Source organism: Kluyvera cryocrescens NBRC 102467 (genome assembly GCF_001571285.1).
In the GTDB taxonomy this organism is placed as follows: Bacteria; Pseudomonadota; Gammaproteobacteria; order Enterobacterales; family Enterobacteriaceae; genus Kluyvera; species Kluyvera cryocrescens.
Window position 1 is genome coordinate 1 of the sequence record NZ_BCTM01000018.1, and the last position, 57,671, is coordinate 57,671.

Genomic DNA, 57,671 nt, shown 5'->3' on the forward strand with positions numbered 1-57,671 from the left:
ACCTATACGCAAGGTGATAACACGCAGCACGCGATGAATGCGGTCAACGGTAATCGTGAACCGAGCAGCAGTGATGCGCACGACTATATCTTTGTCGCCGGCTCCTCATCTTCGTCTGCGAGTGCAGGTTCTGCTAACGTCAACAACAGCATCAACTATTTCGAGAGTATTAACGTCACCATCGGCGGAAAAACCTATCAGGGTAACAACCGGTTAACCGATGTTATTTCTGGAAATGGCGAAGAAAAATTGGATCCTGGCCATTCGGATACCAAGACGTCATGGCAGTACGAACTGAATATCGATGCCGACCTGAACGGTGGTGCAGAAGGCGATCACATTAAGTCGATAACGCTGAACGGGTTGCCTGTCGGTTCCGTTGTGAGCTACACGGATGCCGACGGCCATACTGTCAGCATCGAGGTGAAAGACACCAATGGCATCACGATTGACGTGGGTGATAACGCCAATCTCGATATGAACCTGACCGTCACCTCACCGACTGAAATAACGGGCGATCACCCACTTAACGTCGATGTTACGGTCGACGTGGGTAACGAGGAGTACCCATCCGGACCGATCGTCGATGACGACACCACGCACCGTATCCCAATTGTCGGTGGGGAAGAGACACATAGCGACGATACGGTACATACCCTGGATGCCGCGGACGATGTGAGTCATAGCTCGGCCGAGCATACCGATACGGCAAACTCGGCGGATCAGACGGAAGAAACCTCTTCCACCGATCATGCTGAGGATAGCAGTTCGACGGATCAGACTGACGGTAGCACCAGCGATAGCAATACGACAGACGCTGATGGCGCCGACCAGACTGGCGATCATACATCTGAAACGGATGCCCCTGATCAGAGTGGTGATGCCGATTCTACCGATCAGACCGATCAGACCGATCAGACTGAGGATACCGGATCGACGGATCTCACCGACGACGATGCCTCTGCCGATGACAGCACCGCCAACCTGCTGGTAGATGACGATCACCTCGATCTGAGCGGCGTGGATAGCGACAACAGTCAGCTCTCCACGGCCGAAGAAAGTCCGGAGAGTTCGCTGAACCTGCTGCTGGATGACATTGATACCCAGCTCGCGGAAGCCGACAGTACCCAGAGCACGGAACCGCAGGCGGATACTTCAGCGGCGGCGGTAACTTCTGAGTCTGACCAGGAAAGCACGCTCGATCTAAGCGATATTATCCATGACGATGACAGCAAAGATCTCAGTTCGCTGATTCAGGTTGCGGATACCGGGGAGCATGCTGAAACGGCAGGAGAAGTTCAGGATGTGCCGGCAGAAAGCGGCGGCGATCAAGGCGGTGACGCCTGGACCGCGCCAAATGCCGCAGAGTTGGATCATTTGATTGCTCAGCCAGATACAGACTCTTAAAACCGAGGGGTCGGCATACGCCGACCCTTTTTCGCCATTGGGAGCCGCAGAAATACGATCACCTGATGAGCGTTCAGCCGTAGCGATACGCTGAGAAAGTCTGTACGGCATCACCATCATGACGGTGAACATAAAACCACCATTATTAGTCATGATGAAGCAATAGATCTAAGTGATATTATGAGCCATGTCCCGGGGACGCTATTGTCCTCATCAACGACAGCGCTTTTTTATTTTTTGTCTGAAGACATTGCCTCTGGTGGACAACATCAAAAACCAAGGAAATGAACGTAAGGAAAGGACGACATGATGAATAAACACATTCGGATATTAACGGGCATCTCTCTGCCACTGTTGTTCGCGAGCAACGTTAACGCCGCTTCACTAGAGCAGGCGGTCAAAGACAGTTTACTGTGGCATCCACAGGTCAGCGCATCGGTTAACAGCCGCTATTCTGCCGATCAGGATCTGCGCGCGGCAAAAGGCGGGTATCTGCCATCGTTAGATGTGTCCGCCGGGACCGGCTGGGAGCAAACGGATAACGCCAGCACGCGTGCTGCCGACGATCACCGTCGTAACCTGCACCGCAGTGAATCCAGCATCAATCTGCGCCAGAACGTCTTTAACGGTTTTGCCACCACCAGCGAAGTGGCCCGTCAGACGGCGACCGTTAACTCTCGCGCCTACTCGGTAATGAATACCAGTGAAGTCACGGCGCTGACGGCAATCCAGAGCTATCTCGACGTGCTGATGCGCCAGCGTATGGTCAAGCTGGCGGAAGATAACCTGAAGAGCCACGAACGCATTTTTGATCAGATCCGTCTGCGCACCGAGCAGGGCGTCGGACGTACCGCTGACTATGAACAAGCGCAAGCGCGTCTGGCACAGGCGAAAAACAACCTGCTGACCGAGCAAACCAATCTCGAAGACGCACAGGCCAATTATTACAGCGTGGTGGGTAAAGAGGCCGATGGGCTCTCCATGCCGCTGACCACCAAAATCCCGGCGACCCAGGCAGAAGCACGTAAGCAAATGCTGGAAAATAGCCCGCTGCTGAAACAGGCAGACTCGGATGTCGATGCCACGCGTCAGCAGTACGAAGCGGCAAAATCGCGCTTCTATCCAAGCGTTGACGTTGATGTTGGTCGCCGGATGGATAACAACGTTGACGGTACCCGCGGCCACGATCAGGAGTGGCAGGCAATGGTTCGAATGAACTATAACCTGTTCAACGGCGGCAGCGATAAGGCACAGCTGTCATCTTACGCGTATAAAATGCAGGAAGCCCAGGACGTTAAACGTAACGCGCTGCGTCAGCTGGATGAAGAGCTGCGTCTGTCCTGGAACGCCTGGCAGAACGCGAAGCAACAGGTACCGATTGCCAAAGACTACGCCGATCGCAGCGCCGTGGTGCGTACCGCGTATCAGGAGCAGTTCAGCATCGGCGAGCGTAGCCTTCTTGATATGCTCGACAGCGAAAACGAAGTATTCAACGCCCAGCGCCGCTACGTTGAGATGCAGTTTACGGAGATGTTTACCACCTACCGCATCAACGCGCGAATTGGCGATCTGTTAAAACAGCTTAATATTCAGGCACCATCTGCAGCACAACCGGTAGAGGTGCAGCAAACGGCACATACCAACTTACCTGAACTGAAGTAACAGATTTTGGGCCTGCGGGTTATCTCATCCTCCGGTGAGATAACCCCTTATATTGTTTAGCCCATGCGAGTTTTTCGCTGGTTTATAAGGTCTGACTATGGCGTCTTATACTGATCCACTTGAGCAAGCCACCCCCGCAGCGGATGACACCATCCGGCACGATCCGCGTCAAAACCATGACGACCCCCTGCTCGACTCGCTGATGATCGTCTGCAAACTGCATAACATTATTTCCAGCCGTAACGTCTTAACCGCCGGTTTGCCTTTAAAGGACAATCAGTTAACTCTCGACACGTTCCCGCGAGCCGCCCAGCGTGCGGGGCTGAAGGCGCGAATCCTTCAGCGTCCGCTGGAAAAAATCTCTCCGCTGTCGCTACCCGCAGTGGTGTTACTGAAAAACGATCAGGCGGCAGTGCTAATTGGCTGGGACGACCAGCAGCGCGCGCGTCTGCTGGCGACGGAAACGGAAGGTGGAGAGATCCTGCTGGAGCGCGAAGAGCTAGCAGAGAACTACAGCGGTAAAACCATTTTCATTCAGCCGGGGCATGCCTTTGACAGCCAACCCACGGCCACCATTCCACAAACCAAATCCTGGTTTAAAGACACCTTAAAGCTGTCGAAATACCTCTATCTCGATTCCGTCGTCGCCAGCTTTATCATTAACATCATCGCTATCGCCACGCCGCTGTTCGTGATGAACGTCTATGACCGCGTGGTGCCAAACCAGGCAACCGCTACCCTGTGGGTGCTGGCAATCGGGATTTCCATTGCGTTTGTCTTTGACTTGATCCTGAAAGTTTTACGCGGCATTTGTCTTGATCTTGCCGGTAAAAAGACCGATTTGATTGTTTCCGCAGCCTTGTTTGAACGGCTGCTCGGCATGAAAATGAAGCTACGCCCTCATCGGGTCGGCGCCTTTGCGCAGAACTTCCAGGAGTACCAGGCGGTGAGGGAGTTCCTCTCGTCGCTGACGCTGACCACGCTGATTGATTTCCCATTCACGTTATTGATTCTGCTGGTGATTGCGATTATCGGTGGCCCGCTCGCCTTTATCCCGCTGCTCTGCTACCCAATTGCGCTGCTTGTGAACTGGCTGATTCAAAAACCACTTTTGGAACAGGTACATAAAACCTTCCTGCTGTCTACCGAACGACAGGCCATGCTGGTTGAAACGGTGACCGGGCTTGATGCTATTAAGGTTAATAACGCGCAAAGCGAGCGCCAGTATCAGTGGGAGCAAATTATTGGCCAGCTCAGCAAGCTTGAGCTGCGGGTGAAATCCCTCTCTTACGTCGCGGTTAACTTTACCGCCTGGATCCAGCAGATTAGTGGCGTAGCGCTGATTGTTATCGGGGTTTACAGCATTATTGCCGGCAACCTGAGTATGGGTGGACTTATTGCCTGCTACCTGTTGAACCGACGCGCGGTGATGCCAATTGGCCAGTTCTGTAGCCTGATCACCCGCTATCAGCGCGCCAAAATGACCAAAGCCACCATCGACCGCATGATGGATCTGGAGCAGGAAGTACAGGACGACGAAGTCCCACTGAAGCGTGAGACGCTATCCGGTGCCATTGAGTTCCGCGACGTCACCTTCCGCTATCCCCAGAACCAGTTCGTGTCGCTGAACGGCATCTCACTCAAAATTGAGCCGGGCGAAAAAGTGGGAATTATCGGCCGCAGTGGCTCCGGGAAAAGCTCACTGGCGAAACTGCTGGTTGGTTTTTACCAGCCGGATGGCGGAACCATTCTGGTTGACGGTATTGACGCCCGCCAGCTCGATGTCCACGACGTGCGCCACAATATTGGCTACGCGCCGCAGGACATCCACCTGTTCAGCGGTACGCTGCGCGATAACCTGTTAAGCGGAGCCGGCTACGTCGATGATGAGACGATGATCCGCGCGGCCACCGTCGCAGGCGTGCATGAGTTCGCCCGTCGTCACCCTTCCGGCTACAACATGCAGGTCGGTGAGCGTGGGATGAATCTCTCCGGCGGGCAGCGACAGGCCGTCGCCCTCGCCCGTTCGCTGCTGCTCGACCCGCCGATATTGCTGATGGACGAGCCGACCAGCTCAATGGATAACACCAGTGAAGACTTAATCAAGAAAGCGCTGACGCCAATGGTAAGCAATAAAACGCTGCTGCTGGTGACGCACCGCGCTTCGCTGCTGTCGCTGGTTGACCGTCTGATTATTCTCGATAACGGGAAAATCATCGCTGACGGTCCGAAAGAAAGCGTGATGACGGCACTGAAAAAAGGACAAATTCATGCGCAACGCTAAACTCAACGGCCTGTTGAAGTGGCTCTTTGGCGACAAAAACGGCGCAGCAACGACCGCCAATGAGGTCAACAAAGCCCTGCTTGACGATTCGCCGCGCGTCGTGCGCATCACGCTGTGGGCGATTCTCGGCTTCTTCATCATCATGATTGCCTGGGCTTCTCTGGCTGAAATCGATGAGGTTACGCGCGGTGATGGCAAAGCCATTCCATCGTCGCGGCTGCAAAAAATCCAGAACCTTGAAGGCGGGATCGTCGCCGAGGTGTTCGTCCACGAAGGCGAAGTCGTTAAGGCGGGCGCGCCGCTGCTGCGCCTCGATGACACGCGCTTTCGTTCCAACGCCGGGGAATCCGAAGCGGACCGCTATGCGCTGGAAGCACGCGTTCAGCGTCTGACCGCACAGCTGGCCGATAAAGAGACCCTGACGCTGTCGCCGGATATCGTCGAGAAAGCCCCAGATATTGCCAACGGCGAAATGGAGCTGTTCACCAGCGTCAATAAACGGATCCAAAGCGAACTGTCCGGACTAAACGAACAGCTGGTGCAGAAGAAACAGGAGCTGCTGGACTTCCAGGCGAAAGCCGAGCAGTACCGCCGCAGCCTGGGGCTGTTGCAGCAGGAGATCGGCATGTCCGAACCGCTGGTCGCCAAGGGGGCCATCTCACGCGTTGAGGTGCTGCGTCTGCGCCGCTCTGAGGTGGAAACCCGTGGGCAGCTGGAATCGGTCACCCTGGCGGTGCCAAGAGCGCAGGCGGCGATTAAGGAGATTGAGAGCAAGGTGGGTGAGACGCGCGGGCGCTACCGCAGCGAGGCGTTATCCCAGCTTAACGAGGCGCGTACCGATCTGAGTAAAATCGAAGCCACCGGGAAAGCCATCGATGACCGGGTTAACCGTACGCTGGTCACCTCACCGGTGCGCGGCATCGTCCAGCAGCTGATGGTCAACACCATCGGCGGCGTCATTCAGCCGGGTAACGATCTGGTTGAAATCGTGCCGCTGGACGACACGCTGCTGATTGAAGCTAAAATTCGGCCGCAGGATATTGCCTTCTTACGCCCGGGCCAGGAAGCCATCGTCAAGTTCACCGCTTACGATTACACCATTTACGGTGGGATGAAAGGCAAGCTGGAGCAGATAAGCCCGGATACGGTGACCGACAAAGACGGCAAAAGCTTCTACGTGATCCGTCTGCGTACCGATAAGAACCATCTCGGCAGCGATGATAAACCGCTGATTATCATTCCGGGGATGGTGGCGTCGGTAGACATTATTACCGGTAAGAAAACCATTCTGGCCTATTTGCTGAAGCCAATTTTGCGGGCAAGGGCGGAAGCCTTCCGCGAACGCTAACCATAAAAAACCCGGCGGTAAGCCGGGTTTTTCTTTATTACTCGTTAATCTTCGGATGCTGCATCACCAGTTGCGAACGCTTCGCCTGAAGCTCGGCAATCTCCGCATCGATATCTTCAATCTTGTGTTCGATGTGGTCGTGATGCTCCTGCAGGATCTCTTTCGCTTCAGCGATATCCGATGCCGCAGGTGTTGCGCCTTTCAGCGGACGGTTGGCGGTCTCTTTCATCGTGACGCCGGTAATCAAACCAATCACCGCCACCACCATCAGATAGTAAGCTGGCATCATCAGGTCCTGAGTCGACTCCACCAGCCAGGCGGCCAGCGTCGGCGTTAGACCCGCAATCAGCACCGAGATGTTAAAGGCACTCGCCAGCGCGCTGTAGCGGATGTGCGTCGGGAACATCGCCGGTAACGACGAGGCCATTACCCCGGTGAAGCAGTTGAGGATCACCGCCAGCAGCAGCAGACCGGAGAAAATCAGGCCAATGGAGTTACTGTTAATCAGCACGAAGGCTGGAATAGAGAACACCAGCAGCGCGATACTCCCCACCATCACAAACGGACGACGACCAAAGCGGTCGCTCAGCAGCCCCATCACCGGCTGCACAAACAGCATACCAATCATAATGGCGATGATAATCAGCACACCGTGATCTTCCGAGTAGTGCAGGTTATGCGACAGGTAGCTCGGCATGTAGGTCAGCAGCATGTAATAGGTGACGTTGGTCGAAATAACCAGACCAATACACGCCAGCAGGCTGCGCCAGTGTTTAGTCGCAATCTCTTTGAACGACACTTTCGGCCCGTCCTGCAGACCCTGGCGATCGCCCTGTTCGAGCTTATCCACGTGCTGCTGGAACGCCGGTGTCTCCTCCAGCGCGTGGCGCAGGTAAAGACCGATAATCCCTAGCGGCAGCGCGATGAAGAACGGAATACGCCAGCCCCACTCAAGGAAGTTTGCCTCACCCACCGCGGTAGACAGCAGAACAACCAGCCCGGCGCCCATCACGAATCCAGCGATCGAGCCAAAGTCCAGCCAGCTGCCCATAAAGCCACGCTTACGGTCTGGCGAGTATTCGGCGACAAAGATAGATGCCCCGGTATATTCCCCACCGACCGAGAAGCCCTGCGCCATTTTACACAGCAGCAGCAGGATAGGTGCCCAGATACCAATCGACTCGTACGATGGAATCAGACCAATACAGAAGGTACTGAGCGACATAATGATAATGGTGATGGAAAGAATCTTCTGTCGACCGTATTTATCCCCGAGCATCCCGAAGAACAAACCGCCAAGTGGGCGAATCAGGAAGGGTACGGAGAATGTCCCTAGAGCGGCAATCATCTGTACGCTGGGATCGGCATCCGGGAAGAACACTTTACCTAACGCATAAGCAACGAAGCCATAGACACCAAAATCAAACCACTCCATTGCATTACCCAAAGATGCTGCGGTAATCGCCTTGCGCAATTTACCATCGTCGATGATGGTGACGTCACGTAACGTGATCGGTTTTACTTTTTTCCTTCTAAGCATGGTTTTCCTCGTTCAATTTCGCCTTGAACGCACACCCAGTGGCGGCAAATAGCACAGTATTTGCGAGGGCGCGTAAAGGGAACCGTGGAGATTCTGGTTCCGCTTATCCAAGCGTAGCAGGTTTGCATGTCTTCGCTGGAGGATGTTTCTCCAGACAATCAAACCTGTTGAGCCTGATGGCGAGTCAGTTAAAAAAGTCACCCTCGAAAAATGACCGCTTGAGGGAGAATCCTATTTACCCTAACAGCGATTAATATTGTGATCAACTTAACAAAACATTGACGCCTGCTACCAGGCTGAAATATTTCCCTGACATTTGCAGGCCGATTTCGCGTTATCCCGCTCACTTTCCCATGCTCACTTGCCTCCATTTTCCACCCATTAATCGCGATAGTTATTTCAAAATATTTCACATTGTTTTTACAGCTTTTATATTTCTCATTAGATTGCGGATTTCACTTATGAAATATGTGATCCATATAACTAAAACGCTGTTTTATTTTCATTGAATCAATATTCCAGTAAATGCATTATAGCGTCCGAAAACGCGTTAAAGATGCCAGAAAACGCCGCCCAGCACGGGTGATAACTGGGATACGAATATCAGATGATATCAGACTAACCATCTGAAATTATTATGTTTAAATTCTTCTATCACCGAGCGGTGACGCGAAGCGAGGACGGCTCATGAAAATTAAAGCAACAATGGAACGAATCCCTGGTGGGATGATGCTTATCCCGTTACTGTTAGGGGCAGTGCTAAATACATTCGCACCAACTACCGGTGAATATTTCGGTTCATTCACGAAAGGGATGATTGGCGGAACGGTACCTATTCTGGCAGTCTGGTTCTTCTGTATTGGGGCATCCATTGATTTACGCGCCACCGGCACGGTATTACGCAAATCCGGTACGCTGGTACTGACTAAAATTGCCGTCGCCTGGGTCGTGGCAATGATTGCCGCCACCTTTATTCCTGACACCGGAATTCAGACCGGATTCTTCGCTGGCCTGTCGGTTCTGGCGATTGTGTCAGCGATGGACATGACCAACGGTGGTCTGTACGCCAGCCTGATGAATCAGTACGGCACCAAAGAAGAATCTGGCGCATTCGTGCTGATGTCTCTGGAATCCGGCCCACTGATGACCATGGTGATCCTCGGTTCCGCAGGCCTTGCCTCCTTTGAACCGCACCACTTTATCGGCGCCGTGCTGCCATTCCTGATTGGTTTTGCGCTGGGTAACCTTGACCACGATCTGCGTGCTTTCTTCAGCAAAGCAACGCCGGTACTGATTCCGTTCTTCGGCTTCGCGCTGGGTAACACCATCAACCTGAACGTCATCCTCGACACCGGTCTGCTGGGTATCGTGCTGGGTATTGCGGTTATCGTCATCACCGGTATTCCGCTGATTATTGCCGACCGCGTGATTGGCGGTGGTAACGGTACTGCTGGCGTGGCGGCTTCCTCCGCTGCCGGTGCCGCGGTTGCCAACCCGGTCATCATCGCGCAGATTAACCCGTCGTTTGCGCCGGTTGCCGCCTCCGCTACCGCGCTGGTTGCCGCAAGCGTCATCGTGACGGCGATTCTGGTACCGATTATTACCGCGCTGTATGCCAAACGTTACGGGGCACCAAAGCCCGCTGAAACCGAAGCGCAGGCCGTATCGCAAGGCGCTCACCACTAATCTTCCGCCCCCCTCGTCCGAGGGGGGTTTACGTTTTCCCCTTCGCTTTCTTCCGCCCATCTCCGGGATAACACCGACAAATGCAGGGTTTTGTTGTATCATTAAGGCCATTTTCGGCGATTTGCCGTTTTACAGGCCCTTGCCTTTCGCACTGCACTTTTGAGGATATCTCCCATGTCATTACCCCATTGCCCACAATGCAATTCCGAATACACCTATGAAGACAACGGCATGTTCATCTGCCCGGAATGCGCGCACGAGTGGAACGATGCTGAACCGGCGCACGACAGCGATGAGCTAATCGTCAAAGATGCTAACGGTAACCTGCTGGCCGACGGCGACAGCGTCACCGTGGTAAAAGATCTGAAGGTGAAAGGTAGCTCTTCCATGCTGAAGATCGGCACCAAAGTGAAGAACATCCGCCTGGTCGAAGGCGATCACAACATCGATTGCAAAATCGACGGTTTCGGCCAGATGAAGCTGAAATCTGAGTTCGTGAAAAAGAACTGATTTAAGCCTCATTATTGCCGGATAGCGCGACGTTTATCCGGCAATCTACCTCCCGCCACGCTTCGCTCCCTGAACCAACACGCACTACACTTACTGGGCTATCCTTACCTGAGGTAACGATCATGCCTTTAAGTCCCTATCTCGCTTTTTCCGGCAACTGCGCCGACGCTATCGCCTATTACCAACAGGCGCTAGGCGCGGAACTGCGCTACAAAATCAGCTTTGGCGAAATGCCGCCCTCCGCCATGGATGATGAAGGAGGCTGCCCGTCCGGCCTCAAGTTCCCCGACAGCGCTATCGCCCACGCCAACGTGCACATCGCAGGCAGCGATATCATGATGAGCGATTCCGTCGCCTCGGATGGCCTGCACTACGCCGGTTTTACCCTGGTGCTCGACACCCAGGATGTGAAGGAGGGGAAACGCTGGTTCGACAATCTCGCCGCCAACGGCAAGGTTGAGATGCGCTGGCAGGAGACCTTCTGGGCGCACGGATTCGGTCGCGTCATCGACCGATATGGCGTGCCGTGGATGATTAACGTTGTCAAACAGCAGGAGCCAACGCTCTAACCCGACGGGAGGCAACGCCTCCCGTCCTGTCATCAAATACCCACCAAGAATTCATCCTCAAGCAACTTTTTCTTAACCAAAACGTCACATTAATTCGCCACGATGGGGCCACTTTTTAGAAGGGGTTCCAGCATGCAAACGATTATTCGCGTTGAAAAGCTCAACAAGACGTTCAATCAGCATCAGGTGCTTCACGCCATTGACCTGAACGTGCACGCCGGTGAGATGGTCGCTCTGCTTGGGCCATCCGGTTCTGGCAAATCCACCCTCTTACGTCACTTAAGCGGCCTGATTGTCGGCGATAAAACGCCAGACTGTCGCGTCGAACTACTCGGTAAAACCGTCCAGCAGGCGGGCCGCCTGGCGCGCGATATCCGTAACAGTCGTGCCCACACCGGCTACATCTTCCAGCAGTTCAATCTGGTGAATCGCCTGAGCGTGATGGAGAACGTGCTGATTGGCGCGCTCGGCAGCACCCCGTTCTGGCGCACCTGCTTTAGCTGGTTTACCCGCGAACAAAAACAGCGCGCATTACAGGCTCTGACCCGCGTCGGTATGGCGCATATGGCCCACCAGCGCGTCTCTACCCTTTCCGGCGGCCAGCAGCAGCGCGTGGCGATTGCTCGGGCGCTGATGCAGCAGGCCAAAGTCATCCTCGCCGATGAACCTATCGCCTCGCTGGATCCTGAATCCGCGCGCATCGTGATGGATACCCTGCGCGACATCAACCAGACCGATGGCATCACCGTGGTGGTGACGCTGCACCAGGTCGACTATGCGCTGCGCTACTGCGAACGCATCGTCGCGCTGCGTCAGGGACACGTGTTCTACGACGGCAGCAGCCAACAGTTTGATAACGAACGTTTTGACCATCTCTACCGCAGCATTAATCGCGTCGAAGAGAACGCGCAGGCTGCCTGACATCCCCACAATGAGGAATGGAAATGAGCTATAAGACGGTTGCCGCGCTGGCCTTTACCAGCATGTTCAGTCTCAGCACCCTGCTCACCCCGGCGCACGCCGAAGAGCAGGAAAAAGCGCTGAACTTCGGCATTATTTCGACGGAATCACAGCAGAACTTAAAGCCACAATGGGAGCCGTTCCTGAAGGACATGGAAAAGTCGCTGGGCGTTAAGGTTAACGCCTTCTTCGCGCCGGACTACGCCGGCATCATCCAGGGCATGCGCTTTAATAAAGTGGACATCGCCTGGTACGGTAACCTCTCCGCCATGGAAGCGGTGGATCGCGCCAATGGCCAGGTGTTTGCCCAAACCGTCGCCGCCGATGGCTCCCCAGGCTACTGGAGCGTGCTGATCGTCAACAAAGACAGCCCAATCAATAACCTCAATGATCTGCTGGCCAAGCGCAAAGAGCTGACCTTCGGCAACGGTGACCCGAACTCCACCTCCGGCTTCCTCGTCCCGGGCTACTACGTCTTCGCCAAAAATAACGCCTCCGCCAGCGACTTCAAACGCACGGTTAACGCCAGCCATGAAACCAACGCGCTGGCCGTCGCCAACAAACAGGTCGATGTCGCCACCAACAACACCGAAAACCTCGACAAGCTGAAAACCTCTGCGCCGGACAAGCTCAAAGAGCTGAAGGTTATCTGGAAATCACCGCTGATCCCTGGCGACCCGATTGTATGGCGTAAAAACCTTTCTGAAACCACCAAGGACAAGGTCTACAGCTTCTTTATGAATTACGGCAAGACGCCGGAAGAAAAAGCCGTACTGGAACGTCTGGGCTGGGCGCCGTTCCGCGCCTCAAGCGACCTACAGCTACTGCCGATTCGCCAGCTGACGCTGTTTAAAGAGATGCAAACCGTGAAGGGCAACGGCACGTTGAATGCCGATGAGAAAGCAACGAAGACTGCCGATATTCAGGCGCGTCTGAACGATCTTGATCGTACCACCGCAGCGATTGGCGCGATGACCTCGGTCACCAAAGCGGTGCAGTAGCCCTTTTCCCCCTCTTCCCGTCGGGGAGAGGGGACTCAGGAAACACGGAGCCACCCATGCAACACACCATCACCGTTCCCCCACCGAAGCGCAGCTGGTTCTCGCTGATGAGCTGGGCCATTTTGCTGGCGGTGCTCGCCATTTCCTGGAAAGGCGCGGAAATGAACCCGGTGGCGCTGTTCACCGACGCGGGCAATATGGCGACCTTTGCCGCCGACTTCTTCCCTCCAGACTTTAGCCTGTGGCAGGACTACCTCAAAGAGATGGCCGTAACCCTGCAAATCGCCGTCTGGGGCACTGCGCTTGCGGTGGTCCTCTCCATCCCCTTTGGCCTGATGAGCGCCGAAAACCTGGTGCCATGGTGGATTTACCAACCGATGCGCCGCCTGATGGACGCCTGCCGCGCCATCAACGAAATGGTTTTCGCCATGCTGTTCGTCGTCGCCGTGGGCTTAGGCCCATTCGCCGGGGTCATGGCGCTGTTTATTCACACCACCGGGGTGCTTTCCAAGCTGCTGTCGGAAGCGGTGGAAGCGATTGAACCCGGCCCGGTAGAAGGCATCCGCGCTACCGGCGCCAACAAAATTGAAGAGATTATCTACGGCGTTCTGCCGCAGGTCATGCCGCTTCTCATCTCTTATTCGCTGTACCGTTTTGAATCCAACGTTCGTTCCGCCACCGTCGTCGGCATGGTTGGTGCAGGCGGCATCGGCGTGACCTTATGGGAAGCGATTCGCGGCTTCCAGTTCCAGCAAACCTGCGCATTGATGGTGCTCATTATCGTCACCGTCAGCCTGCTGGATTTCCTGTCTCAGCGTTTGCGTAAGCACTTTATCTGATTAGCGAGGTCTTGATGGCTATGCACCTGTCTACACATCCGACCAGTTATCCCACGCGTTATCAAGAGATTGCCGCGCGTCTGGAGCAAGAGCTGCGGCAGAACTATCGCTGCGGTGATTACCTGCCCGCCGAGCATCAACTGGCGGCACGCTTTGAAGTCAATCGCCACACCCTGCGTCGCGCCATCGATCAACTGGTCGAAAAAGGCTGGGTACAGCGCCGCCAGGGAATTGGCGTGCTGGTGCTAATGCGCCCGTTCGACTATCCGCTGAACGCCCAGGCGCGCTTTAGCCAGAATCTGCTCGATCAGGGCAGCCATCCCACCAGCGAAAAGCTGCTGTCGGTGCTGCGTCCAGCCTCCGGGCATATTGCCGACGCGCTGGGGATTAACGAAGGCGACAACGTGATTCACCTGCGCACGCTGCGCCGGGTCAACGGCGTGGCGCTGTGTTTGATCGATCACTACTTTGCCGACCTCAGCCTGTGGCCGACGCTACAGCGCTTTAGCAGCGGGTCGCTGCACGATTTCCTGCGCGAACAGTCCGGCATTGCGCTTAAGCGTAGCCAGACTCGCATCAGCGCCCGCCGGGCGCAGGCCAAAGAGAGTCAGCGGCTGGAAATTCCCAATATGGCGCCCCTGCTGTGCGTCCGCACCCTGAACCACCGTGAAGGCGATGACCAGGTGATGGAGTACTCCGTCAGCCTGACCCGCGCCGACATGATTGAATTTATTATGGAGCACTAATGGACGCTAATCACGCGACCCGTCAGCACTGGATGTCGGTGCTGGCCCACTGCGACCCGGCCAGCCTCGAAGCCAAAATGGTCGCCCTGAATATCACTGCGCAATACGAGGTGATCCGCGCGGCGGAAACCGGACTGGTTCAGCTCCAGGGGCGCATGGGCGCGACCGGTGAACGCTTTTTTGCCGGAGACGCCACCTTGACCCGCGCCGCCGTGCGCTTGAGTAACGGCACGCTGGGCTACAGCTGGATACTGGGACGCGATAAACCGCACGCCGAACGCTGCGCGCTGCTGGACGCCCTGCTCCAGCAGCCCTCGCATTATCAAACCCTAATAGAAACCCTCATTACCCCGCTGGAAGCCGACCGTACGGCGCGCATTGCCGCACGTCAGGCCGAGATCAATGCCAGCCGGGTCGACTTCTTTACGCTGGTTCGCGGAGACAACGCATGACCCTGGAAACCGCTTTTTCCCTCCCCGTGCAGGATGCCCAACACAGTTTTCGTCGCCTGTTAAAAGCGATGAGCGAGCCGGGCGTGATTGTTGCGCTGCATCAGCTCAAGCACGGCTGGCAGCCGCTGAATATCGCCACCACCAGCATTCTGCTAACGCTGGCCGACAACGATACGCCGGTCTGGCTGGCGGGCGCGCTGCATAACGATATCGTCAGCCAAAGCCTGCGTTTTCACACTAATGCGCCGCTGGTTGAGCAGCCGCAGCAGGCGACTTTTGCGGTGTCGAACGACACCATCAGCCGCGAACAGCTGGATGCGCTGTGTACCGGCAGCGCCATCGCGCCGGAAACCAGCGCCACGCTGATTGTGCAGGTTGCCAGCCTGAGCGGCGGCCGCATGCAGCGCCTGACCGGCGCGGGCATTCAGGATGAGCGCATGATCGCCCCGCAGCTGCCGGAGTGCATTCTGCATGAACTGACCGAACGCCCGCACCCGTTCCCGCTCGGCGTAGATCTGATCCTCACCTGCGGCGAGCGCCTGCTGGCCATCCCGCGGACTACCCACGTGGAGGTTTGCTGATGTACGTAGCCGTTAAAGGGGGCGAAAAGGCGATTGAAGCCGCCCACCAGCTCCAGGAAAGCCGACGTCGGGGCGACACCTCGCTACCCGAGCTGAGCGTCGCCCAGATAGAACAACAGCTGAATCTGGCCGTTGACCGGGTGATGACCGAAGGCGGCATTGCCGATCGTGAACTGGCGGCGCTGGCGCTAAAGCAGGCCAGCGGCGATAACGTCGAAGCCATTTTTCTGCTGCGTGCCTACCGCACGACGCTGGCGAAGCTGGCGGTCAGCGAGCCGATTGATACCCGCAACATGCGCCTTGAGCGCCGTATTTCCGCCGTCTACAAAGATGTGCCCGGTGGACAGCTTCTCGGCCCCACCTACGACTACACCCACCGCCTGCTGGATTTTACCTTGCTGGCCAACGGCGAAGCCCCGGCGCTGAAAACCGAGGGCGGTGAGCCGTCATCAGCGCCGCATGTATTCAGCCTGCTTGCGAGTCAGGGTCTGGCGAAAGCGGAGCAGGATAACGGCGCAACGCCGGACGACATCACCCGCACGCCACCGGTTTACCCCTGCTCGCGTTCCTCCCGCCTACAGCAGCTAATGCGCGGCGATGAAGGCTATCTGCTGGCGCTGGCCTACTCCACCCAGCGCGGCTACGGGCGTAACCACCCGTTCGCGGGCGAAATCCGCAGCGGCTATGTCGAGCTGGAAATTGTGCCCGAAGAGCTGGGTTTTGCGGTGAACGTCGGCGAAATGCTGATGACAGAGTGTGAAATGGTCAACGGTTTCGTCGACCCGGCGGACGAACCGCCGCACTTTACCCGCGGCTACGGTCTGGTGTTCGGCATGAGCGAACGCAAAGCGATGGCCATGGCGCTGGTCGACCGCGCCCTGCAGGCCCCGGAGTACGGCGAACACGCCGTCGGCCCGGCGCAGGATGAAGAGTTCGTTCTCGCCCACGCCGATAACGTCGAAGCCGCAGGCTTCGTCTCACACCTCAAACTCCCTCATTACGTCGATTTCCAGGCCGAGCTGGAACTGTTGAAACGCCTGCAACGGGAGCAGAAAAATGGCTAATCTCAGCGGCTATAACTTTGCCTATCTCGATGAACAGACTAAACGCATGATCCGCCGTGCGATCATGAAAGCGGTGGCGATCCCCGGCTATCAGGTGCCGTTCGGCGGCCGCGAAATGCCAATGCCCTACGGCTGGGGCACCGGCGGCATTCAGCTCACCGCCAGCGTGATCGGCGAAGCGGATGTGCTAAAGGTTATCGATCAAGGGGCGGACGACACCACCAACGCCGTGTCGATCCGCCACTTCTTCCAGCGGGTGACCGGAGTGCATACCACCGAGCGCACCGAAGATGCCACCCTAATCCAGACCCGCCACCGGATCCCGGAAACGCCGCTGGCCGAGGATCAGATCCTGATCTTCCAGGTGCCGATCCCGGAACCGCTGCGTTTTATCGAACCGCGTGAAACGGAAACCCGCACCATGCACGCGCTGGAAGAGTACGGCGTGATGCAGGTGAAGCTGTACGAAGATATCGCCCGTTTCGGCCACATCGCCACCACCTACGCCTATCCGGTGAAGGTGAACGACCGCTACGTGATGGACCCTTCGCCGATTCCAAAATTCGATAACCCGAAAATGGACATGATGCCCGCGCTGCAGCTTTTTGGTGCCGGCCGCGAAAAACGTATCTACGCCGTGCCGCCGTATACCCGCGTCGAGAGTCTCGATTTCGACGACCATCCGTTCACCGTACAGCGCTGGGACGAACCCTGCGCCATCTGCGGTTCAACGCACAGCTATCTCGACGAAGTGGTGCTGGACGATAGCGGCAAACGGATGTTTGTCTGCTCCGATACCGACTACTGCCGCCAACAGAGCGAGGCAAAAAAACCATGAGCCAGCCGCTACTTTCCGTTGACCGCCTGACCCATCTGTATGCGCCGGGTAAAGGTTTCAGCAACGTTTCATTTGATTTATGGCCGGGCGAAGTGCTGGGCATCGTCGGCGAATCCGGTTCTGGAAAAACCACGCTGCTGAAGTCTATTTCTGCACGTTTGACGCCGCAAGAAGGGGTCATCCGCTATCAGGACAGCTCGCTGTACGCCATGAGTGAGGCCGAGCGCCGTCGCCTGCTGCGCACCGAGTGGGGCGTGGTGCATCAGCATCCGATGGACGGCCTGCGCCGCCAGGTATCGGCGGGCGGCAATATCGGCGAACGATTGATGGCCACCGGTGCGCGGCATTACGGCGAGATCCGCGCTACCGCCCAGCGCTGGCTGGAGGAAGTCGAAATACCGGCATCGCGTATCGATGACCTGCCCACCACCTTTTCCGGCGGCATGCAGCAGCGTTTGCAGATAGCCCGCAATCTGGTGACCCATCCGAAACTGGTGTTTATGGACGAACCCACCGGCGGGCTGGACGTATCGGTGCAGGCCCGTCTGCTCGACCTGCTGCGCGGCCTGGTGGTGGAACTGAACCTGGCGGTGGTGATTGTGACCCATGATTTGGGCGTCGCACGCCTGCTGGCCGACCGCCTGCTGGTGATGAAGCAGGGCCAGGTGGTGGAAAGTGGGTTAACTGACCGGGTGCTCGACGATCCTCACCATCCCTATACCCAACTGCTGGTGTCATCGGTGTTGCAAAACTGACTTGTGTCGGCCTGATAAGCGAAGCGCTGCCAGGTTCCCGGATGCACATACGTTAAAGAGGCGAAAAATGAACGCGATCCGCGTAGAAAACGTGAGTAAAACTTTTGTGCTCCACCAGCAAAACGGCGTCCATCTGCCGGTACTGAAAAACGCCTCGCTCGAGGTCAACAACGGTGAATGCGTGGTGCTGCACGGCCATTCCGGCAGCGGGAAATCCACGCTGCTGCGCTCGCTTTACGCCAACTATCTGCCGGACGAAGGGCATATCCATATTAAACACGGCGACGAGTGGGTAGATCTGGTGAGCGCGCCGGCGCGAAAAGTGGTGGAAATCCGCAAAACCACCGTCGGCTGGGTGAGCCAGTTTCTGCGCGTGATCCCGCGAATCTCGACGCTGGAAGTGGTGATGCAGCCACTGCTCAATACCGGCGCACCGCGGGAAGTCTGTAGCGCCAAGGCCGCCCAACTGTTAACACGTCTGAACGTGCCGGAGCGTTTATGGCACCTCGCGCCGTCGACCTTTTCCGGCGGCGAACAGCAGCGCGTCAACATCGCCCGCGGGTTTATCGTCGATTACCCCATTTTATTGCTCGACGAACCCACCGCCTCGCTGGATGCCAAAAACAGCGCGGCGGTTGTCAGCCTGATTCATGAAGCCAAAGCCCGCGGTGCGGCCATCGTCGGTATTTTCCACGACGAAGCCGTCCGTCACCAGGTCGCAGACCGCCTCCATCCAATGGGTACACCTGCATGATTATCAATAATATAAAGCTGGTTCTTGAAAACGACGTCGTTCACGGTTCGCTGGAAGTGAAGGACGGCGAGATCCGCGCCTTTGCCGATAGCCAGAGCCGTCTGCCAGAAGCCATGGACGGCGAAGGCGGCTGGCTGCTGCCGGGGCTGATTGAACTGCACACCGATAATCTGGATAAATTCTTTACCCCACGGCCCAAAGTTGATTGGCCGGCCCACTCGGCAATGAGCAGCCACGATGCGCTGATGGTTGCCAGCGGTATCACCACCGTTCTTGATGCAGTGGCGATTGGCGACGTGCGCGATGGCGGCGATCGGTTGGAAAATCTGGAGAAGATGATTAACGCCGTTGAGGAGACGCAAAAACGCGGTCTCAACCGCGCTGAACACCGCCTGCATCTGCGCTGCGAACTGCCGCACCACACCACGCTGCCGTTATTTGAAAAGCTGGTCAGCCGCGAGCCAGTTTCGCTGGTGTCATTAATGGACCATTCGCCGGGTCAGCGCCAGTTCGCCAACCGTGAAAAGTATCGGGAATACTATCAGGGCAAATATTCGCTGACCGACGCACAGATGCATGAGTATGAAGAAGAGCAGCTGGCGCTGGCTGCCCGTTGGTCGCAGTCCAACCGTACCGCCATTGCCGGGATGTGTCGCGAACGCCAAATCGCATTAGCCAGCCACGATGATGCCACCCACGATCACGTGGTGGAATCGCACCTGCTGGGCAGCGTGATTGCTGAGTTTCCAACCACCTTTGAAGCCGCTGAATCATCGCGCCGCCACGGCATGAATGTACTGATGGGCGCACCAAACATCGTGCGCGGCGGTTCGCACTCCGGAAACGTCGCGGCGCATCAGCTCGCCTCGCTGGGGCTGCTGGACATTCTCTCCTCCGATTATTATCCCGCAAGCCTGCTGGATGCCGCCTTCCGCGTCGCGGATGACGAGAACAACGGCTTTACGCTCGCACAGGCCATCAATCTGGTGACCCAAAATCCCGCGCGGGCGCTCAACCTCCACGACCGCGGCGTCATTGCCGAAGGCAAACGTGCCGACCTGGTGCTGGCGCACCGTAAAGGCGAGCACATTCATATCGACCACGTCTGGCGTCAGGGAAAAAGGGTGTTCTGATGATGGGTAAACTTCTGTGGTTAATGGGGCCTTCCGGCTCCGGCAAAGATAGTCTGCTGGAAGTACTTCGCCAGCAGGAGCACAGCGACCTGTTGGTCGCGCATCGTTATATCACCCGCCCGGCCAGCGCGGGCTGCGAAAACCATATCGCCCTGAGCGAGCAGGAGTTTTTTACCCGCGCGGGCAGAAATTTGCTCGCGCTGAGCTGGCACGCTAACGGACTCTACTACGGCGTGGGCGTAGAGATTGACCTTTGGCTGCACGCCGGGTTTGACGTGGTGGTGAACGGTTCCCGAGCGCATCTGGCGCAGGCGAAAGCCCGCTACGCTAGCGCGCTGCTGCCGGTCTGCTTACAGGTCTCCCCGGACATTCTGCGCGAACGCTTACAGGCGCGCGGGCGGGAAAACGGCGTCGAGATTGCCGCACGCCTGGAGCGCGCCGCACGCTATACCCCTGCAGATTGTCATACGCTCAATAACGACGGAAGTCTGCTACAGTCGGTGGATCAATTGCTCACCCTGATGGGACGAAAGGAGAGAAGCCATGCCTGAGTGTGAACTGCGCCATGCTACGTTCGAGGATATCGACGATGTCTACGCGTTAATGTGCGAACTGAAACAAGCTGAATACGACCGCGATGCCTTTTACACCGGCTTTGCCGCGAATCTTGAAGATCGTAATTTGCATTACCAGTTGGCCCTACAAGACGGCAATGTGGTGGGCATGATTAGCCTGCATTTGCAGTTTCACCTGCATCACGCCAACTGGATTGGCGAGATTCAGGAGTTGGTGGTGATGCCGAAAGTCCGCAGTTCAGGGATCGGCAGTCAACTGCTGGCGTGGGCGGAAGAGACAGCACGGGACCAAGGCGCGGAGATGACGGAATTATCGACCAGCACCCAACGCGTTAATGCCCATCGCTTTTACCAGCGTGAAGGCTACGTCCCCAGCCACCTCCGCTTCACCAAAGCGCTATGAGCCTGACGCTTACCCTTAGCGGGGCCGGCGGCGCACAGGGCGTGCCCGCCTGGGGCTGCGACTGTCCGGCCTGCACGCGCGCCAGACGGGCACCGCAATATCGGCGAAAAGCCTGTAGCGGCGTGGTGAGATTCAACGAGGCGATCACGCTGATCGATGCTGGCCTGCACGATCTTACCGACCGCTGGCCGGCCGGATCTTTTCAGCAGTTTCTACTGACCCACTATCATATGGATCACGTTCAGGGGCTGTTTCCGCTGCGCTGGGGCGTGGGCGACAGCGTGCCGGTTTACGGGCCGCCTGACGAGCAGGGCTGCGACGATCTGTTTAAACATCCCGGCGTGCTGGATTTCAGTCATACCGTAGAGCCGTTCGTGGTCTTCAGCCTTCAGGGACTTCAGGTGACCCCCCTCCCGCTGACGCATTCGAAACTCACCTTCGGCTACCTGCTGGAAACCCCGCATAGCCGCATCGCCTGGCTCTCCGACAGCGCCGGGTTGCCGGATAAAACGCTGACTTTTTTATGCAACAATCGTCCGCAGGTGATGGTTATCGATTGCAGCCACGCCCCGCGCGAGGAGACCCCGCGTAATCACAGTGATTTAGCCACGATTCGGGCTTTAAACGAACGCATTCGCTGCCCGCGGGTGATTCTGACGCATATCAGCCACCAGTTTGATGAATGGATGATGAGCCATCTTTTGCCTGCGGGAATAGAAGCCGGTTACGACGGCCAGGAGATCGTGCTCGACTAGCGGTCGTAGTCATCATCTAGCCGCCGTTCATCGTCGGACAGTTGGCGCCGTTCCTGATCCAATTGGCGCTGGCGATCGTCGAGTTGACGGCGTCGATCGTCAAGCTGGCGCCGTCGATCGTTATATTGTTGACTGCTTTGGCTACGACTGCCGCGATCGTCCCAGCGACGATCGTCATCATCGCGATTGCTATCGGAACGATCGCTGCTCGGGTTATAGGCGTCGTTGATAGCCTGCTGAATATTGCCGATGGCATCATCAATCATATCGGCATACGCCAACTGGCTGGTTAGCGATACGGCGCAGAAGAAAAGAGCGGTCAAATAACGTTTCATAAAGCCTGTCTCGTCAAGGGAGCTGGCGATAGATTAAGGGTGGCGCGCGATTGGCGGGTAGCGGAGGAATCTCAATTCCACCACAGCGTCTTACGTGATGAACATAAATTCTAAATCCATCTCTTCATTTTTATTAATTATAGAGCCAGGTGCATACAGCTCGTTATTTGATGTTTACACGACAACTCATTAAATGAATTAATTCACAACTGACGTCTAAATAAACCGCAGAATGCATTTAAGATATCAATATCAACCAATACTTCATATTAATACAAAAATATAAATTATCCGGAATAGAATAATGATTCTTCTTACCGCAGGCTTCTGCTTGCGCACCACGTCAGGAGCCGGGAACCATTGACAGGCGAACGATGGCAGGTTTCACGACGCAACAGACACCGCTTGCTGCGGGTTATCAAACGGCTACCGCTCAACGGGTATAAGCATTCCTGAATTCTTTATTCATGTAAAAAATAAATATTAATAATGAATACGAAAACCACATAAGTTATGAATGCGGTATCAAAACAAAACTATATTTCTCTCACCAAAAAATCGCCATACGGATCTTTCTGATTTTATTTTACATTCACCCCGGATATTGTTCGCAATACACAGGATGTTCTTCTCTATGCAAATAGTTAAATCCAGAATAGTGAGGCGGCTGAAAAAATGCGGCTGGCTCACGCTCGCGATGCTACTGTCAGGATGCTCGCTCTCTCCGGCCATTCCCGTTATAGGCGCTTATTATCCCGGCTGGCTTTTTTGCATGATTGCCGGCGTCATTCTTGTGCTCATCACCCGACGGTTCATGCTGCACAAATATAAAGTGATTTCATTCGCAGGCGTTATTTATACCGCCCTCTTTGCCCTGTACTCCATGCTGTTCTGGCTGGTGTTTTTTTAACTCACATTGAGATGCGCCCATGGAAAGCTCGCAGAAAAAAGTTTCTCATAACAAAATCCCGGCTCTGTTTCTGGTCATACTCGCCATGGTGGTGATGGTTTATGTCATCTGGCGTTTGGATAGCTCACCGTCTACCAACGATGCCTACGCCTCTGCCGACACGATAGATGTGGTCCCGGAAGTCAGCGGACGTATCATCGAGCTGGCCGTTAAGGATAATCAGCTGGTTAAGCAGGGTGACCTGCTATTTCGCATCGACCCTCGGACGTATGAAGCCAATCTGGCGAAAGCACAGGCTACGTTGCATGCCCTCGATGAGCAGATCATGTTGACACAGCGCAGCGTAGACGCGCAAAAGCTGGCCGCCAACTCGGTGGAAGCCATGGTTGCCAAAGCGCGAGCGGCGGAAAAACAGGCCAGCAGCACGCTTAATCGCACAGCACCGCTGCTGTCGCAGGGATTTGTCTCGGCAGAAGATGTTGATCGCGCGCGCACGGCACAGCGCGCCAGCGCAGCCGATCTCAATGCCGCACTATTACAGGCTCAGCAGGCAGCTACCGCGGTGAGCGGCGTTGATGCTCTGGTCGCTCAGCGTGTTGCGGTGCAGGCCGATATCGCCCTCACCCAGCTGCATCTGGAAATGGCCACAGTACGTGCCCCGTTTGATGGCCGCGTGGTGTCGCTAAAAACCTCCATTGGTCAGTTCGCTTCCGCCATGCGCCCCATCTTTACCCTGATTGATACCCGCCACTGGTACGTCATCGCCAATTTCCGTGAAACCGAGCTGAGCAATATTCACGCTGGTACCCCGGCAACGATTCGTCTGATGAGTGATAGCGGCAAAACCTTTAGCGGCAAAGTCGATTCTATCGGTTACGGCGTGCTGCCTGACGACGGCGGTCTGGTATTAGGCGGCCTGCCGCGCGTGGCCCGTTCAATCAACTGGGTGCACGTGGCTCAGCGCTTCCCGGTCAAAATCAGGGTCGATAAACCGGACGCAGAGATGTTCCGCATCGGCGCCTCGGCGGTTGCCACCCTTGAGTCACAATAATGAACGCACTCAATTATCTGCCGCTGCCGGTGGTTCGACTCCTGGCATTTTTCCATAGAGAACTGAGCGAAAAGCGTCCCGGACGACAGTCGCAAATGCTTCAGCTGTGGGTGGGTTGCCTGCTGGTGACGCTGATTTCCATGACCTTTGAGGTCCCTTTTTTGGGCATCTCGCTGACGGTATTGTTTTACGGCGTACAGTCGAATGCGTTTTACACCAAATTTGTGGCAATCCTGTTTATCGCCGCGACGATAATGGAAATTGGCTTTCTGTTTATGCTCTACAAGTGGTCATACGGCTATCCCTTGCTCCGCATGATCATCGCCAGCCTGATTGTCTTTGGCAGCATGTTTTTGATGCGCACCTATAAGCTGGGGCTGATATTTTTTGCCCTCGCGATTGTTGGCATATACGGCCAGACCTTTCCCGGCATGATTGATTATCCCGAGGTGGTCGCGCGCCTTACCCTGTGGTGTATCGTCGTTGGGCTTTACCCTACGCTGTTGATGGTGCTTCTGGGCGTACTCTGGTTCCCTAGCCGAGCCGGGCAGCAAATACAGGAGTCATTGTGCGCGAGGCTGGATGATGCACTGAGCCATCTGGCGGTACCGACGCCAGCGCTTACGGAAAAGTACGTTGAGCGCGAAGTGCTGGCGCTGCAAAAACTCAGCGCCTTCTGCATGCTCGACGATACCGACTGGAAAGCGCATAGTGCCTGGTGGAAAAATTGTGTCGCCACCGTCAGCTATCTCTATACCACTCTCAACCGCTACAGCGACGAAGCCGCCAGACATCAGGTCCTGGCGTATAAGCTACAGTATGAAATCACAGCACTACAAAGCGCTATCGCACAAGGGGAGCCCTGGCAAACTCAATGGCAGCTGAGCGCCGAAGACCGCATTATTGCCCGGGAATGTGGACTGGAAGGTCTCTGTGAACGTCTGCTCCAGCTTGGTCATATGGACCCAAAAACGCCGCCAGCCCCCGCGGTGAAAGAGTCGTCGATGGTAGCGGACGCCTTCAGCAATCCGGCCTACGTCCGCTACGCGCTGAAAACACTGCTGGCCTGCATGATCTGTTACATCTTCTACTCCGGCGCCGATTGGGAAGGTATCCATACCAGCATGCTGACCTGCATCATCGTCGCCAACCCTAGCATTGGCTCAACCGGCCAGAAAATGGCGCTCCGTTTTGGTGGTGCGTTCATTGGCGCAGCCCTGGCGCTGTTGATGACCATTTGTATCATGCCGTGGCTGGATAATATCGTTGAGCTGCTGTGCGTGCTGTCGCCTGTTTTCCTGCTCGCCGCATGGATAGCCACCGGATCGGAGCGATCCTCCTATATTGGAACGCAGATCATCGTGACCTTCTCACTGGCGACCCTCGAAAACGTTTTTGGCCCGGTTTACGATTTAGTCGAGATCCGCGATCGTGCGGTTGGCATCCTGATCGGTACGGCCGTCTCGGCGGTGATCTTCACCTTTATCTGGCCGGAAAGTGAAGCCAATACCCTGCCGCGTAAGCTGGCGAGTGCGCTGAACATGCTGGGTAATCTGCTGCGCCTTCCGCAGCAGGATCCTGCCGATCGGCGAGCCTATCTCCAGCTGCGTGTCGGCTGCCATACCGCCTTTAATGCTTGTGAAGAGATGTGTGAACGCGTGGCGCTGGAACGGCAGCTTGATGATGATAAACGCGAGCATCTTCTCGCACTCAGCCGCGATACGCTTCAACACGGCCGGGAGATCCTCTACGGCTGTGACAGCGCCACGGCGCCACTTCCAGCCTTCGCACAAGCGCTAGAACAATACGCCGCAGGGCTGGAAAACGGCGAGACTACGCCCGTATCGCTATCCAGTGAAATATCCCCCACCTTACCCGCACAGACGCAGCGCGTTATACAGCAGATAGTCAGTTTACCCGACTGGACCCGTCCAGCGACTACCGTCGCTGAGGCCCAGGCGCAAGGAGCCACATTACAATGACCCGTAACTTTTTCCGCATTCTCCTGTGCGGCCTTATCGGCAGCGCCACGACGCTTTCCGGCTGCGCGTTGATCCGCAACGACTCTGCCGCCCATTCCCAGCTACAACCCACGCAAATCAAGCTGGCGGACGATATTCACCTGGCGAGCCAGGGGTGGCCCCAGGCGCAGTGGTGGCGGCAGCTTAACGACCCTCAACTCAGTTCGCTTATCGACAAAGCGCTGTCCGGTTCCCATACCCTTGCCGAAGCAAAACAGCGTGAAGAGAAAGCCCAGTCGCAGGCCGATCTGCTGGAAGCAGGATCGCAGCTCCAGATGGCGGCGCTCGGAATGATTAACCGGCAGCGTGCATCCGCCAACGGTTTCCTCGGCCCTTACGCGCTGGACGCTCCCAGACTCGGGATGGACGGCCCTTACTACACCGAAGCGACCGTCGGTCTGGTTGCCGGGTTGGATCTCGACCTGTGGGGCGCTCATCGCTCCGCCGTTGCGGCAGCGATCGGCGCACAAAACGCGGCACTCGCTGAAACGGCGGCGGTGGAACTGGCTCTCTCAACCGGCGTGGCGCAGCTCTATTACAGCATGCAGGCAAACTATCAGATGCTCGACCTGCTTGAGCAAACCCGTAGCGTGATTGATTACGCGGTTCAGGCGCACCTGAGCAAAGAGTCTCATGGATTAGAAGCGAAAATCCCTTACCACGGCACGCGGGCGCAGTTGCTGGCGGTAGATAAACAAATTGCCGCAGCGAAAGGGCAAATTAAAGAGACGCGCGAATCGCTGCGCGCGCTCATCGGAGCCAACGGCAACGAACTGGCAGAGATCAAACCGGTCGCGCTGCCGCAGGTACAGACGGGCATTCCGTCAACGCTCTCCTACGATCTGCTCGCCCGCCGCCCGGATCTGCAGGCAATGCGCTGGTATGTACAGGCTTCGCTCGATCAGGTCGATGCCGCGAAAGCGCTGTTTTATCCGAGCTTCGATATCAAAGCCTTCTTCGGCCTGGATGCCATTCACATTGACGATCTGTTCAAAGCCCCCAGCAAGCAGATTAACTTTATCCCCGGCCTGCGCCTGCCGCTGTTCGACGGCGGTCGTCTGAACGCCAACCTGAAAAATACCCGCGCCACCAGCAACATGCTGATTGAACACTATAACCAGTCGGTGCTGAACGCCGTACGCGATGTGGCGATTAACGGTACGCGTTTGCAAACCCTGAACGAAGAACGCGAACTGCAGCTTGAGCGCGTCGATGCGAGCCGCTTTAGCCAAAGCGCCGCCGAAGCCGCATTTAATCGCGGGCTTGGCAGCCGGCTGCAGGCCACCGAAGCTAGCCTGCCGGTGATTTCCGAGCAAATGTCGCTGCTGGTGCTGGATACTCAGCGGGTCATTCAAAGCATTCAACTGATCAAAACGCTCGGCGGCGGATACCAGGCGCCGACCCCCTCTCGCTAACCCCTTGCCGCATGATAAATGTCATGCGGCTTTTTCCTTCGACACGTCAAATATGACGACGGCCTGTTTTTCGTCAGGGTTTTGACCAAAAATTGCCCGTAATATCAGGGAATGCCCACAATAAAAAAGTGGCATAAAAGATGCATACTGAGGGCGACAGCGCGTATGCGCGATTTGATTAACTGGAGCGAGACCGATGAAAAAAGTCGTCACGGTTTGCCCGTATTGCGCATCAGGTTGCAAAATCAACCTGGTGGTCGATAACGGTAAAATCGTCCGGGCTGAGGCGGCGCAGGGGAAAACCAACCAGGGTACTCTGTGTCTGAAGGGCTATTATGGCTGGGACTTCATTAACGATACCCAGATCCTGACCCCACGCCTGAAGACCCCAATGATCCGTCGCCAGCGCGGCGGCAAACTGGAATCCGTTTCCTGGGATGAAGCGCTTAATTACGTTGCTGACCGCCTGAGCGCGATCAAAGCGAAATACGGCCCGGATGCCATTCAGACTACCGGTTCCTCACGCGGGACGGGTAATGAAACCAACTATGTAATGCAGAAATTTGCGCGCGCCGTTATTGGTACCAATAACGTTGACTGCTGCGCTCGCGTCTGACACGGCCCTTCGGTTGCAGGTCTGCACCAATCGGTCGGTAACGGCGCAATGAGTAATGCGATTAACGAAATTGATAACACCGATTTAGTGTTTATCTTCGGGTACAACCCGGCGGATTCCCACCCTATCGTGGCGAATCACGTGATTAACGCTAAACGTAACGGGGCGAAAATCATCGTCTGCGATCCGCGTAAAATTGAAACCGCGCGCATTGCTGACATGCACATCGCGTTGAAAAACGGCTCGAACATCGCGCTGCTCAACGCCATGGGGCACGTCATTATTGAAGAAAACCTGTACGACAAAGCGTTCGTCGCCGCGCGTACCGAAGGTTATGAAGAGTACCGTAAGATTGTCGAAGGCTATACGCCGGAGTCCGTCGAAGCGATTACCGGCGTTAGCGCGCAGGAAATTCGCCAGGCTGCCCGTATGTATGCATCGGCAAACAACGCCGCCATCCTGTGGGGCATGGGTGTTACCCAGTTCTATCAGGGCGTGGAAACCGTGCGTTCACTGACCAGCCTCGCCATGCTCACCGGCAACCTCGGTAAGCCAAGCGTCGGCGTTAACCCAGTCCGCGGCCAGAACAACGTTCAGGGCGCCTGTGATATGGGTGCGCTGCCGGATACCTATCCGGGCTATCAGTACGTGAAGTTCCCGGAAAACCGCGAGAAGTTCGCCAAAGCCTGGGGCGTAGACAGCCTGCCAGCACACACCGGCTATCGCATCAGCGAGCTGCCGCACCGTGCGGCGCACGGCGAAGTGCGCGCGGCGTACATCATGGGTGAAGACCCGTTACAGACCGATGCCGAACTCTCCGCGGTTCGTAAAGGCTTCGAAGATCTGGAACTGGTTATCGTCCAGGATATCTTCATGACCAAAACCGCTGCGGCCGCAGACGTTATTTTACCGTCTACGTCCTGGGGCGAACATGAAGGTGTCTTTACCGCCGCCGACCGTGGCTTCCAGCGCTTCTTTAAAGCCGTTGAGCCGAAGTGGGACCTGAAAACGGACTGGCAGATCATCAGTGAAATCGCCACCCGTATGGGCTACAAAATGCACTACAACAACACTCAGGAAATCTGGGATGAGTTGCGCAGCCTGTGCCCTGATTTCTACGGTGCCACTTACGACAAAATGGGCGAGCTGGGCTACGTGATGTGGCCATGCCGCGATGAGTCTGACGCGGACCAGGGGACGTCTTACCTCTTTAAAGAGAAGTTCGACACCCCGAACGGTCTGGCCCAGTTCTTCACCTGCGACTGGGTTGCGCCTATCGACAAACTCACCGAAGAGTACCCAATGGTACTGTCGACGGTGCGTGAAGTTGGCCACTACTCTTGCCGTTCCATGACCGGCAACTGTGCGGCGCTGGCTGCGCTGGCGGACGAACCGGGCTATGCCCAGATCAACACCGCCGATGCTGCCCGTTTAGGCATTGAAGATGAAGCGCTGGTGTGGGTAAACTCCCGTAAAGGTAAAGTCATCACCCGCGCCGCGGTGAGCGATCGCCCGAACAAAGGTGCAATTTACATGACCTATCAATGGTGGATTGGGGCATGTAATGAGCTGGTAACCGAGAACCTGAGCCCGATTACCAAAACGCCTGAGTACAAGTACTGCGCCGTGAACGTTGAGCCGATTGCCGACCAGCGCGCCGCCGAGCAGTATGTAATTGATGAATATACGAAGCTGAAGGCCAGTCTGCGCGAAAGCGCAATCGGCTAAGCGGACTCGTTTCAACGCCTCCATTCGGAGGCGTTTTTTTATCCTCGCTTTATCTTTATACTCAAAATAATTCGAGTTGTAGAAAGGCGGCAAGTGAGAGAATCCCGATGAGCTTACTCGAGTAAGTGATTCGGGTGAACGAACGCAGCCAACGCACATGCAACTTGAAGTATGACGAGTATATACTGCCCACTTCCTCGGTCACCTACACAATAAGATGAAACACATTTTTGCATTGCTATGGCTGGTTGCGCTGTTCGCTCACGCGGATGAGCCGGGTAGCCAATATTTGAAAGCCGCAGAGGCCGGAGATGCCCGTGCGCAGTACTATCTGGCGGATACCTGGTTTAGCTCACGCGATTTAAGCAAAGCTGAGTTCTGGGCGCAGAAATCCGCCGACGGCGGTGATGCAGATGCCTATGCCCTTCTGGCACAGATTAAAATCACCAACCCGGTGGATCTCGATTATCCAGCGGCCAAGGCGCTGGCAGAGAAAGCGACCCAAGCGGGCAGCCGGGCGGGCGACGTGATTCTGGCGCGCATTCTGATCAATAGTCAGTCGGGGCAAACCGATTATCCAAGAGCCATCACCCTGCTACAGCAGGCGTCAACCAACGCCGAAAGCGATTTTGCCGTCGATGCGCAGATGCTGCTGGGGCTGATTTACGCCAACGGCACGGGCGTGAAAGAAGACGATGAGAAAGCCACCGATTACTTCAAAAATAGCTCAGCGCTTTCGCGTACCGGCTATGCGGAGTACTGGGCCGGGATGATGTTCCTGAACGGTGAAAAAGGCTTTATCACGCCAAACAAACAAAAGGCGCTGCAGTGGCTGAATCTAAGCTGTACCGAAGGGTTTGATACCGGCTGCGAAGAGTTTGATAAGGTGAGCGCAGAGTAACGGCTCGCCGCGCTCCCCTGTAGGAATAAGACTCACGTGAGGGGAAACCGTATCTGCCCCTCAAAAACAACAACGCCGGGAAATCCCGGCGTTGCTTTCTTTCTATTATTGGTCGGCCGTTTTATCAAACTTGCCGAGCATTTCACGCTCATAGGCGCGCGCTTTTTTAACGTCGAACTTGTGTTCCCACTTGGCAATCACCAGCACCGCCAGCGCGTTACCCACCACGTTCAGCGCGGTACGTGCCATATCAAGAATACGGTCAACGCCAGCGATAAACGCCAGTCCTTCCAGCGGAATCCCAACGCTACCCAGCGTTGCCAGCAGTACCACGAAGGAGACGCCCGGTACGCCCGCAATCCCTTTCGAAGTGACCATCAGCGTCAACACCAGCACGATTTCCTGCCAGATAGACAGGTCGATACCGTACAGCTGAGCAATAAAGATGGCGGCGATACTCTGGTACAGCGTTGAACCGTCAAGGTTAAAGGAGTAGCCGGTCGGCACCACGAAGCTGGTGATCGACGCCGGTGCACCATAGGCTTCCATCTTCTCAATAATACGCGGCAGCACGCTCTCCGAGCTGGCGGTAGAGTACGCCAGAATCAGCTCGTCTTTTAGGATACGAATCAGGATCCAGATGCTCAGTCCGCAAATACGCGCCACAATCCCCAGCACCACCAGCGCGAAGAACAGAATCGCGAAGTGTACCAGCAGCACCAGCTTCGCCAGCGGCCACAGGGAGGCGAAACCAAAGTTCGCCACCGTCACCGCGATCAGCGCAAATACGCCGACCGGCGCGTAGCGCATGACCATATGGGTCACTTTGAACATGGTTTCAGAGATAGAACGGAACACCGTGACCAACGGTTCGCGATGCGTCGCCGGCAGCGAGGAGAGACCGAGGCCAAACAGCACTGAGAAGAAGATAATAGGCAGCATATCGCCTTTTGCCATCGACGCCACGATGTTGGTCGGCACCAGCGACAGGATGGTTCCCATCAGGCCATGGGCATGGCTTTGTACTTCGGCGGTGGTGCTTTGGTATTTCGAAATGTCCACCGTCGCCAGCTGTGACATGTCGATCCCTGCCCCAGGCTGGAAGACATTGGCCATGGTAATACCGATAATAATCGCTACCGTGGTGATCACTTCGAAATAAAGGATGGTCTTCGCGCCAATTCGTCCTAGCTGTTTCGCATCACCGACGCCGGCTATTCCCACCACCAGCGTAGAAATAACAATCGGCACGACGATCATTTTAATCAGATGGATGAAAATATCGCCAGCAGGAGACAGAAGATTCATAACCAGCCATTCGCGGCTATCGCTATGATAATGAAGATAACTACCCAGAATAATACCTAGCACCAGGGCAATAAGAATTTGCCACGCGAGGCTGATTCGTGTTTTTTTCATAACTGCAGACTTCCTCAATGAAAAATACCATACCGAACGGGAATGGTATCCATTTGAAAGGGGGTGATTTGTGTTGCGTTTACTTTTAGAGGTTTTTAACGCGCAGTATCAGTATCATCTGTACGGTGTCTCGTGCAACCCTTTCAGATCAGGGCTTTTCACCACAGAAATTGATATTACTACTAATTTCTACCAATGATTATTTATAAGTTTTTGTTATAAAAACAAAAAATTTCCGCTTTTTTCTATAAATCCCTTTCCGCAATTATTTCTGTTCAAAGAATCAAATGAACGTTATTTGAACAATTCCATCATTGCGTGATCTGCCGCGCAAATAGTAAACAAAGCTTCTTCTCCCTCTGTTATTAACTTTTATGAGACATATTATTAACATCTTACATGGAGAAAAAAAGCATGAGCCAAATTCACAAACACTCTATTCCTGCAAATATTGCAGAACGCTGCCTGATTAACCCGGAACAATACAAGACCAAATACCAGCAGTCCGTCACCAATCCTGATGCGTTTTGGGCGGAAGAGGGCAAAATCCTCGACTGGATGCGGCCTTACAGCAAAGTCAAAAACACCTCTTTTGCCCCTGGCAACGTCTCGATTAAGTGGTACGAAGACGGCACTCTGAACCTGGCGGCCAACTGTCTTGACCGTCACCTGCAGGAGCGCGGCGATCAGACCGCCATCATTTGGGAAGGCGATGACGCTTCACAAAGCAAACATATTAGCTATCGTGAACTGCATCGCGATGTCTGCCGTTTCGCAAACACCCTGCTCTCTTTAGGCGTGAAGAAAGGTGACGTCGTTGCTATCTATATGCCAATGGTGCCGGAAGCGGCCGTGGCAATGCTGGCCTGTGCCCGCATTGGTGCTATCCATTCCGTTATCTTCGGCGGCTTCTCGCCGGAAGCCGTTGCCGGCCGTATCATCGACTCCAGCGCGCGCCTGGTGATCACATCCGATGAAGGCGTCCGCGCCGGACGTAACGTACCGCTGAAGAAAAACGTCGATGACGCGTTGAAAAACCCGAACGTCAAAACCATCGAAAACGTCGTTGTGCTTAAGCGCACCGGCGGCAAAGTTGACTGGCAGGAAGGCCGCGACCTGTGGTGGCATGACCTGCAAGAAAAAGCCAGCGATCAGCATCAGCCGGAAGAGATGAATGCTGAAGACCCGCTGTTCATCCTCTATACCTCAGGTTCTACCGGCAAGCCGAAAGGCGTGCTGCACACCACCGGCGGCTATCTGGTGTATGCCGCGACCACCTTTAAATATGTCTTCGACTACCATCCAAGCGATATCTACTGGTGCACCGCCGATGTCGGCTGGGTTACCGGGCATAGCTATCTGCTGTACGGCCCGCTGGCCTGCGGCGCGACGACGCTGATGTTTGAAGGCGTGCCAAACTGGCCGACGCCTGCCCGTATGTGTCAGGTCGTTGATAAACATAAAGTTAACATTCTGTATACCGCACCGACGGCAATCCGTGCGCTGATGGCCGAAGGCGACAAAGCCACCGCCGGAACCGATCGTTCCTCCCTGCGCATTCTCGGCTCGGTGGGTGAACCCATCAACCCAGAAGCCTGGGAATGGTACTGGCAGAAAATCGGCAACGAGAAGTGCCCGGTGATGGATACCTGGTGGCAGACCGAAACCGGTGGTTTCATGATCACCCCGCTGCCGGGTGCCATTGAGCTGAAGGCCGGTTCCGCCAGCCGTCCGTTCTTCGGCGTGCAGCCAGCGCTGGTCGATAACGAAGGTCACCCGCAGGAAGGGGCTACCGAAGGCAATCTGGTGATCACCGATTCGTGGCCAGGCCAGGCGCGTACGCTGTTTGGCGATCACGAACGCTTTGAGCAGACCTACTTCTCCACCTTCAAAAACATGTACTTCAGCGGCGACGGCGCGCGCCGTGACGAAGACGGCTACTACTGGATCACCGGTCGCGTCGATGACGTGCTGAACGTCTCCGGCCACCGTTTAGGCACCGCGGAGATTGAATCGGCGCTGGTTTCCCATCCGAAGATTGCCGAAGCCGCCGTGGTCGGCATTCCGCATAGCATCAAAGGTCAGGCGATTTACGCCTACGTCACGCTGAATCACGGTGAAGAGCCAACGCCTGCGCTCTATACCGAGGTGCGTAACTGGGTGCGTAAAGAGATTGGCCCGCTGGCGACACCGGACGTGCTGCACTGGACCGATTCACTGCCGAAAACCCGTTCAGGCAAAATCATGCGCCGTATTCTGCGCAAGATCGCCGCGGGTGACACCAGTAACCTGGGCGATACCTCAACGCTCGCCGATCCGGGCGTGGTGGAGAAGCTGCTGGAAGAGAAGCAGTCCATCGCGATGCCGTCATAAGCGAAGACTTCCCCCTCTCCTGTTACCGGGAGAGGGCCGGGGTGAGGGTGTCATTACCGTACACCGCCCCTCGCCCTATCCTTCTTCCCGCGGAAGAAGGAAGCGTACGGTGTTCTGATTTGCACAAAAAACACTACCAATAAAAAACCTCTGGAGACTCTGTGATGAATGATCAAATTTGTCAGCAGATAGAAGATAGTGCGCATTTCAGGGAGCTGGTTGAAAAACGGCAACGGCTTGCCACCTTCTTATCGCTGATTATGTTAGTGGTTTACGTCGGTTTTATTTTACTCATCGCTTTTGCCCCGGGCTGGCTTGGCACGCCGCTGCACGCGGGTACCAGCGTCACGCGCGGTATCCCAATCGGGATCGGCATTATCGTTATCTCCTTTATCCTGACCGGCATTTACGTCTGGCGGGCTAACAGCGAATTTGATCGCCTGAACAAGGCCGTACTGCGCGAGGTAAAAGCATCATGAAGAAAGTCCTGACGGCGCTCGCCGCCACACTTCCTTTAGCGGCCAATGCGGCAGACGCGCTAAGCGGTCACGTTGAGCGCCAGCCGACCAACTGGCAGGCGATTATCATGTTCCTGATTTTCGTCCTCCTGACGCTCTACATCACCTACTGGGCCTCAAAGCGGGTTCGCTCACGCAGCGATTACTACACCGCGGGCGGCAACATTACCGGTTTCCAGAACGGGTTGGCGATTGCCGGTGACTTTATGTCGGCCGCGTCGTTCCTTGGCATCTCCGCGCTGGTCTACACCTCCGGCTACGATGGGCTGATTTACTCGCTCGGTTTCCTGGTTGGCTGGCCCATCATTCTGTTCCTGATTGCTGAACGCCTGCGTAACCTCGGTCGCTATACCTTTGCTGATGTGGCGTCCTACCGACTCAAGCAGGGGCCGATTCGTCTGCTTTCGGCCTGTGGTTCTCTGGTGGTGGTCGCACTCTACCTGATTGCCCAGATGGTGGGTGCCGGTAAGCTCATCGAGCTGCTGTTTGGCCTCAACTACCACGTCGCAGTCGTGCTGGTTGGCGTACTGATGGTGATGTATGTGCTGTTCGGCGGCATGCTCGCCACCACGTGGGTTCAGATTATCAAAGCGGTTCTGCTGCTGTTCGGCGCCAGCTTTATGGCCTTTATGGTAATGAAGCACGTCGGCTTTAGCTTCAACAACCTGTTCACCGAAGCAATGGCGGTACACCCGAAAGGCGCGGCCATCATGAGTCCCGGCGGGCTGGTGAAAGATCCGATATCCGCGCTGTCGTTAGGCCTTGGTCTGATGTTCGGTACTGCCGGTCTACCGCACATTCTGATGCGTTTCTTCACCGTGAGCGATGCAAAAGAAGCGCGTAAGAGCGTGTTCTATGCCACCGGGTTTATGGGTTACTTCTACATCCTGACCTTTATCATTGGCTTTGGCGCCATCATGCTGGTCGGCGCGAATCCGCAGTTCAAAGATGCGGCTGGCGCACTTATCGGCGGCAACAACATGGCGGCAGTGCATCTGGCCGATGCGGTCGGCGGCAATCTGTTCCTCGGCTTTATCTCTGCGGTCGCCTTCGCCACCATTCTGGCGGTGGTCGCGGGCCTGACGCTGGCAGGGGCTTCGGCGGTATCTCACGATCTGTACGCGAACGTCTTTAAGAAAGGGGCGACCGAGCGTGAAGAGCTGAAAGTGTCCAAAATCACCGTGCTGGTGCTGGGCGTGGTGGCTATTCTGCTGGGCATTCTGTTTGAGAATCAGAACATCGCCTTCATGGTGGGTCTGGCGTTCTCTATCGCGGCCAGCTGTAACTTCCCAATCATTCTGCTTTCCATGTACTGGTCGAAGCTGACCACGCGCGGCGCGATGGTTGGCGGCTGGCTGGGCCTGCTGACGGCGGTAGTGCTGATGATCCTCGGCCCGACGATTTGGGTGCAGATCCTTGGCCACGAGAAAGCGCTGTTCCCGTATGAATACCCGGCGCTGTTCTCTATCGCCGTCGCCTTTATCGGTATCTGGCTGTTCTCAGCGACCGATAACTCTGCGGAAGGTAATCGTGAGCGCGAACAGTTCCGCGCGCAGTTTATCCGTTCTCAGACTGGCCTCGGTATCGACCAGGGTCGTGCGCACTAAAATCCCCTCCCCGGCCGCTGGTCGGGGATCACATTTTTTCCCGCTTCAGGTGATGTTTATCACGTCATTTAAATGAAAAAAGCCAACGCGCATCACAAGCTTTATCTGTGATTCGCGAAGGCTGTCACGCTTTTCCGCTTTCCACGCCAATCTCCGGTTTTACCTCTACGACGCTTGCAGACAATACCCGCCACAGTTTTTATTCTTTACTCACCGCGAGTGATTCAGGCTGTTGGCAAAACGAGCCAAACGCTGCGGACTTAGCAGCAGCGGCAGAAACAGCGGGCCGCAGGCCGGCGGATTCACCAGCCAGCGATCCAACGTGTCGGTAAAGCGCAGCAGCTGCTGTTGGTGCTTTTGCAGCACATCTGTCGGCAGGCTTTGCGAGCCATAGTGGTCGATCCACAGAATATCGGTCATTGCGGCGGCGACCCGGGAAAACATTTGGCTGTAGATTTCTGCGCTGCGCCAGGCGGCCAGCAGGATCTCCAGCGAATCATTTGGGCAGGTAATACGCGGCATCAGTTCCCGCAGATGTTGTACCGTTCGTGATGCTAAAAAGCAGGCGGCCTCTTTTTCCAACGCCACCCGCTCGCGTTGCTCATTGCCCAAGCCCGGATCGTCAGTGGGCATCAGCGGCTGCCAGGCATGCATCCAGTTCGCGCTGCGGGTGTCCATATGCAGAAGCTGCTGCGCCTGAGACACGCTTTCCGGGATCTGGCTTTGATAGTGCAGGCGACGGCCCAGAAAGTTCGGCGTTTTACACAGCCAGTCGTAGCTGGCATGCATGATTGCCGACAGTTGATGTTTGTCCTGCACTGAGCGAAAGCCGAGCTGCTGCTGCTCAGCCCAACGTTCAAACGCAGAAGGCCCGCCCTCATTCGCGGTTTGATTGGCCGCCGAGAGGCCGAAAAGATTTACCGCGTTGGCGGAGTCCATGACCCGGCTATCGGGCAGCCACTGCCAGCTGACGCGGGAGGTGATGGCTTCAATTTCGTTTTCGGCGGCGCTCAGCGCCCAGCTTAGGCGGCCGCTGATTTCATCGGCCAGATAGCACGGTAGCGCAGTCCAGCCGTAGCCGGTGCCAAAGAGATCGTATTCGATCCACTTTTTATGCCCCGGCAACGTGGCAATGTGCGGGTGATTAGCAAACCCGGGGTGATAGTCCAGCTCGGTAGCTTTTATCGACGCTCGCACATCGTCGGGAAGCGTTGCCAGCAGGTTGGAAAGCTGCTGCCGGGGCCAGCTGTCATCAATATAGTCGCGCAGCACCAGCTTTTTGCCCTGGGCGCGCAGCAGGCTCCAGACATCATGCAGGCTTTGTTGCCAGCGGGCGGTCTGAAAGTCCGGGGTCGTTAGGCTCAGAATGAGGCCGCTGAGATGCGGCAGCGAATGCAGGAGCGGATGCAATATCGCAGCATAAAAATGCTGCCAGAAATCCGGCGAGCTTTTTTCGTCGAAAGTCAGTTCGGGAAATTTACGCTTAATTATATCGTCGCTCGGCGCGGCTTCGCCCTGCAGCCAAAACGATAAATTATTTTCCGCCAGATATTGGTCGACGCGTTTTAAATATTGCAGGGCGTAATTTTGTTGATGAATCAGGTTCTCGACGTTGAGCTTTTGGCTTAACGGCGAGGGCGTAGCAAGAAAAGAAAGCAGTTCCTGTTGGTGCAGGATGATGCCGGTGAAACCGTGCTGTTTCGCGCTTTTAACGCCCTGAATAAACCAGGGCCAGTGCCAAATAAAAGTGCTATTCAGCTCCATCAATTGATGCGGAATACGTTTCATTGCGTCGCCTTGCTGATATTTGAATTTATATCTTAATCGAGGATGCCATGAAAAAATATGCTCTGGTCGGCACTGGAGGTCGTGCGGGTTTATATATTTCCGCGATTGGTGGAACCTGGCGTGATAATGCCAAAATGGTCGCGTTTTGCGATACCAATCAGACCCGAATGAATTACGCCAACACGTTATTGCAGAAAGAAGGCGCAGAGCCGGTATCCACCTGGAAAGCGGTACAGTTCGAAGAGATGATCCGCGAAACGCGCCCGGATATCGTCATCGTCACCACCATGGACCGTACCCACGATGACTATATCGTCCGTGCGCTGCATGCGGGCTGCGATGTGATCACCGAAAAACCGATGACCATTGATGAAAAACGCGCGCTGCGTATCCTCGATGCCATCGAAGAGACCGGGCATACCGTGCGCGTGGCCTTTAACTATCGCTACGCGCCGCACCACAGCAAAGTGCGTGAACTGCTGATGCAGGGGGTGATTGGCAACGTCACTTCCGTTCACTTTGAGTGGCTGCTCAACACCGAGCACGGCGCGGACTACTTCCGCCGCTGGCACCGTGAAAAGCGCAACAGCGGCGGCCTGCTGGTGCACAAATCCACCCACCACTTCGACCTGATGAACTTCTGGCTGGCCAGCTACCCGGAGCGCGTGTACGCCGAAGGCAGCCTGCAATTCTATGGCAAAGAAAATGCAGAAAACCGCGGCGTCTCGCAGTTCTACCCACGCACCCACGGCTATGCCGAAGCCAAAGATGATCCCTTCGCGCTGAATATGGCGGACAACGAACAGCTCAAAGCGCTGTACCTCGACGCCGAGCATGAAGACAACTATTTCCGTGATCAAAGCGTGTTTAGCGACGGGATCACCATCGAAGACACCCTGTCGGTGCTGGTGAAATACCAAAACCAGGTTCAGCTCACCTACTCGCTTAACGCCTACCTGCCGTGGGAAGGATTAAACGTGGTGTTTAACGGCACCGAAGGCCGTCTGGAGATGAAAATCATCGAGAAATCCTACGTCAATGCCGGCGGTGAACGCGAAAACGAAGGCAGCCTGGAGCAGTGTGATATCACCGTCTTCCCGATGTTTGCCGAGCCGTGGAAAGCGGAGTTCAACCTCGGTGAAGGCGGCCACGGTGGCGGCGACAACGCCATGCTGGCAGATCTGTTCGGTGAACCGGGCAACGATCCGCTGCAGCGCGCCGCCGATCATCGCGCCGGCGCAATGTCTATCCTCACCGGAATTGCAGGCAATATCTCCATGCAACAGCTGCGCCCGGTGAATTTTAAGGAGTTTGAACTGGTTTCCCGCCTGGCGAAACGCTAGCCCCTCGTTCCGGCGCGGCAGGAGGCTGCGCCGGAAAAGATGGTCAGTATTATGCTGTTACTCACCTGTTTAATAACAATATTTCTGCCTCTTTCCGGAGACAAGTAATGAACAAAATCGCATCAGGTGTCATCGCATCACTGTTACTTTCCTGTACCGCTGCCTGGGCCCAGCAGCCCGTTGAATTACGCATGTCATGGTGGGGGGGCAACAGCCGCCATCAGGCGACGCTCAAGGCGCTGGAAGCCTTTGAGAAAACGCATCCCGAGATCAAAGTGAAGGCGGAATATACCGGCTGGGACGGACACCTTTCACGCCTGACTACCCAAATGGCCAGCGGGACCGAACCGGACGTAATGCAAACCAACTGGCCGTGGCTGATTATTTTCTCCAAAAATGGTGAGGGATACTACGACCTGAATACGCTCAAAAATGAACTGGACCTGAACCAGTATCAGGCCAAAGATTTGCAGTCCACCACCCTCAACGGCAAGCTCAATGGCCTGCCTATCTCGGTCAACGCACCGGTGTTCTATTACAACGATGTCACCTGGAAAAAGGCCGGACTGGCCTATCCGACAACCTGGGATGCTTTTTTTGCCTCGGGTAAAAGCTTCCAGCAAAAGCTGGGCAACAACTATTATCCCTACAGCATGGTCGATCAGGATGTCATCCTGCTGCTCAACGCCTATATGATGCAGAAATACCAGAAGCCCATGTTCGACAGCCGCGGTAAATTTACCTGGAACGATGCGCAGTGGGAGGAAGCGTTCAGCTTTGTGAAACGTCTTAGCGATGACCACGTCGTGCCGTCGCCAAAAACGCTCTCGTCTTACGGTAAAGGCAATCTGTATGAAATGAAGCCGTGGATCAACGGCGAATGGGGTGGGACCTTTACGTGGAATATTTCCATTCGCATGTACATCAACAACCTCACGCCGCCGGCCAAACTGGAGTTGGGCGATTACGTGATGCTGCCAGGCGTGACGGAGTCCGGCGTGTACTTCAAGACCGCGCAGATGTTCTCGGTGGCAAAGTCGAGCAAACATCCTAAAGAAGCGGCCATGCTGGTGAACTTCCTGCTCAACGACCCGCAGGCTATCGAGGCGCTGGGCCTTGAGCGTGGCATTCCATTGAGTAAAACCGCCGAGACGCTGTTAACGCAAAAAGGCGTGATAGACCCTAACGATCCGGTCGTTGCAGGTTTACGGCAGGCGCAATCGCTGCCTACCACCGTGGTTGCGACGCCCTATATTGAAGATTTGCAGGTGGTCGATCAGTTTATGTCTGCCCGCGAAAAACTCGACCAGGGTAAGCCCATCCCCCAGGTTGTCAGCGATTTTCGTCAGCAGGTTGAACGTATTGTCCGCCGTCTGAATCGTTAAGCCGCTCAGTGCTGGGTCGCGTTGCGCCGACCCAGCAGCAGCCTAAAACATCAGCCAGCCGACCATCGGCGCGACCAGCACCATCACCACGCCGGACAGCATCATCACCAGGCTCGCCACAACGCCTTCCTGCGGGCCAAGTTCATATGAACGGGCCGTCCCGGCACCGTGCGACGCAGCGCCGAACCCGGCGCCTTTCGCCATCCCTTCGCGAATCGACAGACGCAGGAACAGTACGTCACCAATCGCCATCCCGAACACCCCGGTCACCACCACGAACAGCGCCACCAGCTCCGGTTGCCCACCGAGCGATTTTGCCGCCGCCAGCGCAAACGGCGTGGTGATGGAGCGCACGGCCAGGCTGCGCTGGATCTCATCCGGCAGAGTAAACAGCCGCGCCAGCCATACCGAGCTAGTCACCGCCACCACCGTGGCGGTTATCACGCCGGCGGAAAGTGACATCCAGTGGCGTTTGATAATCGTCAGATTATCGTAGACCGGCACGGCAAAGGCGATGGTTGCCGGCCCCAGTAGCCACAGCAGCCAGTGCGCTTCGCCCATGTAGTTCTGATAGGAGATATGGCCAAACACCAGTAATAACACCAGCAGTACCGGGGTCAGCACCAGCGGCATCAGCGGCAGTTTTCGAAAACGGCGATACAGGCGTTTATTGGCGAAATAGAGCACCAGCGTAATCACCAGGCACGCCACGCTGAGCTGAAAATTAGTCATGGCGCATCCGTTTCATTTCGTAGCGATAAACCTTGTCGACAACCCAGGCGGTCGCGCCCAGCACCATCATCGTGCTCAATGCGATCACCAGAAAAATCCGCCAGCCGTCAATCATCAGCAGCTGAGCGTAATTCACCACCGCCACAACCGCCGGAACAAAAAACAGCAGCATTTCCGCCAGCAGCCAGCGCGACCCGGCGCGAACCCATTTTAGCGGCACGATATGGCAGACAATCAGCGCCAGCAGCAGGATCATTCCCACGAGATTGGCGGGCAGCGGCAGATTCAGCCAGCTCACCAGATATTCAGCAAAAACAAACAGTCCGGCGTACAGCAGTACCTGTACCGGGATCTGCAGACGGTTTAAAACGGAGGGCACTACGCGCCCTAAGGCCTCGGCCATGGAGGGATGTCCAAAAAAATAACAGGCGCACAGTATAGAGAGGCAACGATGATGACAGAAATGAATTAAACTCATCGGTAGCATAGTTTAGAGGCATAATCATGGACATAAGAACGCTGCGCTACTTTGTCGAAGTCGTGCGTCAGCAGAGCTTTACCCGCGCCGCGGAGAAGCTTTTTGTGACGCAACCGACCATCAGCAAGATGCTCAAAAATCTGGAAGATGAGCTGAACTGCACCCTGCTCATTCGCGACGGCCGTAAGCTGTTAATGACCGATACCGGGCAGGTGGTGTTCGAGCGCGGGCTGGCGATTCTTGATGAGTTTCGGCAGTTGGAAGCTGAACTGAGCGATATCAATCACCTCAATAAAGGCGTGCTGCGGCTGGGTATCCCTCCAATGGTTGGTATGCTGATGGCGGGGCCCATCGGCCTGTTTCGCCAGCGTTACCCCGGCGTAGAGCTCAAGATTTCCGAGTTTGGCGGCCTCACCGTGCAGCAGGCGGTCATTAACGGCGAGCTGGATTTAGCCATGACCGCGCTGCCGGTCGAAGAAGAGAGCATGCTCACCACCCGGCCGCTGTTCAGCCACCCGCTGTGCGTGCTGGTGCCGCGTTCCGGTGATTGGCTGGATCAAACCTCGGTGTCGCCGCAGCAGTTAGCGGCCCATCCGCTCCTGATTTATAACGAAGATTTCGCCCTCAGCCGCCAGCTCATGCAGCTGTTTACACGCCACGACGTTAAGCCGCGGATCGCCGTGCGCAGTGGGCAATGGGATTTTCTCGCCGCCATGGTGCAGGCCGGCGTCGGCGTTGCCATTCTGCCGGAACCTATTTGCCGTCGCCTGGATGCAAAAACACTACTCTGGCTGCCGCTGGAAAGCGAGCTGCGCTGGCAGTTAGGGATGATTTGGCGGGAAGGGGTGTATATGTCGCACAGCGCCCAGGCGTGGCTGAAGTGCTGCGAGGGCTTTACCCTACCGTAGTGCTCAGTAACCTGAAGGTTCTGGGCTTACCCGGCCAACGGAGGATGAACGGTAGGCCGGGTAAGATGCAGCCGCGATTCGGCGGCCGCACAGTGATACGCTGACTAGGCGTCTTCAATCAGCAGCGCTTCCAGCAGATCGAGGTCATGCAGCAGCTTCTGCAAGGTCTCGTTGCTGATCTGCCGCGTGGCGCGCAGGTGGTAAAGCTCACCGCGTTCAGAACGCAATGCGGCAAGACGGAAGCGGCGCTCCAACTGTTCTTCCAGCATCGACGTTTCGACATCATTACGGCCATCCACCCGACGACGCAGGTTACCGATGACGCGCGAACTGACCTCGGTCAGCAGCTGGTTATCGATATTCTCATCGGTATCCGCCGCCAGGCGCTCTTCCATTTTCTGGATAGCGACAATCGCCACATCCGCCGTCGCCGCCCGCGCCAAACGCTCTTCTTTGCGCTGCTGAACGTTGTCGGTCGACTCGATATGGCGCAGCAGAATCGGCAGCGCGATCACGCCAACAAACAGCGAGAACAGAATCACCCCAGCGGCAAGGAATACCAGCTCATAGCGCGCCGGGAATACGTCACCCGACGGCAACAGCAGCGGAATGGAGAGCACACCGGCAAGGGTAATCGCCCCGCGCACCCCGGCAACGGAAGAAATCAGCAGCTCACGGGTGGTCCAGGAGCCAAACTCCATCGGTTTCTTTTTCAGGAAGCGCTGGCTTAATTTGCGCATCGTCCACAGCCAGCCAAAGCGCACCAGCATCAGCGCCGCGTAAATCAGGATGATGTCGGTAAACAGCATCCAGGTTTCGACGTTCGGATCGGCTTCAGCCGCCACCAGCGAGCTCTGGAGAATATCCGGAAGCTGCAGGCCCAACAGCAGGAATACCATGCCGTTAAACACAAATTCTAGCATCGCCCAGGTGCTGTTAGCGCGCAGGCGCATCGCCAGCGGTGCGGTGCGCATCACGCCGGAGCGGGTGATGGTCATCCCTGCCGCAACGGCCGCCAGGATGCCGGATACGCCGATATGTTCGGCAATCAGATACGAGGCAAATGGCAGCAGGAACAGCAGCACAATCTGCGTGGCGGGTTCATCACCGCCCCAACGGCTGAGGAAGCGCATCGAACGGCCGTACAGCCAACTGACCACGAAGCCCGCCAGGATGCCGCCAATGGCGACTTTCAGGAACTCGACCGTGGCGCCGCCAACGGTAAAGACCATGGTCCCCATCGCCACCGCAACGGCAAATTTTAGCGATACCAGGCCAGAGGCGTCGTTCATCAACGCCTCGCCCTGCAAAATGCCCATGATTTTTTTCGGGATACGCCCTTCGCCAACGATACCGGAGAGCGCGACCGCATCGGTCGGTGACAGCACCGCCGCCAGCGCAAACGCTGGGATGAGCGGGATACCCGGTACTATCCAGTAAATCAGAAAACCAATCCCCACCACCGTTACCAGCACTAATGCCAGCGCCAGCCCGAGGATCTCCCTGCCGTGTTCGATAAACTCGCGCGTTGGCGTTTTCCAGCCGTCGGCAAACAGCAGCGGCGGGATGAACAGCACGAGGAACAGTTCGGGGTCGAATTCAACATGCAAACCGAAAGTCGGCCACGCAAGCATCGCGCCGATGGCAATTTGCATTAACGGAAGTGGGACCTGGAATGGCAGTACGCGTGTAACCACCCCAGACAGCGAAACCACGAGGGTCATGATGAGTATGGTAAAGAATATTTCCATGCGTTCCCTGTTTACAGCGTTGTCTTATTATTCAAAACATGAAGCGTCGTGCTTCTTATTATACGGTTACCAGAGTAACGCAAAAGGAAACGAGGTGCGGCTGAAAATGGAAAAAAAGTACTACCCCGTAGCCCAAACAAAAAACCCGCCGGTTGGCGGGTTTTTTAGACGGCGATGACGAGATTAAATCGCCCAACCGCCCGCGTAGAAGATAACCAGCGCCGCGGCGATCACCACGGTACCGATGTTCAGCTTACGCCATTCACCGGAAACCACACGGCCGATAACCAGGGTTGCGAAGCCGATCATGATGCCGGTCACGATGTTACAGGTCAGCACGATCATCACCGCGGTGATAAGGCCTGACATCGCATCAACGAAGTCGTTGAAATCGATACGCGCCACGTTGCTCAGCATCAGCAGACCCACGTACATCAGCGCCGGAGCGGTGGCGTAACCTGGGACCAGGTAGGACAGCGGAGAGAGGAACAGAATCAGCAGGAACAGGATGCCAACGGTCACGGCAGTTAAACCGGTTTTACCGCCTGCCGCCGTACCCGCTGCGGATTCAATATAGACCGCCGCCGGAGCCGCGCCCACCACCGCCGAGAACACGCTGCTCAGGGAGTCAGTGGTCAGCGCTTTGCCGCCGTTGATGATCTGGCCATCTTTATCCAACAGGTTCGCCTGCCCGGCTACCGCACGGATAGTCCCGGTGGCATCAAACACTGCGGTCATCACCAGCGCCAGCACGCTTGGCAGAACCACAGGGTTCAATGCGCCCATGATATCCAGGCTGCCAATCAGCGAATGGCCGTTGTCATCGCTCAGCGACGGCATGGCGAAGATACCGGAGAAGTGCACGTTCGGGTCGAAAATCAGGCCCACGATGGAAACACCGATAATGGTCAGCAGGATCCCGCCCGGAACCTTCATTTTCTCCAGGCCGATAATCATCGCCAGGCCAATCAGCGTCATGATCACCGGGAAGCTGTCAAACTGACCCAGCGCCACCGGCAGACCGTCGATTGGGTTCTTCACCACCATGCCCACGCCGTTTGCCGCGATCAGCAGCAGGAACAGGCCGATACCGATGCCGGTCCCGTGCGCAATCCCCTGCGGCAAATTGCGCAAAATCCAGCTACGAATACCGGAAGCGGAGATGACGGTAAACAGTACGCCCATCAGGAATACGGCGCCCAGGGCGACCGGAATACTGATCTGCTGGCCCAATACCAGGCTAAAGGCGGTGAAGGCGGTCAGTGAAATCGCGCAGCCAATGGCCAGAGGCAGGTTCGCCCACAGCCCCATGACGATAGACCCCACACCGGCAACCAGACAGGTCGCCACGAAAACTGCCGCTGGCGGGAAACCGGCTTTACCGAGCATTCCCGGAACCACGATCACCGAGTAAACCATCGCCAGGAAAGTCGTAAGACCGGCGACAACCTCCTGACGAACGGAGCTACCACGTGCAGAAATTTTAAACCAAGCGTCTAACGAACCGCCGGTACGCGCTGAAGGCGTAGACATAGAAAACATCCCCTGAGAGTTTTTATCATTCGTTGGTCTGCGTGGTGGAACATCCACTGCCAGCTAAGCGTCATCTCCATGTGCTACATTGCGGCAATAGGGGAGCCACAAAAAAGCAAACGATTAACTCCGCGCAGACAATACGAGAATCGGAATTCCTCATTGACGCGACTGCGTCATGAGGTGAGCCTGGTCATTTTCGACGTAAGATGCGTCCGAAAATTCGAGGCAAACGATTATCTGGCTTTTACACCCTCTTTTTCAACAGAAGTTTGCCCTGCTTAATCAAAATTAACGATTGCCGATGAAGAAATGGTCAAGCCATGCGCAAACGTTATCGTGAATGCGCAATCTGGCAACAATTCTATGGCAAAAATGTCGCAATCCCCGGACGGGGATCGCGGCGGGTTATTCGTCTTCCAACAGGCGCGCGCCGGTCCCCTCTTCGCCCAACTTATCGCCGGGGTTACGCAACGGACAGTCGCGCAGCGACATACAGCCACAGCCAATACAGCCATTGAGCTGATCGCGCAGCGCTTCCATTGCATGAATGCGCTTATCCAGTTCTTCGCGCCACTGGGTGGTGAAATGCTTCCAGTCTTTCGGCCCCAGAGTATGGTTTTCCGGCAGGACGCTAAACGAGTCACCGATGGTCGATAGCGGAATGCCCAGCCGCTGGGCGATTTTTATGATCGCCACATAGCGCAGAACATCGCGCTTATAGCGCCGCTGATTACCGCTATTTCTTGTGCTACGAATAAGCCCTTTGCTCTCATAAAAATGTAATGCTGATACCGCAACGCCAGTTCGTTTCGCTACATCACCGGGCGAAAGCAGCGTTTTTATGCGCGTCGATTTTTTTTCCATAATCCGCTTTACCTCAAGTTAACTTGAGGAATTATACTCGCCAGCAGAACAGAAATCGACGCAAAAATAGACAACGGGGAGAGCCTTATGTCCCATCGGGAAATTATTCAGACGCTAATTGAATGGATTGATGAACATATCGAGCAACCGCTTAACATCGATATCGTGGCGAAAAAATCAGGTTATTCGAAGTGGTACCTGCAGCGGATGTTCCGCACGGTGATGCATCAGACGCTGGGAGATTACATTCGCCAACGCCGTCTGCTGCTGGCAGCAGAAGCGCTACGCACCACCCAGCGCCCAATATTTGATATCGCTATGGACCTTGGCTATGTCTCGCAGCAAACTTTCTCGCGCGTCTTCCGCCGCGAGTTTGACCGCACGCCAACGGACTATCGTCACCAAATTTCCGCTTAATGCCTTCAGATTGCTGTCGCTGCGCCTGCGCGGCAGCAACATAACCATGCAATAAATGTGGTTATTGTGTTGACAAAAATCCTGCGCCTACCTCTGGTGAATAAAACGCCAAATGTGATATAGTTCACACTATCGATTGAAACAGGAACGCTGTTTCATCTCAACTTTGAATGCCTTCAGATAGCCAGAGCGCCTCGGGCCTCAATAAACAATGCGCTGTCAGGGCAATGTCTTGTTTATCTTTGAGGATAAGGTCTCATGGTTTCCATTACCGCGGGCGTCGCGCTGTTACGCTGGCCGTTAACCAGCGCGGTACTGATGTTTATCGCCAGTACCCTGAAAATTCAACTTCGTAAGTCAGACTACGCCGGGCTGGCGGTCATCAGCGGTATGCTGGGCGTCGCTGCGGCCTGTTGGTTTGCAACGGGGTTGCTGGGTATTACGCTGGTCGATATCAGCACCATCCTGAACAATATCAAAGATGTGATGGTTGAAGTCATGAGCCACGCGCCGCCGGAATGGCCTGTCGCGATGTACTAAGCGCCGACTAACGTGTATGAACCCCGATTTATCGGGGTTTTTTATTGTCTGAATCCCGCGAGAAAAAGCCCTGACAACGCCAGGCTTTTTAGTGCCGCTCGACTAAAATTAAGGGATGCGCCCTGCGGAGTGCCGCACCATGAACGCCATCCCTTTTCATCGTTTCATTATCCCCTGTCTTAGCGCCCTGCTGCTGGCCTTTCCTGCCTACGCTGCCCAGGAAAAAAAAGTGGCCTCCGACACCTTAGAGGTGAATACCGAGACCATCATGCAACCCTGGACAGGCGATCTTCCAGGTATGCTCGACAGGCGGGTGATTCGAGTCTTAACAACCTACAGCAAGACGTTCTTTTTCATCAACAAAGGCCAACAGCGCGGGGCAACTCACGATATTTTTGCGGCCTATGAGCGCAGCCTGAACGCGCAATTAGCCAAAGATAAAAAGCTCAAACAGCGGCATCTCAAAGTGCGCATTATCTTTGTGCCGGTCACTCGGGATACGCTGTTTACCGCTCTGAATGAGGGTAAAGGGGATATCGCCGCGGCCAACCTGACCATCACATCCGCACGTCAAAAAGAGGTCGCCTTCACCGACCCGCTCTACAGTGGGATTCAGGAACTGCTGATCTCCGGACCCGGTTCACCCACGGTGAAAAGTGTCGACGATCTCGCCGGAAAAACGGTATTTGTGCGCCTCTCATCGAGCTATTACGAAAGTCTGCTGGCGCTGAACGCACGGTTGACTAAAGAGAAACGGCCTCCGGTGATGATCAAACCCGCGCCTGAAGCACTGGAGGATGAGGATCTGCTGGAGATGCTTAACGCCGGGCTCATTCCGTTGACCGTGGTCGATCGCCACAAAGCGCTATTCTGGAAACAGGTCTTCCCGAAAATTACGGTGCATGAGGATGTGGTACTGCGCGATGACGGCAGCATCGCCTGGGCCGTACGCAAAGATAACCCGCTGCTGCTGGCCGAGCTGAATCACTTTGTGAAAGACCATCGCCAGGGCAGCACGCTGGGTAACACGCTGCTGCTGCGTTATCTGAAAAGTGCTAAATACGTCAAAAATGCCGCCGCCGAAAAAGAGCGGCGCAAGTTTTTGAAAATGGTCGAGGTATTCAGGAAATACGGCGATCGTTACGACGTCGACTGGCTGCTGATGGCCGCCCAGGGCTACCAGGAGTCGAGGCTCGATCAGTCGGTGCGCAGCCACGTCGGTGCGATCGGCGTGATGCAGGTCATGCCAAAAACCGGTAAAGAGCTGAAGGTTGGCGATATCAAGCAGCTCGATCCCAACATTCACGCCGGGGTGAAATATATGCGCTGGATGATCGACCGTTACTACGGCGACCAACCGATGACCCAGTTGGACAAAGCCTTGTTCTCGTTCGCCTCCTATAACGCCGGCCCCGCACGTATCGCTCGTCTTCGGGCTGAAACCCAAAAACGCGGCTTTGATCCCAACATCTGGTTTGGCAACGTGGAGAATCTCGCCGCCGAAAAGATTGGCGCCGAAACGGTCACCTACGTCAGTAATATCTATAAATATTACATCGCTTATCGACTGATCCTCGACGAAATGAATCGTAAGCGAGCGGCGACGGGCAAACCGCCGATTCTCCCGGCGGCCGATAAAAGTGCCTGACCGACTATCCTGATAAGCGCTGCGCATCCGGTATTTTCAACTCTACCGGATGGCAGCAAAACGGCTACCTTGCCGCGATTAACGTATGTGCTGCGCGCGAACGCCCTGCAAACGGCGCAGGGTAATGGTGCTGGCACCTTTGTAGGCATCCTTGATGTGCGCGGAGATCAGCGCCACGGCCCGTTCCTCATCCCGTTGTTCAATCGCATCCAGTAGTTCCGCATGTTCCTTGTAGGTTTGCGTAATTCGCGTTTCGTATTCGAAGTCGAGCCGACGCATGATGCGGATGCGGTTGGTAATGTTGGTCAGGATCGAAGCCAATTCCCGGTTACCCGCCGCCTCGGTCAGAGCAATGTGAAACTGCTCATCTAAAGAGGCGATATTATCGCACTCCAGAAGCTGGGCTTCCGGCGCAACCAACCAAATAGCCCTAAGGCTCGCCAGCACATCCCGGTTGACCTTCGGTGATGGCGAGCTGCACAGGCTTCTGACCGAATTCATCTCGATCAGCGCACGCGTCTCATAGAGATCCTCGTATACGTCAAAATCGATCGGGAAGACCTCCCATCCGTTACGCAAGCAGCGCCGTACCAGCCCTTCATTTTGCAGCAGCAGCAGCGCTTCACGCACCGGCGTGCGGGAGCACCCCAGGCGACGGGCAATGTCCACCTCGGTAAAGCGGTCGCCGGGCAGGAGAACGAACTGGTAAATTTCCTGCCGCAGCTGCAGGTAGACTCGCTCCGAGTGTGCAAGCAGCGGCGTGGGTTCAGATGTCATTGCCGTCATGGAATACTCCGCAATTAGCTATGCTGGCGGATAAACCGCGCACGCCAGGGTTTTAATACACACAGTGCCAGCCCGGCAGTGATGAAATCAAGGGCTATCGCACAGCCAAAGACCACGTGCCAACCCTGCGTGTGTTGATACAGCAGCGCCGCCAGTGGCCCACCAAAAATGGAGCCAATGCCCTGTGAGATATACAGCCAGCCGTAGTTAGAGGCGGCATGTTCGCTGCCAAAAGTATCGGTTAACGTCGATGGGAACAGGGAGAAAATTTCACCCCAGCCGAAAAACACCACGCCGGAGAGCAGCACAAACAGCAGCGGATCTTCGCGGCAGGCCAACCACAGCGTCATCGCGCAGCCTTCCAGCGCAAAGGCGATAAACATGGTTTTCTCCCGGCCGTAGCGGTCGGAGATAAAACCAAACAGCGGGCGCGTTAAGCCGTTGGTAAAACGATCGATGGTCAGCGCCAGCGGCAGCGCCGCCATACCGAATACCACGGCCTTACTGATGCCAAAGTCTTCAGCAAATACCGCCATTTGTGACGTCACCATCAACCCGGAAGTCGACATCATCGCCATCATCGCAAACATCAGCCAGAACAGCGGCTGGCGCAGCATCTCCCGCGAATTGAACTGGCGAGTGCTTTGCGCAACTTTGCGGCTGACCGGCATCGCCGCCATGCTCGGCGGCAGGCTTAACCCCTGACTTGCCAGCAGGCCGACGGCGGCAAAAATCAAACCGAACACCGTCATCGTCTGCTCAAGGCCATAGCTGCCCAGCGAAATCGCGATAGGGAAAGTGGTTAAAATCGCCCCCATTCCGTACCCTGCCGCCACGGCGCCGGCGGCAAAACCGCGGTTTTGCGGGAACCATTTCACCATCAGCCCCACCACGCCGATATAGACAATCCCGGTGCCCAGCCCGCCAATACAGCCATACACCAGATACAGCGCCATCAGGCCGTTAATATGCGCGGAAAGCACCCAGCTCAACCCGGCCATCACGGTACCGATAGAGATCAGCAGACGCGGGCCAAAGCGCTCTACCAGACGCCCCTGAAACGGTGAAAAGAAGGTCTGCAAAATAATCAGCAGCGAGAACGTCACCTGCAACTCGGGTAATCCTACGCCCAGCTTTTCGGTCAGCGGTTTGGTTAACAATGTCCAGACATACTGCGGGCTGGAGATGGATGCCATGCAGATAAGGCCGAGGATAAGCTGCGTCCATTTGCCAAATTTTGGCGCTACCAAAGGTTCTCTAAGAACGGTCATATTACGCTCCAATAGACGAAAAAAGGTCGCCAGAAAGCGGGTGCGCATCGCGCACCTCATCATTCCTGCAATGTTTCTTTTGGAAAATGCTGGGGTTACCAGCGGGCTACACCGCCGTCGCTGCGTGGGTCGCTGCCGCCTTCCAGCATGCCGTTGCGATGCCGGAGAATAGCTCCGGCATGCCCCATGAGGTCGTCATAAGGGGGGTAGATCTCGACGTCATGGCCGTACTGTTTGAGGGTGTCGGTAGTCGCCGCTCTATGACGGCTTTCAATCTTAAGAGTGTCGCTGCTTTCACCCCAGGTGCGGCCGAGGAGCCAGCGCGGGGCGGTGATGGCCGCCTGAGGCGTCATTTTCTGGTAGACAATACGGTCGAAGACCGCTGCCAGCGTTTGCGGCTGGCCATCGCCGCCCATGCTGCCGTAAACCAGCACGCTGCCGTCGGCGAGCCGCGCCAGCGCAGGGTTGAGGGTATGAAACGGGAGTCGCCCCGGCTGCAGGGGGTTGGTCGCGTTGGGATCCAGCGAAAAACTGCTGCCACGGTTTTGCCAGATAACGCCGCTGTCCGGCAGGATCACCGCGCTGCCAAATTCGTGATAGATACTCTGAATAAAGCTAACGGCTGTCCCCGAACCATCGATAACGCCCATCCAAATGGTATCGGCCGGACCGCGTCCTTTACCCCATGGTAGCGCGCGGTCGACGGCGATTTGCGCACTCAGTTCGCGAATACTGTCGGCGGTCAGTAAAGACTGCGGATCGAGCGTCATATGCGCCGGATCGGTGATATGACGATCGCGCAGGTTGAAGGCCAGCTTGGTGGCCTCCACGCACTGATGAATAAAGTCGGCCTCGTCAGTTATCACGCCCTTTTTACGCTGCTGTTCAAGAATACCGGTGATGAGCAATGACACCAGTCCCTGCGACGGCGGCGGCAGGTTATAGACCGTTCCCACATCGGTTTGCAGCGCCAGCGGTTTCACCTGTGAGGCACGAAAACGGTCAAAGTCAGTAAAACGCAGCAGGCTGCCTGCGGCCTCCAGTTCAGCACTCATCAACCGTGCGGTTTCACCGTGGTAGAAATCCGCTAATCCGTGGGTCGCTAATCGCTCAAGCGTGTTTGCCAGCGCAGGTTGCAACAACAGCTCATTCACATCTAACGCTTTGCCTGATGGCGCAAACAGGCCACAAAAGCCGGGATGCTGATGCAGTTGCGCCAGCCGCGAGCTGATTTGCTGATGCAGACCAGGCGAAACCGGTACGCCTTGACGCGCGTAGTGGATGGCATCTTTTAACAGCCGAGGCAAAGGAAGGGGGCTATTCGCCGTATTTTGTTCAGCCCACGCCAGCGCCTGTTCCCAACCGGATACCGTCCCAGCCACGGTGTTGGCTGCCAGCGGCCCGCGCACGGGAATGTGTTGATAGCCTGCCTGGCGGTAAAAATCGAGGCTCGCTTTTTGTGCCGCAAACCCGCAGGCCTGAATCGCCACCGGCTCGTGTCCCGGTGTAGAAATCAACCAAAAACCGTCGCCGCCAATGCCATTCATGTGCGGGTAGACCACGGCGATGGTGGCAGCCGCTGCCACCATCGCTTCAACCGCGTTGCCGCCTTCGCGCAGCACCGCCACCGCGCTTTCCGCAGCCAGCGAGTGCGGCGCCACGGCCATCCCCTGCATACATTTTGCTGATTGGTACTGAGTCATTGCCGGTCACCTTGCCTACATGAGTGTATACATCAATGTAGGCACAAACCGTGCCAGTTATCATTTTCTTTATTTATCTGAATGTTACGATGAAGAGCCACTTTGGGTGACTTTTTTGAGCGGGCAATGCGCGCACCGAAACGGTGCCAATGTGGGTTCATGGTGCGTATTTCAGCAGATGGGATAAACAAAAAACCCTGCCGAAGCAGGGTTTCATATTCTACGTTAGCAAAGCGCTATTCTTAGAATGGGATGTCGTCGTCGAAGTCCATTGGCGGTTCGTTAGACGGTGCCGGAGCGGACTGCTGCTGCGGACGGGACTGTGCGCCGCCGCTGAACTGGTTGCCGCCCTGCGGCTGCTGAGGCTGACCCCAACCGCCCTGCTGCTGCTGGCCGCCACCTGCTGGTGCTGCGCCGCCGCCCTGACGGCCACCAAGCATCTGCATGGTACCGCCGACGTTAACCACCACTTCAGTGGTGTATTTTTCTGCGCCGGACTGATCGGTCCATTTACGGGTACGCAGTTGGCCTTCGATGTAGACCTGAGAACCTTTACGCAGGTATTCACCCGCAACTTCCGCCAGCTTGCCAAACAGCACAACGCGGTGCCATTCGGTCTGCTCTTTCATTTCACCGGTCGCTTTGTCACGCCAGGATTCGGAAGTAGCCAGCGTAATGTTGGCAACTGCACCACCATTTGGCATGTAGCGTACTTCCGGGTCCTGGCCCAGGTTACCGACGAGAATCACCTTGTTTACGCCTCTGCTGGCCATGTTTGTCTCTCCTGAAAATGTATCTTGATTAAGTGTAAACGCGCCAGTGTATCATTTCCAGACCGTATTTTAATAGCCGCGATAGAGATTCCACTAAACATCTTGTTGCCATACAATTTTTCATCGTCCGGCCTAATCCGCATTCCAATACTGTATATTCATTCAGGTTAAGTTGTGTCATAATTAGCCGTTTCTGCCGTTTGTCCTTCTAACAAACCAGGCAATCCGTGTATCTTCTACCGGGAAAGGTGAATGGATAAGATCGAAGTTCGGGGCGCCCGCACCCATAATCTCAAAAACATCAACCTCGTCATCCCTCGCGACAAACTGATTGTCGTGACCGGGCTGTCTGGGTCTGGTAAATCCTCATTGGCTTTCGACACCCTCTACGCCGAGGGGCAGCGTCGCTACGTAGAATCGCTTTCTGCCTATGCGCGTCAGTTCCTGTCGCTGATGGAAAAGCCGGACGTCGATCATATTGAAGGGCTGTCGCCGGCTATCTCCATTGAGCAGAAGTCGACCTCACACAACCCGCGTTCTACCGTCGGTACCATCACCGAAATTCACGACTATTTGCGTCTGCTGTACGCTCGCGTCGGTGAGCCGCGCTGTCCGGATCACGACGTGCCGCTGGCGGCGCAAACCGTCAGCCAGATGGTCGATAACGTGCTGTCGCAGCCGGAGGGCAAGCGTCTGATGCTGCTGGCTCCGATCATCAAAGAGCGTAAGGGCGAGCACACCAAAACGCTGGAAAACCTGGCAAGCCAGGGCTATATCCGCGCGCGTATTGACGGCGAAGTTTGCGATCTGTCCGATCCACCGAAGCTCGAACTGCAGAAGAAACACACCATTGAAGTGGTTATCGACCGTTTCAAAGTGCGCGATGATTTAGCTCAACGCCTGGCGGAATCGTTTGAAACCGCGCTGGAGCTCTCCGGCGGTACGGCGGTGGTCTCCGACATGGACGATCCAAAAGCGGAAGAGCTGCTGTTCTCCGCCAACTTCGCCTGCCCAATCTGCGGCTACAGCATGCGTGAACTCGAACCACGCCTGTTTTCATTCAACAACCCGGCCGGCGCCTGCCCAACCTGTGACGGCCTGGGCGTACAGCAGTATTTCGACCCCGACCGTGTTATCCAGAATCCAGAGCTGTCGCTCGCCGGCGGTGCGATTCGCGGCTGGGATCGCCGCAACTTCTATTATTTCCAGATGCTGAAATCACTGGCGGAGCACTACCAGTTTGATATCGAAGCGCCGTGGGACAGCCTGGGCGCTGTCGCACAGAAGGCGATTCTGTACGGTTCAGGCAAAGAGTCGATTGAATTCAAATACATCAACGACCGTGGCGATACCTCCGTGCGCCGCCATCCGTTCGAAGGCGTGCTGCATAATATGGAGCGCCGCTATAAAGAGACGGAATCGAGCGCGGTCCGCGAAGAGCTGGCGAAATTCATCAGCAACCGCTCTTGCACCAGCTGTGACGGTACGCGCCTGCGTCGCGAAGCCCGCCACGTGTACGTTGAAAATACGCCGCTGCCCACCATTTCCGACATGAGCATCGGTCACGCGCTGGACTTCTTCACCAACCTGAAGCTGGCCGGTCAACGGGCAAAAATTGCTGAAAAGGTCCTGAAAGAGATTGGCGATCGCCTCAAGTTCCTCGTGAACGTCGGCCTGAACTACCTGACCCTTTCGCGTTCCGCTGAGACGCTGTCCGGTGGTGAAGCACAGCGTATTCGCCTGGCCAGCCAAATCGGGGCAGGCCTGGTGGGCGTCATGTACGTGCTGGATGAGCCGTCAATCGGCCTGCACCAGCGCGATAACGAACGTCTGCTGGGAACGCTGGTTCACCTGCGTAACCTCGGTAACACGGTGATTGTGGTCGAACACGATGAAGACGCTATTCGCGCCGCGGACCACGTTATCGACATTGGCCCTGGTGCAGGCGTGCACGGCGGCCAGGTGGTTGCCGAAGGGACGCTGGATGACATCATGGCGGTGCCAGAGTCGTTAACCGGGCAGTTCATGAGCGGCAAACGCAAAATTGAAGTGCCGAAAAACCGCGTTCCGGCCGATCCGGAAAAAGTGCTTAAACTGACCGGCGCATCGGGTAACAACCTCAAAGACGTGACCCTTACGCTGCCAGTCGGCCTGTTTACCTGCATCACCGGCGTTTCCGGCTCGGGTAAATCGACGCTGATTAACGACACGCTGTTCCCTATTGCGCAGACGCAGTTGAATGGCGCAACCATTGCCGAACCGGCACCGTATCGTGACGTTCAGGGACTGGAACATTTCGATAAAGTTATCGATATCGACCAGAGCCCAATCGGCCGTACGCCACGCTCTAACCCAGCGACCTACACCGGCGTCTTTACGCCGGTGCGCGAGCTGTTTGCCGGCGTGCCTGAGTCACGTTCGCGCGGCTACACGCCGGGACGCTTTAGCTTTAACGTCCGCGGTGGGCGCTGTGAAGCCTGTCAGGGCGATGGCGTTATCAAAGTTGAAATGCACTTCCTGCCGGATATCTACGTGCCGTGCGACCAGTGCAAAGGCAAACGCTATAACCGCGAAACGCTAGAAATTAAGTACAAAGGCAAGACTATCCACGAAGTGCTGGATATGACCATCGAAGAGGCACGCGAATTCTTCGATGCCGTACCGGCGCTGGCGCGTAAGCTGCAAACCCTGATGGACGTGGGCCTGACCTACATCCGTCTTGGTCAATCGGCTACCACGCTGTCCGGCGGTGAAGCCCAGCGCGTGAAGCTGGCGCGCGAGCTGTCAAAACGCGGTACCGGCCAGACGCTGTACATTCTGGATGAACCTACCACCGGTCTGCACTTTGCCGATATCCAGCAGCTGTTAGAAGTGCTGCATCAGCTTAGGGATCAGGGCAATACCATCGTGGTGATTGAGCATAACCTGGACGTCATTAAGACGGCCGACTGGATTGTCGATCTCGGCCCAGAGGGCGGTAGCGGCGGCGGTG

General features: G+C 55.9%; 50 protein-coding genes (1 of these 50 running past the window's edge). 37 read left to right on the forward strand and 13 right to left on the reverse strand.

Features of this window, described 5'->3' with window-relative positions:
• The 4 genes from KCR01S_RS25365 to KCR01S_RS13965 all read left to right on the forward strand — a co-directional run.
• Positions 1–1,407: hypothetical protein (locus KCR01S_RS25365; protein WP_167348828.1), on the forward strand; the 1,407-nt coding region annotated here is incomplete at its 5' end.
• Positions 1,408–1,716: 309 nt separating this feature from the next.
• Complete coding sequence (locus KCR01S_RS13955; protein ID WP_061283398.1) at positions 1,717–3,069, forward strand: TolC family outer membrane protein; 1,353 nt, start codon at positions 1,717–1,719, stop codon at positions 3,067–3,069.
• Between the two features lie 97 nt (positions 3,070–3,166).
• Complete coding sequence (locus KCR01S_RS13960) at positions 3,167–5,353, forward strand: type I secretion system permease/ATPase (RefSeq protein WP_061283319.1); 2,187 nt, start codon at positions 3,167–3,169, stop codon at positions 5,351–5,353.
• Positions 5,340–6,701: an HlyD family type I secretion periplasmic adaptor subunit gene (locus KCR01S_RS13965; protein ID WP_061283320.1), complete on the forward strand. Its 1,362-nt coding sequence runs from the start codon at positions 5,340–5,342 to the stop codon at positions 6,699–6,701. The genes KCR01S_RS13960 and KCR01S_RS13965 overlap by 14 nt, the downstream gene beginning before the upstream one ends.
• A gap of 37 nt (positions 6,702–6,738) precedes the next feature.
• Here KCR01S_RS13965 and proP read toward each other — a convergent pair whose 3' ends face one another.
• Positions 6,739–8,241, reverse strand: coding sequence for a glycine betaine/L-proline transporter ProP (proP, locus tag KCR01S_RS13970; protein WP_061283321.1), 1,503 nt, complete (start codon positions 8,239–8,241; stop codon positions 6,739–6,741).
• Positions 8,242–8,928: 687 nt separating this feature from the next.
• Between proP and kdgT the strand changes: the two genes are divergently transcribed.
• The 17 genes from kdgT (at position 8,929) to phnP (ending at position 21,862) form a co-directional block, all read left to right on the forward strand.
• Positions 8,929–9,927, forward strand: coding sequence for a 2-keto-3-deoxygluconate transporter (gene kdgT, locus KCR01S_RS13975; RefSeq protein WP_061283322.1), 999 nt, complete (start codon positions 8,929–8,931; stop codon positions 9,925–9,927).
• Between the two features lie 174 nt (positions 9,928–10,101).
• Complete coding sequence (locus tag KCR01S_RS13980) at positions 10,102–10,437, forward strand: zinc ribbon domain-containing protein YjdM (RefSeq protein ID WP_052281881.1); 336 nt, start codon at positions 10,102–10,104, stop codon at positions 10,435–10,437.
• Between the two features lie 122 nt (positions 10,438–10,559).
• Positions 10,560–11,006 (forward strand): VOC family metalloprotein YjdN, encoded by a 447-nt coding sequence (gene yjdN / locus KCR01S_RS13985; protein ID WP_061283323.1) that lies wholly within the window; start codon positions 10,560–10,562, stop codon positions 11,004–11,006.
• Positions 11,007–11,138: 132 nt separating this feature from the next.
• Positions 11,139–11,927 carry a phosphonate ABC transporter ATP-binding protein gene (phnC, locus tag KCR01S_RS13990; protein ID WP_061283324.1) on the forward strand — a complete coding sequence of 263 codons (789 nt, stop codon included), beginning with the start codon at positions 11,139–11,141 and terminating at the stop codon, positions 11,925–11,927.
• A 23-nt stretch (positions 11,928–11,950) separates the two neighbouring features.
• Complete coding sequence (gene phnD, locus KCR01S_RS13995) at positions 11,951–12,967, forward strand: phosphonate ABC transporter substrate-binding protein (RefSeq protein ID WP_052281878.1); 1,017 nt, start codon at positions 11,951–11,953, stop codon at positions 12,965–12,967.
• Between the two features lie 56 nt (positions 12,968–13,023).
• Positions 13,024–13,806 carry a phosphonate ABC transporter, permease protein PhnE gene (gene phnE, locus KCR01S_RS14000; protein ID WP_061283325.1) on the forward strand — a complete coding sequence of 261 codons (783 nt, stop codon included), beginning with the start codon at positions 13,024–13,026 and terminating at the stop codon, positions 13,804–13,806.
• Between the two features lie 20 nt (positions 13,807–13,826).
• The gene (gene phnF / locus KCR01S_RS14005; RefSeq protein ID WP_061283326.1) at positions 13,827–14,552 is read left to right on the forward strand and encodes a phosphonate metabolism transcriptional regulator PhnF; all 726 of its coding nucleotides are present in this window, start codon (positions 13,827–13,829) and stop codon (positions 14,550–14,552) included.
• On the forward strand, positions 14,552–15,004 hold the full coding sequence (gene phnG, locus KCR01S_RS14010) for a phosphonate C-P lyase system protein PhnG (protein WP_061283327.1): 453 nt from the start codon (positions 14,552–14,554) through the stop codon (positions 15,002–15,004). Before phnF ends, phnG begins: the two co-directional genes overlap by 1 nt.
• Positions 15,001–15,585 (forward strand): phosphonate C-P lyase system protein PhnH, encoded by a 585-nt coding sequence (phnH, locus tag KCR01S_RS14015; protein ID WP_061283328.1) that lies wholly within the window; start codon positions 15,001–15,003, stop codon positions 15,583–15,585. Before phnG ends, phnH begins: the two co-directional genes overlap by 4 nt.
• Positions 15,585–16,649, forward strand: a complete 1,065-nt coding sequence (locus KCR01S_RS14020; protein ID WP_061283329.1) for a carbon-phosphorus lyase complex subunit — start codon at positions 15,585–15,587, stop codon at positions 16,647–16,649. The genes phnH and KCR01S_RS14020 overlap by 1 nt, the downstream gene beginning before the upstream one ends.
• On the forward strand, positions 16,642–17,487 hold the full coding sequence (phnJ, locus tag KCR01S_RS14025) for an alpha-D-ribose 1-methylphosphonate 5-phosphate C-P-lyase PhnJ (RefSeq protein WP_061283330.1): 846 nt from the start codon (positions 16,642–16,644) through the stop codon (positions 17,485–17,487). The genes KCR01S_RS14020 and phnJ overlap by 8 nt, the downstream gene beginning before the upstream one ends.
• Positions 17,484–18,242, forward strand: coding sequence for a phosphonate C-P lyase system protein PhnK (gene phnK, locus KCR01S_RS14030; protein WP_061283331.1), 759 nt, complete (start codon positions 17,484–17,486; stop codon positions 18,240–18,242). The genes phnJ and phnK overlap by 4 nt, the downstream gene beginning before the upstream one ends.
• Positions 18,243–18,309: 67 nt before the next feature.
• Positions 18,310–18,996, forward strand: a complete 687-nt coding sequence (phnL, locus tag KCR01S_RS14035; RefSeq protein WP_061283332.1) for a phosphonate C-P lyase system protein PhnL — start codon at positions 18,310–18,312, stop codon at positions 18,994–18,996.
• On the forward strand, positions 18,993–20,129 hold the full coding sequence (gene phnM / locus KCR01S_RS14040; protein ID WP_061283333.1) for an alpha-D-ribose 1-methylphosphonate 5-triphosphate diphosphatase: 1,137 nt from the start codon (positions 18,993–18,995) through the stop codon (positions 20,127–20,129). Before phnL ends, phnM begins: the two co-directional genes overlap by 4 nt.
• On the forward strand, positions 20,129–20,680 hold the full coding sequence (phnN, locus tag KCR01S_RS14045) for a ribose 1,5-bisphosphokinase (protein ID WP_061283334.1): 552 nt from the start codon (positions 20,129–20,131) through the stop codon (positions 20,678–20,680). The genes phnM and phnN overlap by 1 nt, the downstream gene beginning before the upstream one ends.
• On the forward strand, positions 20,673–21,107 hold the full coding sequence (gene phnO / locus KCR01S_RS14050; protein WP_061283335.1) for an aminoalkylphosphonate N-acetyltransferase: 435 nt from the start codon (positions 20,673–20,675) through the stop codon (positions 21,105–21,107). The genes phnN and phnO overlap by 8 nt, the downstream gene beginning before the upstream one ends.
• Positions 21,104–21,862 carry a phosphonate metabolism protein PhnP gene (phnP, locus tag KCR01S_RS14055; RefSeq protein WP_061283336.1) on the forward strand — a complete coding sequence of 253 codons (759 nt, stop codon included), beginning with the start codon at positions 21,104–21,106 and terminating at the stop codon, positions 21,860–21,862. The genes phnO and phnP overlap by 4 nt, the downstream gene beginning before the upstream one ends.
• Here phnP and yjdP read toward each other — a convergent pair.
• The gene (gene yjdP, locus KCR01S_RS14060) at positions 21,859–22,197 is read right to left on the reverse strand and encodes a DDRRRQL repeat protein YjdP (protein ID WP_061283337.1); all 339 of its coding nucleotides are present in this window, start codon (positions 22,195–22,197) and stop codon (positions 21,859–21,861) included. The genes phnP and yjdP overlap by 4 nt on opposite strands.
• A gap of 634 nt (positions 22,198–22,831) precedes the next feature.
• Here yjdP and KCR01S_RS14065 point away from each other — a divergent pair.
• The 6 genes from KCR01S_RS14065 (at position 22,832) to KCR01S_RS14095 (ending at position 30,839) form a co-directional block, all read left to right on the forward strand.
• Complete coding sequence (locus tag KCR01S_RS14065) at positions 22,832–23,107, forward strand: YtcA family lipoprotein (RefSeq protein WP_061283338.1); 276 nt, start codon at positions 22,832–22,834, stop codon at positions 23,105–23,107.
• Between the two features lie 19 nt (positions 23,108–23,126).
• Positions 23,127–24,158: a multidrug transporter subunit MdtN gene (gene mdtN, locus KCR01S_RS14070; protein ID WP_061283339.1), complete on the forward strand. Its 1,032-nt coding sequence runs from the start codon at positions 23,127–23,129 to the stop codon at positions 24,156–24,158.
• A complete protein-coding gene (gene mdtO / locus KCR01S_RS14075; RefSeq protein ID WP_061283340.1) occupies positions 24,158–26,140 on the forward strand; it encodes a multidrug efflux transporter permease subunit MdtO in 1,983 nt (660 codons plus the stop codon). The genes mdtN and mdtO overlap by 1 nt, the downstream gene beginning before the upstream one ends.
• Positions 26,137–27,594: an MdtP family multidrug efflux transporter outer membrane subunit gene (locus KCR01S_RS14080; RefSeq protein WP_061283341.1), complete on the forward strand. Its 1,458-nt coding sequence runs from the start codon at positions 26,137–26,139 to the stop codon at positions 27,592–27,594. Before mdtO ends, KCR01S_RS14080 begins: the two co-directional genes overlap by 4 nt.
• A gap of 196 nt (positions 27,595–27,790) precedes the next feature.
• Positions 27,791–29,938, forward strand: coding sequence for a formate dehydrogenase subunit alpha (gene fdhF / locus KCR01S_RS14090; protein WP_082767963.1), 2,148 nt, complete (start codon positions 27,791–27,793; stop codon positions 29,936–29,938).
• A gap of 217 nt (positions 29,939–30,155) precedes the next feature.
• Positions 30,156–30,839, forward strand: a complete 684-nt coding sequence (locus tag KCR01S_RS14095; RefSeq protein WP_061283343.1) for a tetratricopeptide repeat protein — start codon at positions 30,156–30,158, stop codon at positions 30,837–30,839.
• Positions 30,840–30,944: 105 nt separating this feature from the next.
• Here KCR01S_RS14095 and gltP read toward each other — a convergent pair whose 3' ends face one another.
• Positions 30,945–32,258: a glutamate/aspartate:proton symporter GltP gene (gene gltP, locus KCR01S_RS14100; protein WP_061283344.1), complete on the reverse strand. Its 1,314-nt coding sequence runs from the start codon at positions 32,256–32,258 to the stop codon at positions 30,945–30,947.
• A 414-nt stretch (positions 32,259–32,672) separates the two neighbouring features.
• Between gltP and acs the strand changes: the two genes are divergently transcribed.
• The 3 genes from acs to actP all read left to right on the forward strand — a co-directional run bounded on the left by acs (position 32,673) and on the right by actP (position 36,756).
• Positions 32,673–34,631 (forward strand): acetate--CoA ligase, encoded by a 1,959-nt coding sequence (acs, locus tag KCR01S_RS14105; protein WP_061283345.1) that lies wholly within the window; start codon positions 32,673–32,675, stop codon positions 34,629–34,631.
• A gap of 164 nt (positions 34,632–34,795) precedes the next feature.
• A complete protein-coding gene (locus tag KCR01S_RS14110) occupies positions 34,796–35,110 on the forward strand; it encodes a DUF485 domain-containing protein (RefSeq protein ID WP_061283346.1) in 315 nt (104 codons plus the stop codon).
• Entirely contained in the window at positions 35,107–36,756 is a 1,650-nt protein-coding gene (gene actP, locus KCR01S_RS14115) for a cation/acetate symporter ActP (protein ID WP_061283347.1), read from the forward strand. The genes KCR01S_RS14110 and actP overlap by 4 nt, the downstream gene beginning before the upstream one ends.
• A 210-nt stretch (positions 36,757–36,966) precedes the next feature.
• Here the strand turns inward: actP and KCR01S_RS14120 are convergent, their stop codons facing one another.
• Complete coding sequence (locus tag KCR01S_RS14120; protein ID WP_061283348.1) at positions 36,967–38,544, reverse strand: hypothetical protein; 1,578 nt, start codon at positions 38,542–38,544, stop codon at positions 36,967–36,969.
• Positions 38,545–38,591: 47 nt separating this feature from the next.
• Here KCR01S_RS14120 and KCR01S_RS14125 point away from each other — a divergent pair, with 47 nt between their 5' ends.
• Entirely contained in the window at positions 38,592–39,887 is a 1,296-nt protein-coding gene (locus KCR01S_RS14125; RefSeq protein WP_061283349.1) for a Gfo/Idh/MocA family protein, read from the forward strand.
• A gap of 107 nt (positions 39,888–39,994) precedes the next feature.
• Positions 39,995–41,272, forward strand: coding sequence for an ABC transporter substrate-binding protein (locus KCR01S_RS14130; protein WP_061283350.1), 1,278 nt, complete (start codon positions 39,995–39,997; stop codon positions 41,270–41,272).
• A gap of 42 nt (positions 41,273–41,314) precedes the next feature.
• On the opposite strand, the gene KCR01S_RS14135 is transcribed toward KCR01S_RS14130, so the two are convergent.
• Positions 41,315–42,004 (reverse strand): LrgB family protein, encoded by a 690-nt coding sequence (locus tag KCR01S_RS14135; RefSeq protein ID WP_061283351.1) that lies wholly within the window; start codon positions 42,002–42,004, stop codon positions 41,315–41,317.
• Positions 41,997–42,407, reverse strand: coding sequence for a CidA/LrgA family protein (locus KCR01S_RS14140; RefSeq protein WP_052281850.1), 411 nt, complete (start codon positions 42,405–42,407; stop codon positions 41,997–41,999). The genes KCR01S_RS14135 and KCR01S_RS14140 overlap by 8 nt, the downstream gene beginning before the upstream one ends.
• A gap of 101 nt (positions 42,408–42,508) precedes the next feature.
• On the opposite strand from KCR01S_RS14140, the gene KCR01S_RS14145 reads away from it, so the two are divergent.
• Positions 42,509–43,390, forward strand: a complete 882-nt coding sequence (locus KCR01S_RS14145; RefSeq protein ID WP_061283352.1) for a LysR family transcriptional regulator — start codon at positions 42,509–42,511, stop codon at positions 43,388–43,390.
• A 104-nt stretch (positions 43,391–43,494) separates the two neighbouring features.
• Here KCR01S_RS14145 and KCR01S_RS14150 read toward each other — a convergent pair whose 3' ends face one another.
• From KCR01S_RS14150 to soxR, 3 genes are all read right to left on the reverse strand, one after another.
• Positions 43,495–45,141, reverse strand: coding sequence for a Na+/H+ antiporter (locus KCR01S_RS14150; RefSeq protein ID WP_052281848.1), 1,647 nt, complete (start codon positions 45,139–45,141; stop codon positions 43,495–43,497).
• A 183-nt stretch (positions 45,142–45,324) separates the two neighbouring features.
• A complete protein-coding gene (locus KCR01S_RS14155; protein ID WP_061283353.1) occupies positions 45,325–46,674 on the reverse strand; it encodes an NCS2 family permease in 1,350 nt (449 codons plus the stop codon).
• Between the two features lie 408 nt (positions 46,675–47,082).
• On the reverse strand, positions 47,083–47,541 hold the full coding sequence (soxR, locus tag KCR01S_RS14160; RefSeq protein ID WP_052281846.1) for a redox-sensitive transcriptional activator SoxR: 459 nt from the start codon (positions 47,539–47,541) through the stop codon (positions 47,083–47,085).
• An 87-nt stretch (positions 47,542–47,628) separates the two neighbouring features.
• On the opposite strand from soxR, the gene soxS reads away from it, so the two are divergent.
• From soxS to KCR01S_RS14175, 3 genes are all read left to right on the forward strand, one after another.
• The gene (gene soxS, locus KCR01S_RS14165; protein ID WP_052281845.1) at positions 47,629–47,958 is read left to right on the forward strand and encodes a superoxide response transcriptional regulator SoxS; all 330 of its coding nucleotides are present in this window, start codon (positions 47,629–47,631) and stop codon (positions 47,956–47,958) included.
• Positions 47,959–48,216: 258 nt separating this feature from the next.
• Positions 48,217–48,498, forward strand: coding sequence for a YjcB family protein (locus KCR01S_RS14170; RefSeq protein WP_052281844.1), 282 nt, complete (start codon positions 48,217–48,219; stop codon positions 48,496–48,498).
• 139 nt (positions 48,499–48,637) lie between these two features.
• Positions 48,638–50,146: an MltF family protein gene (locus KCR01S_RS14175; protein ID WP_061283354.1), complete on the forward strand. Its 1,509-nt coding sequence runs from the start codon at positions 48,638–48,640 to the stop codon at positions 50,144–50,146.
• Between the two features lie 78 nt (positions 50,147–50,224).
• Here KCR01S_RS14175 and KCR01S_RS14180 read toward each other — a convergent pair whose 3' ends face one another.
• The 4 genes from KCR01S_RS14180 to ssb1 all read right to left on the reverse strand — a co-directional run bounded on the left by KCR01S_RS14180 (position 50,225) and on the right by ssb1 (position 54,679).
• On the reverse strand, positions 50,225–50,932 hold the full coding sequence (locus tag KCR01S_RS14180) for a GntR family transcriptional regulator (RefSeq protein ID WP_072277153.1): 708 nt from the start codon (positions 50,930–50,932) through the stop codon (positions 50,225–50,227).
• A gap of 14 nt (positions 50,933–50,946) precedes the next feature.
• Positions 50,947–52,251 (reverse strand): oxalate/formate MFS antiporter, encoded by a 1,305-nt coding sequence (gene oxlT, locus KCR01S_RS14185; protein WP_174522458.1) that lies wholly within the window; start codon positions 52,249–52,251, stop codon positions 50,947–50,949.
• Positions 52,252–52,298: 47 nt separating this feature from the next.
• Positions 52,299–53,906: a gamma-glutamyltransferase family protein gene (locus KCR01S_RS14190; protein ID WP_244886212.1), complete on the reverse strand. Its 1,608-nt coding sequence runs from the start codon at positions 53,904–53,906 to the stop codon at positions 52,299–52,301.
• Between the two features lie 242 nt (positions 53,907–54,148).
• Entirely contained in the window at positions 54,149–54,679 is a 531-nt protein-coding gene (ssb1, locus tag KCR01S_RS14195) for a single-stranded DNA-binding protein SSB1 (protein ID WP_061283355.1), read from the reverse strand.
• Positions 54,680–54,931: 252 nt separating this feature from the next.
• Between ssb1 and uvrA the strand changes: the two genes are divergently transcribed.
• Positions 54,932–57,671: the 5' portion of an excinuclease ABC subunit UvrA gene (gene uvrA / locus KCR01S_RS14200; RefSeq protein WP_061283356.1), read on the forward strand. The gene runs 86 nt beyond the window's last position; only the first 2,740 of its 2,826 coding nucleotides appear in the window; it begins with the start codon at positions 54,932–54,934; its stop codon lies off the right edge, out of view.

Coding starts and splice junctions, on each gene's coding strand:
- ssb1 (WP_061283355.1), bottom strand. CDS start 54,679: ATGGCCAGCAGAGGCGTAAACAAGGTGATTCTCGTCGGTAACCTGGGC.
- KCR01S_RS14190 (WP_244886212.1), bottom strand. CDS start 53,906: ATGACTCAGTACCAATCAGCAAAATGTATGCAGGGGATGGCCGTGGCG.
- phnD (WP_052281878.1), top strand. CDS start 11,951: ATGAGCTATAAGACGGTTGCCGCGCTGGCCTTTACCAGCATGTTCAGT.
- mdtN (WP_061283339.1), top strand. CDS start 23,127: ATGGAAAGCTCGCAGAAAAAAGTTTCTCATAACAAAATCCCGGCTCTG.
- actP (WP_061283347.1), top strand. CDS start 35,107: ATGAAGAAAGTCCTGACGGCGCTCGCCGCCACACTTCCTTTAGCGGCC.
- mdtO (WP_061283340.1), top strand. CDS start 24,158: ATGAACGCACTCAATTATCTGCCGCTGCCGGTGGTTCGACTCCTGGCA.
- KCR01S_RS14170 (WP_052281844.1), top strand. CDS start 48,217: ATGGTTTCCATTACCGCGGGCGTCGCGCTGTTACGCTGGCCGTTAACC.
- kdgT (WP_061283322.1), top strand. CDS start 8,929: ATGAAAATTAAAGCAACAATGGAACGAATCCCTGGTGGGATGATGCTT.
- phnE (WP_061283325.1), top strand. CDS start 13,024: ATGCAACACACCATCACCGTTCCCCCACCGAAGCGCAGCTGGTTCTCG.
- yjdP (WP_061283337.1), bottom strand. CDS start 22,197: ATGAAACGTTATTTGACCGCTCTTTTCTTCTGCGCCGTATCGCTAACC.
- phnH (WP_061283328.1), top strand. CDS start 15,001: ATGACCCTGGAAACCGCTTTTTCCCTCCCCGTGCAGGATGCCCAACAC.
- KCR01S_RS14150 (WP_052281848.1), bottom strand. CDS start 45,141: ATGGAAATATTCTTTACCATACTCATCATGACCCTCGTGGTTTCGCTG.
- phnK (WP_061283331.1), top strand. CDS start 17,484: ATGAGCCAGCCGCTACTTTCCGTTGACCGCCTGACCCATCTGTATGCG.
- KCR01S_RS14080 (WP_061283341.1), top strand. CDS start 26,137: ATGACCCGTAACTTTTTCCGCATTCTCCTGTGCGGCCTTATCGGCAGC.
- proP (WP_061283321.1), bottom strand. CDS start 8,241: ATGCTTAGAAGGAAAAAAGTAAAACCGATCACGTTACGTGACGTCACC.
- KCR01S_RS14095 (WP_061283343.1), top strand. CDS start 30,156: ATGAAACACATTTTTGCATTGCTATGGCTGGTTGCGCTGTTCGCTCAC.
- phnF (WP_061283326.1), top strand. CDS start 13,827: ATGCACCTGTCTACACATCCGACCAGTTATCCCACGCGTTATCAAGAG.
- KCR01S_RS13960 (WP_061283319.1), top strand. CDS start 3,167: ATGGCGTCTTATACTGATCCACTTGAGCAAGCCACCCCCGCAGCGGAT.
- soxS (WP_052281845.1), top strand. CDS start 47,629: ATGTCCCATCGGGAAATTATTCAGACGCTAATTGAATGGATTGATGAA.
- phnM (WP_061283333.1), top strand. CDS start 18,993: ATGATTATCAATAATATAAAGCTGGTTCTTGAAAACGACGTCGTTCAC.
- phnC (WP_061283324.1), top strand. CDS start 11,139: ATGCAAACGATTATTCGCGTTGAAAAGCTCAACAAGACGTTCAATCAG.
- phnL (WP_061283332.1), top strand. CDS start 18,310: ATGAACGCGATCCGCGTAGAAAACGTGAGTAAAACTTTTGTGCTCCAC.
- KCR01S_RS14110 (WP_061283346.1), top strand. CDS start 34,796: ATGAATGATCAAATTTGTCAGCAGATAGAAGATAGTGCGCATTTCAGG.
- phnG (WP_061283327.1), top strand. CDS start 14,552: ATGGACGCTAATCACGCGACCCGTCAGCACTGGATGTCGGTGCTGGCC.
- phnP (WP_061283336.1), top strand. CDS start 21,104: ATGAGCCTGACGCTTACCCTTAGCGGGGCCGGCGGCGCACAGGGCGTG.
- KCR01S_RS14175 (WP_061283354.1), top strand. CDS start 48,638: ATGAACGCCATCCCTTTTCATCGTTTCATTATCCCCTGTCTTAGCGCC.
- soxR (WP_052281846.1), bottom strand. CDS start 47,541: ATGGAAAAAAAATCGACGCGCATAAAAACGCTGCTTTCGCCCGGTGAT.
- KCR01S_RS14020 (WP_061283329.1), top strand. CDS start 15,585: ATGTACGTAGCCGTTAAAGGGGGCGAAAAGGCGATTGAAGCCGCCCAC.
- phnO (WP_061283335.1), top strand. CDS start 20,673: ATGCCTGAGTGTGAACTGCGCCATGCTACGTTCGAGGATATCGACGAT.
- phnJ (WP_061283330.1), top strand. CDS start 16,642: ATGGCTAATCTCAGCGGCTATAACTTTGCCTATCTCGATGAACAGACT.
- phnN (WP_061283334.1), top strand. CDS start 20,129: ATGATGGGTAAACTTCTGTGGTTAATGGGGCCTTCCGGCTCCGGCAAA.
- gltP (WP_061283344.1), bottom strand. CDS start 32,258: ATGAAAAAAACACGAATCAGCCTCGCGTGGCAAATTCTTATTGCCCTG.
- KCR01S_RS13955 (WP_061283398.1), top strand. CDS start 1,717: ATGAATAAACACATTCGGATATTAACGGGCATCTCTCTGCCACTGTTG.
- KCR01S_RS14155 (WP_061283353.1), bottom strand. CDS start 46,674: ATGTCTACGCCTTCAGCGCGTACCGGCGGTTCGTTAGACGCTTGGTTT.
- KCR01S_RS14065 (WP_061283338.1), top strand. CDS start 22,832: ATGCAAATAGTTAAATCCAGAATAGTGAGGCGGCTGAAAAAATGCGGC.
- oxlT (WP_174522458.1), bottom strand. CDS start 52,251: ATGCGCACCCGCTTTCTGGCGACCTTTTTTCGTCTATTGGAGCGTAAT.
- KCR01S_RS14145 (WP_061283352.1), top strand. CDS start 42,509: ATGGACATAAGAACGCTGCGCTACTTTGTCGAAGTCGTGCGTCAGCAG.
- acs (WP_061283345.1), top strand. CDS start 32,673: ATGAGCCAAATTCACAAACACTCTATTCCTGCAAATATTGCAGAACGC.
- KCR01S_RS14125 (WP_061283349.1), top strand. CDS start 38,592: ATGAAAAAATATGCTCTGGTCGGCACTGGAGGTCGTGCGGGTTTATAT.
- KCR01S_RS14180 (WP_072277153.1), bottom strand. CDS start 50,932: ATGACGGCAATGACATCTGAACCCACGCCGCTGCTTGCACACTCGGAG.
- KCR01S_RS14120 (WP_061283348.1), bottom strand. CDS start 38,544: ATGAAACGTATTCCGCATCAATTGATGGAGCTGAATAGCACTTTTATT.
- KCR01S_RS14140 (WP_052281850.1), bottom strand. CDS start 42,407: ATGGCCGAGGCCTTAGGGCGCGTAGTGCCCTCCGTTTTAAACCGTCTG.
- KCR01S_RS14130 (WP_061283350.1), top strand. CDS start 39,995: ATGAACAAAATCGCATCAGGTGTCATCGCATCACTGTTACTTTCCTGT.
- KCR01S_RS13965 (WP_061283320.1), top strand. CDS start 5,340: ATGCGCAACGCTAAACTCAACGGCCTGTTGAAGTGGCTCTTTGGCGAC.
- yjdN (WP_061283323.1), top strand. CDS start 10,560: ATGCCTTTAAGTCCCTATCTCGCTTTTTCCGGCAACTGCGCCGACGCT.
- KCR01S_RS14135 (WP_061283351.1), bottom strand. CDS start 42,004: ATGACTAATTTTCAGCTCAGCGTGGCGTGCCTGGTGATTACGCTGGTG.
- KCR01S_RS13980 (WP_052281881.1), top strand. CDS start 10,102: ATGTCATTACCCCATTGCCCACAATGCAATTCCGAATACACCTATGAA.